Annotated in this window: 39 protein-coding genes, 7 tRNA genes and 4 rRNA genes (1 of these 50 running past the window's edge); 28 read left to right on the forward strand and 22 right to left on the reverse strand. The window is 44.8% G+C overall.

Features of this window, described 5'->3' with window-relative positions; genetic code table 11:
- From dnaA to SNR28_RS09515, 5 genes are all read left to right on the forward strand, one after another.
- Positions 1-1,410, forward strand: coding sequence for a chromosomal replication initiator protein DnaA (gene dnaA, locus SNR28_RS09495; protein ID WP_375752048.1), 1,410 nt, complete (start codon positions 1-3; stop codon positions 1,408-1,410).
- A gap of 33 nt (positions 1,411-1,443) precedes the next feature.
- Positions 1,444-2,544 carry a DNA polymerase III subunit beta gene (dnaN, locus tag SNR28_RS09500; protein ID WP_375752050.1) on the forward strand — a complete coding sequence of 367 codons (1,101 nt, stop codon included), beginning with the start codon at positions 1,444-1,446 and terminating at the stop codon, positions 2,542-2,544.
- Positions 2,545-2,561: 17 nt separating this feature from the next.
- Positions 2,562-3,644 carry a DNA replication/repair protein RecF gene (recF, locus tag SNR28_RS09505; RefSeq protein WP_375752052.1) on the forward strand — a complete coding sequence of 361 codons (1,083 nt, stop codon included), beginning with the start codon at positions 2,562-2,564 and terminating at the stop codon, positions 3,642-3,644.
- Between the two features lie 42 nt (positions 3,645-3,686).
- On the forward strand, positions 3,687-6,104 hold the full coding sequence (gene gyrB / locus SNR28_RS09510; protein ID WP_375752054.1) for a DNA topoisomerase (ATP-hydrolyzing) subunit B: 2,418 nt from the start codon (positions 3,687-3,689) through the stop codon (positions 6,102-6,104).
- A gap of 576 nt (positions 6,105-6,680) precedes the next feature.
- Positions 6,681-7,118: an Hsp20 family protein gene (locus SNR28_RS09515; RefSeq protein WP_375752055.1), complete on the forward strand. Its 438-nt coding sequence runs from the start codon at positions 6,681-6,683 to the stop codon at positions 7,116-7,118.
- 57 nt (positions 7,119-7,175) lie between these two features.
- Here SNR28_RS09515 and gntR read toward each other — a convergent pair whose 3' ends face one another.
- The 11 genes from gntR to tusA form a co-directional block, all read right to left on the reverse strand.
- Positions 7,176-8,183, reverse strand: a complete 1,008-nt coding sequence (gene gntR / locus SNR28_RS09520) for a gluconate operon transcriptional repressor GntR (protein ID WP_375752057.1) — start codon at positions 8,181-8,183, stop codon at positions 7,176-7,178.
- Positions 8,184-8,301: 118 nt separating this feature from the next.
- Complete coding sequence (locus SNR28_RS09525; protein WP_375752059.1) at positions 8,302-8,940, reverse strand: bifunctional 4-hydroxy-2-oxoglutarate aldolase/2-dehydro-3-deoxy-phosphogluconate aldolase; 639 nt, start codon at positions 8,938-8,940, stop codon at positions 8,302-8,304.
- 45 nt (positions 8,941-8,985) lie between these two features.
- Complete coding sequence (gene edd, locus SNR28_RS09530) at positions 8,986-10,785, reverse strand: phosphogluconate dehydratase (RefSeq protein ID WP_375752061.1); 1,800 nt, start codon at positions 10,783-10,785, stop codon at positions 8,986-8,988.
- 52 nt (positions 10,786-10,837) lie between these two features.
- Positions 10,838-11,320 carry a gluconokinase gene (locus SNR28_RS09535; RefSeq protein WP_375752062.1) on the reverse strand — a complete coding sequence of 161 codons (483 nt, stop codon included), beginning with the start codon at positions 11,318-11,320 and terminating at the stop codon, positions 10,838-10,840.
- Between the two features lie 26 nt (positions 11,321-11,346).
- The gene (locus SNR28_RS09540; protein ID WP_375752063.1) at positions 11,347-12,669 is read right to left on the reverse strand and encodes a TRAP transporter large permease subunit; all 1,323 of its coding nucleotides are present in this window, start codon (positions 12,667-12,669) and stop codon (positions 11,347-11,349) included.
- A complete protein-coding gene (locus SNR28_RS09545) occupies positions 12,662-13,207 on the reverse strand; it encodes a TRAP transporter small permease subunit (protein WP_375752065.1) in 546 nt (181 codons plus the stop codon). The genes SNR28_RS09540 and SNR28_RS09545 overlap by 8 nt, the downstream gene beginning before the upstream one ends.
- 54 nt (positions 13,208-13,261) lie before the next feature.
- Entirely contained in the window at positions 13,262-14,278 is a 1,017-nt protein-coding gene (locus tag SNR28_RS09550) for a TRAP transporter substrate-binding protein (protein ID WP_375752067.1), read from the reverse strand.
- Between the two features lie 201 nt (positions 14,279-14,479).
- A complete protein-coding gene (locus SNR28_RS09555; protein ID WP_375752068.1) occupies positions 14,480-15,730 on the reverse strand; it encodes a valine--pyruvate transaminase in 1,251 nt (416 codons plus the stop codon).
- Between the two features lie 202 nt (positions 15,731-15,932).
- Entirely contained in the window at positions 15,933-17,999 is a 2,067-nt protein-coding gene (glyS, locus tag SNR28_RS09560) for a glycine--tRNA ligase subunit beta (RefSeq protein WP_375752070.1), read from the reverse strand.
- A 1-nt stretch (position 18,000) separates the two neighbouring features.
- Positions 18,001-18,921 (reverse strand): glycine--tRNA ligase subunit alpha, encoded by a 921-nt coding sequence (gene glyQ / locus SNR28_RS09565; protein WP_277825034.1) that lies wholly within the window; start codon positions 18,919-18,921, stop codon positions 18,001-18,003.
- 273 nt (positions 18,922-19,194) lie between these two features.
- Positions 19,195-19,443, reverse strand: a complete 249-nt coding sequence (tusA, locus tag SNR28_RS09570) for a sulfurtransferase TusA (protein WP_375752071.1) — start codon at positions 19,441-19,443, stop codon at positions 19,195-19,197.
- Between the two features lie 279 nt (positions 19,444-19,722).
- Between tusA and SNR28_RS09575 the strand changes: the two genes are divergently transcribed.
- A complete protein-coding gene (locus SNR28_RS09575; protein ID WP_375752072.1) occupies positions 19,723-20,667 on the forward strand; it encodes a LysR family transcriptional regulator in 945 nt (314 codons plus the stop codon).
- 208 nt (positions 20,668-20,875) lie between these two features.
- Here SNR28_RS09575 and SNR28_RS09580 read toward each other — a convergent pair whose 3' ends face one another.
- The 3 genes from SNR28_RS09580 to fadB form a co-directional block, all read right to left on the reverse strand.
- Complete coding sequence (locus tag SNR28_RS09580) at positions 20,876-21,856, reverse strand: MDR family oxidoreductase (RefSeq protein WP_375752073.1); 981 nt, start codon at positions 21,854-21,856, stop codon at positions 20,876-20,878.
- Positions 21,857-22,025: 169 nt separating this feature from the next.
- Complete coding sequence (gene fadA, locus SNR28_RS09585) at positions 22,026-23,189, reverse strand: acetyl-CoA C-acyltransferase FadA (RefSeq protein ID WP_375752074.1); 1,164 nt, start codon at positions 23,187-23,189, stop codon at positions 22,026-22,028.
- A gap of 27 nt (positions 23,190-23,216) precedes the next feature.
- Complete coding sequence (fadB, locus tag SNR28_RS09590; protein WP_375752075.1) at positions 23,217-25,388, reverse strand: fatty acid oxidation complex subunit alpha FadB; 2,172 nt, start codon at positions 25,386-25,388, stop codon at positions 23,217-23,219.
- Between the two features lie 272 nt (positions 25,389-25,660).
- Between fadB and SNR28_RS09595 the strand changes: the two genes are divergently transcribed.
- The 9 genes from SNR28_RS09595 to rrf (SNR28_RS09635) all read left to right on the forward strand — a co-directional run bounded on the left by SNR28_RS09595 (position 25,661) and on the right by rrf (SNR28_RS09635) (position 34,201).
- The gene (locus SNR28_RS09595; RefSeq protein ID WP_375752077.1) at positions 25,661-26,281 is read left to right on the forward strand and encodes a YigZ family protein; all 621 of its coding nucleotides are present in this window, start codon (positions 25,661-25,663) and stop codon (positions 26,279-26,281) included.
- Between the two features lie 33 nt (positions 26,282-26,314).
- The gene (locus SNR28_RS09600) at positions 26,315-27,772 is read left to right on the forward strand and encodes a TrkH family potassium uptake protein (RefSeq protein WP_375752078.1); all 1,458 of its coding nucleotides are present in this window, start codon (positions 26,315-26,317) and stop codon (positions 27,770-27,772) included.
- A 12-nt stretch (positions 27,773-27,784) separates the two neighbouring features.
- Entirely contained in the window at positions 27,785-28,312 is a 528-nt protein-coding gene (hemG, locus tag SNR28_RS09605) for a menaquinone-dependent protoporphyrinogen IX dehydrogenase (protein WP_375752079.1), read from the forward strand.
- Between the two features lie 467 nt (positions 28,313-28,779).
- Positions 28,780-30,331: ribosomal RNA gene (locus SNR28_RS09610) — 16S ribosomal RNA — on the forward strand.
- Between the two features lie 93 nt (positions 30,332-30,424).
- Positions 30,425-30,500, forward strand: a tRNA-Glu gene (locus tag SNR28_RS09615).
- Between the two features lie 314 nt (positions 30,501-30,814).
- Positions 30,815-33,704: ribosomal RNA gene (locus tag SNR28_RS09620) — 23S ribosomal RNA — on the forward strand.
- Between the two features lie 92 nt (positions 33,705-33,796).
- A 5S ribosomal RNA gene (rrf, locus tag SNR28_RS09625) occupies positions 33,797-33,912 on the forward strand.
- Between the two features lie 61 nt (positions 33,913-33,973).
- A tRNA-Thr gene (locus SNR28_RS09630) sits at positions 33,974-34,049 on the forward strand.
- Positions 34,050-34,085: 36 nt separating this feature from the next.
- Positions 34,086-34,201, forward strand: a 5S ribosomal RNA gene (gene rrf / locus SNR28_RS09635).
- Together the 16S, 23S and 5S rRNA genes with 2 tRNA genes alongside form the textbook arrangement of a ribosomal RNA operon.
- Before the next feature lie 96 nt (positions 34,202-34,297).
- Here rrf (SNR28_RS09635) and ilvY read toward each other — a convergent pair.
- Positions 34,298-35,188, reverse strand: a complete 891-nt coding sequence (ilvY, locus tag SNR28_RS09640) for an HTH-type transcriptional activator IlvY (protein WP_375752081.1) — start codon at positions 35,186-35,188, stop codon at positions 34,298-34,300.
- A gap of 178 nt (positions 35,189-35,366) precedes the next feature.
- Between ilvY and ilvC the strand changes: the two genes are divergently transcribed.
- Positions 35,367-36,851: a ketol-acid reductoisomerase gene (gene ilvC / locus SNR28_RS09645; protein WP_375752082.1), complete on the forward strand. Its 1,485-nt coding sequence runs from the start codon at positions 35,367-35,369 to the stop codon at positions 36,849-36,851.
- 335 nt (positions 36,852-37,186) lie between these two features.
- Here ilvC and SNR28_RS09650 read toward each other — a convergent pair whose 3' ends face one another.
- From SNR28_RS09650 to SNR28_RS09665, 4 genes are all read right to left on the reverse strand, one after another.
- Positions 37,187-37,441 carry an accessory factor UbiK family protein gene (locus SNR28_RS09650; protein WP_375752083.1) on the reverse strand — a complete coding sequence of 85 codons (255 nt, stop codon included), beginning with the start codon at positions 37,439-37,441 and terminating at the stop codon, positions 37,187-37,189.
- Positions 37,442-37,544: 103 nt separating this feature from the next.
- Positions 37,545-40,661 (reverse strand): multidrug efflux RND transporter permease subunit, encoded by a 3,117-nt coding sequence (locus SNR28_RS09655; protein ID WP_375752084.1) that lies wholly within the window; start codon positions 40,659-40,661, stop codon positions 37,545-37,547.
- Positions 40,662-40,675: 14 nt separating this feature from the next.
- Positions 40,676-41,770, reverse strand: coding sequence for an efflux RND transporter periplasmic adaptor subunit (locus SNR28_RS09660; protein WP_375754063.1), 1,095 nt, complete (start codon positions 41,768-41,770; stop codon positions 40,676-40,678).
- 42 nt (positions 41,771-41,812) lie between these two features.
- A complete protein-coding gene (locus SNR28_RS09665; RefSeq protein ID WP_375754064.1) occupies positions 41,813-42,388 on the reverse strand; it encodes a TetR/AcrR family transcriptional regulator in 576 nt (191 codons plus the stop codon).
- Between the two features lie 193 nt (positions 42,389-42,581).
- Between SNR28_RS09665 and rep the strand changes: the two genes are divergently transcribed.
- Entirely contained in the window at positions 42,582-44,597 is a 2,016-nt protein-coding gene (gene rep / locus SNR28_RS09670; protein ID WP_375752085.1) for a DNA helicase Rep, read from the forward strand.
- A 77-nt stretch (positions 44,598-44,674) separates the two neighbouring features.
- Here the strand turns inward: rep and SNR28_RS09675 are convergent, their stop codons facing one another.
- Positions 44,675-45,091 carry a c-type cytochrome gene (locus tag SNR28_RS09675; RefSeq protein ID WP_375752087.1) on the reverse strand — a complete coding sequence of 139 codons (417 nt, stop codon included), beginning with the start codon at positions 45,089-45,091 and terminating at the stop codon, positions 44,675-44,677.
- 281 nt (positions 45,092-45,372) lie between these two features.
- Here SNR28_RS09675 and SNR28_RS09680 point away from each other — a divergent pair.
- From SNR28_RS09680 to SNR28_RS09725, 10 genes are all read left to right on the forward strand, one after another.
- A tRNA-Arg gene (locus SNR28_RS09680) sits at positions 45,373-45,449 on the forward strand.
- 37 nt (positions 45,450-45,486) lie between these two features.
- A tRNA-His gene (locus tag SNR28_RS09685) sits at positions 45,487-45,562 on the forward strand.
- Positions 45,563-45,616: 54 nt separating this feature from the next.
- Positions 45,617-45,693 (forward strand) — tRNA-Pro (locus SNR28_RS09690).
- A gap of 47 nt (positions 45,694-45,740) precedes the next feature.
- A tRNA-His gene (locus SNR28_RS09695) sits at positions 45,741-45,816 on the forward strand.
- A 50-nt stretch (positions 45,817-45,866) separates the two neighbouring features.
- A tRNA-Pro gene (locus SNR28_RS09700) sits at positions 45,867-45,943 on the forward strand.
- 647 nt (positions 45,944-46,590) lie between these two features.
- Positions 46,591-48,297, forward strand: coding sequence for a dipeptide ABC transporter ATP-binding protein (locus SNR28_RS09705; protein ID WP_375752089.1), 1,707 nt, complete (start codon positions 46,591-46,593; stop codon positions 48,295-48,297).
- 148 nt (positions 48,298-48,445) lie between these two features.
- Positions 48,446-49,999 (forward strand): ABC transporter substrate-binding protein, encoded by a 1,554-nt coding sequence (locus SNR28_RS09710; protein ID WP_375752091.1) that lies wholly within the window; start codon positions 48,446-48,448, stop codon positions 49,997-49,999.
- Between the two features lie 227 nt (positions 50,000-50,226).
- Positions 50,227-51,204 carry an ABC transporter permease gene (locus tag SNR28_RS09715; protein WP_375752092.1) on the forward strand — a complete coding sequence of 326 codons (978 nt, stop codon included), beginning with the start codon at positions 50,227-50,229 and terminating at the stop codon, positions 51,202-51,204.
- Positions 51,205-51,206: 2 nt separating this feature from the next.
- Complete coding sequence (locus SNR28_RS09720; protein WP_375752094.1) at positions 51,207-52,145, forward strand: ABC transporter permease; 939 nt, start codon at positions 51,207-51,209, stop codon at positions 52,143-52,145.
- Positions 52,146-52,284: 139 nt separating this feature from the next.
- Positions 52,285-53,202 (forward strand): SPOR domain-containing protein, encoded by a 918-nt coding sequence (locus tag SNR28_RS09725; protein WP_375752095.1) that lies wholly within the window; start codon positions 52,285-52,287, stop codon positions 53,200-53,202.
- Positions 53,203-53,286: 84 nt separating this feature from the next.
- On the opposite strand, the gene gorA is transcribed toward SNR28_RS09725, so the two are convergent.
- The gene (gene gorA, locus SNR28_RS09730; protein ID WP_375752097.1) at positions 53,287-54,642 is read right to left on the reverse strand and encodes a glutathione-disulfide reductase; all 1,356 of its coding nucleotides are present in this window, start codon (positions 54,640-54,642) and stop codon (positions 53,287-53,289) included.
- A gap of 72 nt (positions 54,643-54,714) precedes the next feature.
- Positions 54,715-55,554 (reverse strand): 23S rRNA (adenine(2030)-N(6))-methyltransferase RlmJ, encoded by an 840-nt coding sequence (locus SNR28_RS09735; protein ID WP_375752099.1) that lies wholly within the window; start codon positions 55,552-55,554, stop codon positions 54,715-54,717.
- Positions 55,555-55,765: 211 nt separating this feature from the next.
- Here SNR28_RS09735 and prlC point away from each other — a divergent pair, with 211 nt between their 5' ends.
- Positions 55,766-57,671 carry the 5' portion of an oligopeptidase A gene (gene prlC, locus SNR28_RS09740; protein WP_375752101.1) on the forward strand. It continues 137 nt past the right edge of the window, so the window shows 1,906 of its 2,043 coding nt (coding positions 1-1,906); its start codon is at positions 55,766-55,768; its stop codon lies off the right edge, out of view.

Consider the following 57,671-nt stretch of genomic DNA (forward strand, 5'->3'; position numbering starts at 1 on the left):
GTGTCATCTTCGCTTTGGTTGCAGTGTTTGCAACAGCTTCAAGAAGAGCTACCAGCTACAGAATTTAGTATGTGGTTAAGACCGTTACAAGCGGAGCTCAGTGACAATACTTTGACCTTATTTGCACCAAACCGTTTTGTTTTGGATTGGGTACGTGACAAATACTTGAACAGTATTAATCGTCTTTTGCAGGAGTTCTGTGGTAACGATATCCCTAGTCTGAGGTTTGAGATTGGCAGTAAGCCGATTTCAGCACCGCCACCAAAACCAGCACCACAAAAGACTAAAGCAGATGTTGCTGCAGAGTCATCTGCGCCTGCTCAGTTACAAGCAGCAAAACCAGTTCATAAAACCTGGGATGATGAGTCTGAACCAAGCAATATCACACACCGTTCAAATGTTAACTTTAAACACAAGTTTAATAACTTTGTTGAGGGTAAATCTAACCAGTTAGGTTTAGCAGCTGCGAGGCAGGTGTCTGATAATCCTGGTGTCTCTTATAACCCTCTGTTTTTATATGGCGGTACTGGCTTAGGTAAAACGCACTTACTCCATGCGGTGGGTAATGCGATTGTGGATAACAACCCGAATGCGAAGGTTGTATATATGCACTCCGAGCGCTTTGTTCAGGATATGGTTAAAGCCCTTCAGAACAACGCAATTGAAGAGTTCAAGCGTTATTACCGTAGTGTTGATGCACTGCTTATCGATGATATCCAATTTTTCGCAAATAAAGAGCGTTCACAGGAAGAGTTCTTCCATACCTTTAATGCGCTGCTAGAAGGCAACCAGCAAATTATTCTTACTTCTGACCGTTATCCAAAAGAGATTAATGGGGTAGAGGATCGCCTTAAATCACGTTTCGGTTGGGGTTTGACGGTTGCGATTGAGCCACCAGAACTGGAAACTCGCGTAGCGATTCTGATGAAAAAGGCAGAAGACCACCAGATTCATCTGGCGGATGAGGTTGCATTCTTTATCGCGAAGAGACTTCGTTCTAACGTTCGTGAACTTGAAGGTGCATTAAACCGCGTAATCGCGAATGCAAACTTCACTGGTCGTCCAATTACTATCGACTTTGTTCGTGAAGCTCTGCGTGATCTGCTGGCGCTTCAGGAGAAGTTGGTAACTATTGACAATATCCAGAAGACAGTTGCCGAATACTACAAAATTAAAGTCGCTGATCTGCTTTCTAAGCGACGTTCACGATCCGTTGCCCGTCCACGACAGTTGGCTATGGCACTTGCTAAAGAGCTTACGAACCACAGTCTCCCAGAGATTGGTGATGCATTTGGTGGCCGTGACCATACAACAGTTCTTCATGCTTGTCGTAAAATCGAACAGCTTCGTGAAGAGAGTCACGACATTAAAGAAGATTATTCAAACCTGATCCGCACACTTTCTTCTTAATCAGAAATACTTGTTGGAAACAAAGAGACCAGTATGAAATTTACCATTGAACGTAATCATCTTATTAAACCTCTGCAACAAGTGTCTGGTGCTTTAGGTGGGCGTCCAACGCTTCCTATTCTTGGTAACCTGTTACTTAAAGTAGAAGAAGGTACATTATCGCTAACGGCAACGGACTTAGAAGTTGAACTAGTTGCACGTATTGCACTGGAAGGTGATTTTGAAACGGGAAGTATTACCGTTCCATCCCGTAAGTTCTTAGATATTTGCCGTGGTCTGCCAGATGAGTCGGTGATTACTGTTGCGTTAGAAGGCGAGCGAGTGATCGTTCGTTCTGGCCGAAGCCGATTTACACTTGTGACTTTACCAGCAGCGGATTTTCCAAATATTGAAGACTGGCAGAGTGAAGTTGAAATCACGCTTTCTCAGGCAGAGCTTCGCTCTATTATTGAGAAAACTCAGTTTTCAATGGCGAACCAGGACGTTCGTTACTACCTGAATGGTATGCTGTTTGAAATTGAAGACTCAACTCTTCGAGCAGTTGCTACCGATGGTCACCGTATGGCTGTGGCGCAAACAGCACTAGAAGCTGCTTTTGAAAAACAGCAGGTGATTGTTCCGCGTAAAGGCATTCAGGAGTTGGTTAAGCTTCTTGATGCACCGGAAAATCCGGTCACACTGCAGATTGGTCAGTCAAATGTTCGTGCTGATGTGAATAACTTTACTTACACATCTAAGCTAGTTGATGGCCGTTTCCCAGATTATCGCCGCGTAATGCCACAAAGTAGTAATAAGACGCTAGAAGCGGGTTGTGACGAGCTGAAGCAGGCATTTTCTCGTGCTGCAATTCTGTCGAACGAAAAATTCCGTGGAGTTCGAGTTAATCTTGATGGCAGCGAAATGCGTATTACCGCTAATAACCCAGAGCAGGAAGAAGCGGAAGAGATTCTAGATGTTAGCTTCCAGGGGGAAGCGATTGAGATTGGTTTTAACGTAAGCTACGTACTTGATGTCCTGAATACTCTTAAGTGCGATCAGGTAAGACTTTCGATGTCAGATGCTAATGCCAGTGCTTTAGTTGAAAACGCTGAAGATGATAGCGCTCTGTACGTAGTGATGCCGATTCGTCTGTAACGACATTTTAAGTTCAGATGCCTTTAAAACGCCTCATTATCAAACAGTTTAGAAACATTGAAGCCTGCGATATAGAATTGTCGCCAGGCTTTAATTTTCTTATAGGTCCTAACGGAAGCGGTAAAACCAGTGTCCTGGAAGCGATTTATATGCTCGGTCATGGTCGCTCGTTTAAGAGCTCTCTTACCAGTAGAGTGATACAAAATGAGTGCAGTGAGCTGTTTGTTCATGGTCGTTTTTTGAATCCGGATCAATTTGAGCTGCCAATTGGAATAAATAAGCAGCGCGATGGCTCAACAGAGGTTAAAATAGGCGGTCAGTCTGGACAAAAGCTGGCACAATTAGCTCAGGTTTTACCACTTCAGCTAATTCATCCGGAAGGTTTCGATTTACTAACCGATGGGCCGAAGTTTCGCAGAGCATTTATTGACTGGGGGGTGTTTCATACCGAACCCGGTTTTTATGATTCCTGGGGAAGGCTTAAACGGTTAACCAAGCAAAGAAACGCGCTACTAAAAACCGCAACCAGTTACAGAGAGCTGAGCTACTGGGATCAGGAGCTGGCACAGTTAGCTGAGACGATTAGTGAGTGGCGTTCTGTTTATGTGAATCAGCTTAAGGAAGTGGCAGAAGAAATCTGCAAAGCGTTTCTTCCGGAGTTTGATATCCAGCTTAAGTATTACCGTGGCTGGGAAAAGGATACAGATTACAAAACTATCCTTGAAAAGCATTTTGAGCGAGATCAGCAGCTCGGGTACACCTTTAGTGGACCAAATAAGGCTGATTTAAAAATTAAAGTGAATGGAACTCCGGTAGAGGATGTTTTATCACGAGGCCAACTGAAGTTGATGGTGTGTGCACTGCGATTAGCTCAGGGGCAACATCTGACTCAGATGACCGGCAAGCAGAGTATCTATTTAATTGATGACTTTGCTTCCGAACTAGACAGCTTGCGTCGAGAACGCTTAGCCGATTGCTTAAAGCAAACGGGCGCTCAGGTTTTTGTAAGCTCTATCACCGCTAGTCAGGTTAGTGACATGCAGGATGACAACTGCAGGATGTTCCATGTGGAACATGGCAAAATAGGGCAACTAAATTAACGGCCTGTTAATGTTTTACAGGTTCCAAGAAGAGAGTAACTCATGGCAGAAAATTACGATTCATCGAGTATTAAAGTACTAAAAGGATTGGATGCAGTAAGAAAACGTCCGGGAATGTACATTGGTGATACCGACGATGGTACTGGTCTTCACCATATGGTATTCGAGGTAGTGGATAACTCTATCGATGAAGCGTTGGCTGGTCACTGTAACGATATCATTGTGACGATACATGACGACAACTCTGTATCTGTTAGCGATGATGGTCGTGGTATTCCGACAGAAATGCACCCTGAGGAAGGCGTGTCTGCAGCGGAAGTTATCATGACAGTACTTCACGCTGGTGGTAAGTTTGATGATAACTCTTACAAGGTATCTGGTGGTCTTCACGGTGTTGGTGTTTCAGTTGTAAACGCGCTTTCAAAGCAGGTCGATTTGACCATTCATCGTGCTGGTGAAATTTTTGAGCAATCTTATGCTCATGGTGAACCAAAAGCGCCACTTACGGTTGTAGGTAACACTGAAGCATCTGGTACAACTATCCGCTTCTGGCCAAGTGAAGAGACTTTTAGCAACATTGAGTTCCACTACGATATTCTTGCTAAGCGTCTGCGTGAGCTTTCTTTCCTTAACTCAGGTGTATCAATCAAACTGATCGATGAGCGCGAAGAAGACAAAATGGACCACTTTATGTATGAAGGTGGTACTCAGGCGTTTGTTGATTACCTGAACAAAAACAAAACACCAATCATTCAGAAAGTATTCCACTTCGAGTTCGAGCGTGAAGATGGTATTGCTGTAGAAGTTGCGATGCAATGGAATGACGGCTACCAGGAGAATATTTACTGCTTTACCAATAATATTCCACAGAAAGATGGTGGTACTCACCTTGCTGGTTTCCGTGCTGCGCTAACTCGTACGTTGAACAGCTTTATGGATAAGGAAGGCTTCTCTAAGAAAGCGAAAACAGCAACATCGGGTGATGATGCTCGTGAAGGCCTGACTGCTATCGTTTCAGTGAAAGTGCCAGATCCTAAGTTCTCAAGCCAGACAAAAGATAAGCTAGTTTCTTCTGAAGTAAAATCAGCAGTTGAATCTGCGATGGGTGAAAAGCTGTCTGAGTTCCTGATTGAAAACCCAGGCGAAGCTAAGATTGTATGTACGAAGATTATTGATGCAGCACGAGCTCGTGATGCAGCACGTAAAGCTCGTGAAATGACTCGTCGTAAAGGTGCTCTGGATCTTGCTGGCCTACCAGGCAAACTAGCGGACTGTCAGGAAAAAGATCCTGCACTGTCTGAACTATACATTGTGGAGGGTGACTCTGCGGGCGGTAGTGCTAAGCAGGGTCGTAACCGTAAGAATCAGGCAATCCTTCCTCTGAAAGGTAAAATTCTTAACGTAGAAAAAGCTCGTTTCGACAAGATGCTTTCTTCTCAGGAAGTAGCAACACTAATCACTGCACTTGGCTGTGGTATCGGTCGTGACGAATACAACCCGGATAAACTGCGTTACCACAACATCATCATCATGACCGATGCCGATGTCGATGGTTCTCACATCCGTACTCTGCTTCTGACATTCTTCTACCGTCAAATGCCTGAGCTGATTGAGCGCGGCTATGTGTACATTGCTCAGCCACCACTTTACAAAGTGAAGAAAGGTAAGCAAGAGCAGTACATCAAAGATGAAGATGCAATGGACCAGTATCAGGTTTCACTAGCTCTTGATAACGCTGGACTGCATGTGAACGAAAATGTACCAGCGATTGCCGGTGAAGCGCTTGAGCAACTTGTACAGCAGTACAACAGCGGTATGAAGCTGGTGGATCGTATGTCTCGTCGTTTCCCACGCGCTCTTGTTCATGAGTTGGTTTATGTTCCACGTCTGACAGCAGAAATGTGTCAGGATGCTGATCAGGTTGAAGCCTGGGGCAAACAGCTTGTGGAACAGCTAAATGCCAAAGAAGTTGGTGCAAGCCAGTACAGCCTTGAAGTTGAGAAGCACGAAGAGCTAAACGTGAACCTAGCTAAGATTGTTGTGCGTACTCACGGTGTGACTCATGAGCATGTTATCGGTCTGGATCTTCTTGCAACGAAAGAATACGGCAAACTAGCCGCGCTTTCTGAAGCTCTGGATGGCCTGATTGAAGAGGGCGCTTACGTGAAACGTGGTGAGCGCACTCATGCAGTATCTAACTTCGCTGATGCACTTAACTGGTTGGTTAAAGAGTCTCGTCGTGGTCTAAGCCTACAGCGATACAAAGGTCTGGGTGAGATGAACCCTGATCAGCTTTGGGAAACCACTATGGACCCAGAAACTCGTCGTATGATGCAGGTAACGATTGAAGATGCAGTAGGTGCGGATCAGTTGTTTACTACGCTGATGGGTGATCAGGTAGAACCGCGTCGTAACTTCATCGAAGAGAATGCATTGAAAGTTGCTAACCTGGACGTTTAGCCGCTCTATTTTACGCTGTATGAACTGATTTCTGCGTCAAAGGTGCTCATTTACACTTGTAAACTCCGCGCCTTTTCCTTGAACTCAGCCCATACAGCTTCAACTAGAGCAACTAACTATATAGATAGTAGTTTTAGAACACCGCCTTTGGGCGGTGTTTTTTATGGAAGTAATCTCTTGTAATTGGCTGTGTTTATTAAAAAGTTGTTTGCAGCATGGATGCTGCGATTCAAGCGTACAAGGATGTATTTACAGCGTACTTTATAATAAATTCAGCCAGTTGCAGAGTCTCAATTAAATAGCAAAAAAATTAAACTATTTTCATTGCTACCCCTTGAATCCCAATTTTTCGGACCTATATTTAAAGTACAGGGGATGCCAAATGGACCTCTGAAACGCTTGTCCAGTCATGTCGCAGCTAATAGAGCAGAAAGCGAATGGCAAAAAAGGAAAGCACACAATTTAATACCGCAATTAGACAGCCACGTCCTATGGAGTGAGCTGGGCTAACTACCTTAGACACCACAAAAGAGTTTGGTGATTTTAAGGCTATTGCTTATTTATGAGGATAGAATCATGAGAACTGTAGATTTCACACCACTATACCGCAATGCTATTGGCTTCGATCGTCTGTTTGATCTGATGGAAGCGAGTGCAGCTAAAAATACCTCTAACGGTTACCCTCCATATAACATCGAACAGCAAGATGAAAACAAATATCGCATTACTATGGCGGTAGCAGGTTTTGCTGAAGATCAGTTAGATATTACTCAGAAAGAGAATGTTCTGATTGTTCGCGGAGAGCGTAAGTCCGAAGAAGAGAAAAAGTACGTTTATCAGGGAATTGCAGAGCGCGATTTTGAGCGCAAATTCCAGCTAGCTGATTATGTAAAAGTCGTTGGCGCAACAATGGAAAATGGTCTGCTACACGTCGATCTCGAAAGAGAAATCCCTGAAGCGATGAAACCACGTAAGATCGCTATTAACGGAAGTAACTTAATTGAGGGAAAGTAGTTAACTAAACCCCAATTAATATAGTAAGAGCGTCCAGTTGGGCGCTCTTTTTTGATCTTATAAGCTTTCACCAATAGATATGGTTGTGTCGAGCTCGATAATTTTCTCGGAAATGGGTTCGTTCGGCAGCATGATTCTTTTCAACAGTTGCTCTGCTGCGATTTTTCCCATCTCTTCACGGGGCGTAATAACAGTAGCAAGAGTCGGGCTAACAACCGAAGTAATATTGTGCCCGTGGAATCCAACGATAGATATATCCTCTGGTATCTTAAGCCCCTGCCTAAGACATTCAAACATGGCACCGATAGCAAGGTCGTCATTAGTACAGTAGATAGCATCTATTTGCGAATACTTTTCTCTGGCAATCTGAGTGAGTTCTGCACCAATAGTATAACTAGACGCTTTTTTTGTGCTGACAACTTTAGGTTCTAATCCAGCCTCTTTGACTGCTTGTTCAAACCCTTTGATTTTCTGCTTGGTTCGTTCATCCATTCGGGCGGCCAGATAAACGATGTTTTTTCTACCTTTAGAAATAAGCAGATTAGTAATTTCTGAACTGGCTTTAGTGTTATCAAATCCAACCGCCTGCTGTAGCGGCTCTGAAGCCGAATCCATAATCTCTACAACCGGGATGCCTGTTGCATTAAGCATCCTTTTTGCGCGCTCAGTATGGTAGCTTTCAGATAGAATCATGCCATCAACATTGTAGGAGAGTAGCGTTTCTATCCGCTTTTCTTCTGCACGTTTGCTGTAACCATAGTGCGCCAGCATGGCCTGATAGCCATGGGGCTCTATAACGCTCTCTATTCCGCGCAGTACTTCATCGAACACCTGGTTGGTCAGAGAGGGAACCAGAACACCAATAGAATAACTTTTGGCCTTGGATAAAATGTCCGGAGCCCGGTTTGGTACGTAACCGAGCTCTTCAACAGCTTGAGCAATCTTAGCTCCCACAGCTTCCGACACTTTTTCCGGATCGCGAAGATAACGGCTGACGGTCATTTTCGTTACACCAACCTGATCAGCAATATTCTGTAAAGTGGGGCGCTGCTTTTTCGCTGTCATAGATATTGAAACGTCTCTTTAGTTATTATCGGTGTTTACCAACATAATATTGTATAAGTAAGAATGAGTTAAATGTTTACTACAAACCTATACAATATTTGTTGCTGCGCTAAAGCTTTTACTGAGTAGCGGCCTCAATAGCCTCTCTTGTTAATTTAGTGATACGTGCCCAATCTTTTGATTCTATTGCGTCTGTCGGAATCATCCAGGTACCACCAACGGTCTTAACGCAGGAAAGAGCCTGATACTCTTTCAGGTTCGTAACGCTTATTCCACCGGTAGGGCAAAAGCTTACCTGAGGTAGAGGTGCCGAAATTGCTTTCAGTGCCTTCGCTCCACCATTAGCTTCTGCCGGGAAGAATTTCATATGGTCATATCCCAAATCCATCGCGGTCATAATTTCGGTTGCTGTAGCGACTCCCGGAATAAGTGGAGCTGTACCAGTCACGGCATGGGCTAACAATCTTACAGGTGCTCCCGGAGAGATAATAAACTTTGAACCCGCAAGAACGGCAGCATCATATTGTTGAGGAGTAAGTACAGTACCAGCACCAACCAGCGCTTCTGGCATTGCCTCAGAGATAAGCTTTATCGCATTTAATGCTGCTTCTGTTCTAAGAGTTATCTCGAATACATTAATACCACCTTCAGCAAGTGCCTTCGCAAGTGGCACTGCGTCATTTTCATCTTTGATGACCATTACTGGCACGATAGGTGATGCTGAAAAAACTTTATCCGGAGATAGTGACCAGTTCATATTCTTTCCTGATTAGTAAATTGATTTTGTATGGTTTAATACGTTTTAGAGTATAGTCGCACCAGTGTCTGCACTGGAAACTGCCTGTCTAAAAACGTTAAATAGTTCTCTTCCACTGCCATAATAAGAGTCTTTCAGAGCAGGGATAGACTCACTTCTCTGCGAGATATCTTGTAGGACATCTATTGTGCCGGATATGCCATCCACCTGTATCAAATCGCCATCTGCTATTTTTGCCAACAAACCACCTCGTTTAGCTTCAGGCGTTATATGGATAACAGCAGGTACCTTACCAGATGCACCTGATAGCCTGCCATCGGTGACCAGAGCGACATTCAGCCCTTGTTTCATAAGATTCCCCATAATGGGCATCAGCTTATGAAGCTCGGGCATACCATTTGCGGCAGGGCCATTATATCTAACAACAATGACTGCATCTTCGGTAAACTTTCCCATCTTGTATGCCGTTTCTACATCATGCTGAGAGTCAAAGACTCTGGCTGGAGCACTCACTCTCTGATGCTCCTTTGCGACTGCACTAACCTTCATTATCCCTTTGCCAAGGTTACCTTTAAGGAGCTTTAGACCACCAGTAGCCCTAAAGCTGTTTTTGCTGTCTGAGATTACATTGAGATCGAGAGAACATTCTGTTTCTTGGAACGTTAAACTCTGATTTTCACCGATAACCGGAGTTGTCAGATAATTCTCCATAGAACCATATACCGGATTTGCATCCATAAAGATTAGTCTTCTCTGGTGCAGGTTATTCATTAATGCAGGAACGCCACCAGCACGCTGGAAGTCATTAATATCTGCACTGCCATTGGGGTACATTTTCACAAGAAGTGGAACGACTTCTGAAAGAGCGTCCAGATCATCCCAGTTAATAATCCATCCTGCTGCTTTCGCGACAGCGATAAGGTGAATAGTGTGGTTGGTGCTGCCTCCAGCTGCCATCAAAGCAACTAAGCCATTCACTACAGACTTTTCATCAACAACTTTCGCCAGTGATTTACTGCTGTTGTTGGTGTTACTTACAGCGGCAATATGTTGTGTGACTTTCTCGGTGAGCTTTTCTCTTAATAAACTATCTGGTGGAACAAATGCCGAACCTGGAAGCATTAACCCCATAGCTTCAAGTACCAGTTGATTAGTATTAGCGGTGCCGAAGAAGGTACAGGTACCTGATGAATGATAAGCCTGACATTCCATTGCCTGTAGCTCTGTTCGGTCAGCTTCACCAGCAACGAACTTTTGCCTTACGGAAGTCTTCTGATCATTGCTGATTCCAGTTGCCATTGGGCCTGATGGCACAAATGCTGTAGGCAAGTGGCCGAAAGAAAGAGCACCTATAAGCTGGCCGGGTGCAATTTTATCGCAGACACCCAACAATAAAGTTCCATCGTAAGTATTGTGACTGAGAGACAGGGCGGTAGCCTGAGCAATAAGGTCTCTGGAGAACAGAGAAAGCTCCATACCATCATTGCCTTGCGTAATGCCATCGCACATTGCAGGAATACCTCCTGCAACCTGAGCACTATTACCTAGTTCAGATAATGTTTTTTTTATCATCTCTGGATAGAAAAAGTAAGGCTGGTGGGCACTGACCATATCATTGTAGGCGGTCACGATTGCAAGATTTACTTTAGTGAAATCCAGAATAGATGTTTTCTCATGATCTTCTGAAGCAGCAATAGTGTGAGCTAGGTTTCCGCAAGCTAATGAAGCTCTCGCTTTCCCCTTTACCTGCTGTTGTTCGACTGTTTTCAGGTATCTATTACGACTTTCTTTGCTTCTGGAAACAATGTTTCTGGCAACCTGCGCTACCGTAGGATGAATGTCCATTGTACTTACCCAATGTTATTGACCGGAGCCCAAAACGGGCTCCAAAATTGATTCAGATTCTGTTCAGGATATTCTGAACAATCTCTTCTGGTGATTGTCTGATATCGATATGAATTGCTTCATCTTCAGATGGCTCTACTAATGTTGAGAATTGGCTTTCCAGCATCGCAGAGCCCTGAAAGTAGTGGCCTTCTCTTGCTTTGTGTCTTGACCAGATAGTATCGAAATCTCCTTTAAGAAAGACAAATTTCAGCTCGTTACAGTCTCTCTTCAATATATTCCTGTACTCGGGCTTCAACGCAGAGCACGCCACCACAAGACTTTCTTTATCAAGAATCAGCTCATTGAGTGTTTCTAACCAGGATTGGCGGTCATTGTCTGTCAGTGGAATGCCACTCTGCATTTTGCTGATGTTCTCTTCTGAGTGGTAATCATCACCATCAAAGAACGGAATCTGTAAAGCTTCAGAAAGACCTATACCAATTGACGTTTTTCCGCATCCTGAAACCCCCATCACTACATATTTATTTTTCATAGTTTTACCTCTTTATTATGTAGGGGTTATTTCCACCACATTGCCAGTTCAGGGAATGCGATAACCAATGCCAGTACAGAGATCTGCAGGGCAATAAATGGAAGTAGGGAAGTGAATATCTCACCTAAACTAATATCTTTTGGTGCGACAGATTTTAAGTAGAACGCAGCCGGGCCAAATGGTGGTGACAGGAAGGCGACCTGCATATTCAGGCAGAACACGACGCCAAACCAGACAGGATCCATACCAAGACCAGTGATGATTGGTACGAAGATAGGCATAGTAAGCAGCGCTACGCCAACCCAGTCCAGGAACATGCCCAGAACAAAAAGGATTGCCATCATAATCAATAGGGTCGTCATGGCGTTGCCACCACTCAGAGTAAGAATTGTCTGCTCTACAAAGTCGATGCCACCCATCAGGTTATAGACACCAACAAGCGCAGAAGCACCAATACCTATCCACATGATCATACCGCAGGTACGCATGGTCGCGACGGCAGATTCTTTGACCATCTTCCAGTTCAACTCTTTACGAATTGCAGCACTGATAGCTATACCAACAACACCGAGTGCGGATGCTTCGGTAACTGATGCAACCCCGGTATAAATACTGCCGAGAACAGTTGCAACAGAAAGAAGTGGGAAGAATAGAGCTTTAAAATAACTTGGGTGCTCTTGTGCATCCTTAGCCAACTCCTCTTCAGAGGGGAGTGGAGCAAGTGCAGGGTTCAGCTTACAACGGACAAGTACATAGGTGACGTAAAACATGGCCAGAATAAATGCAGGCAGGAATGCGGCTTTAAACAAATCACCGATAGATACTGAAGCAGAAAGACCATAAATAATCAGTACGATACTTGGTGGTAACATGGTGCCTAACGCACCACCAGCACACGTTGTCCCGATAGCCAGTTTGCGATCATAACCAAGACGAAGCATCTGAGGCAGAGCGAGGATACCGAGAAGAACGGTTTCCCCCCCGATAACACCAGACATAGAAGCCAGAATAACCGCAACAATAAGAGTTTGAACCGCTACGCCACCACGTACTCGTCTGCCGACACTCTTCATTGCATCAAAGAGATCTCTGGCAATCCCTGAACGGTCGAGTAGGGCTGCCATTAGTACAAACATAGGTACAGCGAGGAATACGTAACCGTTAACAAAGCTGAATATTCGGCTGGTTACCAAAGGAAGTGCATCCACACCGAACCAACCAAGGGTAAAAATAAGTGCGACCAGACCAGTTACGAATGCTAGTTGCATGCCAGTCAGAAGTAACCCGATCATTAGCACCAGCATCAAAAGGCTGCCGTAGGCTATTCCAATAGAAGATAAATCAAACATCTTTTTCTTCCCTTAGCTGCTTAATTTCATTTATCAGGTGCAGCACAAACTGGATAAACATCAGGCTTACAATAAGCAGAATGAGTCCTTTCAGAAGCGCTGGAAATGGAGGGTTCCAGGCAGTACCGGAGGTTTCGAGTCTTAGTTCCCCCCATGGTGCAAACCATGAGCTTTCTACCATCTGGTAAGCGGCATATGACAGCAGTCCGCTAAATAACATTCCCGCAAGATGATGGAAGATATTCAGATAGTGCTTGGTGCGTTGTGATACCGCGTCATATATCAGTACAACCCGAACATGTTTGTCTGTTGCCAGAGCGTATGCGCCACCAACAACAAAGAGAGAACCACCAATAAATGATGCAGTTTCGTGAACCCAAATTGTGGGTGCGTTAAAGAGATAACGACTGACGACCTCATAAAAGGAGATGATGACGGTAAAGACAAAGAGCAGGCTTAATAGCTCACTTATCTTTGCTATCACTTTATCTAAAATGTTATGAGGCATTTCAGCCACTGGCGTGTCTGAGTCTTTCATAAAAATATATCCGGGAAGTTAGGGAGGCGTTGTCGCCTCCCGAGGCAGAACGAATTACAGAAGACCTGCGTCTTTCAGGTAAGACGTAATTGAGTCATACACTTTCTGCGCATTTGGCGAGCGAGTTGCGAACTTCTTCCATTCACCCATTGCAATGTTACGGAACTTCTTACGTTCTTCTGCAGGCCAGTCATGAATTGTGATATTTGGATTTGCCTGCGCTTCTTTCACGGCATTTTCATCTGCAATACGAAGCTGAGTCGTGATGTCCTGAGCAAAGTCGCGTACAGAAACTGTCATAATTTCCTGAAGCTCTACAGGAAGCTTATCCCACTTCTTCTGGCTCATGGAAATATCGATAGTTGGTAGTGAGTGGAAGCCAGGTTGTACCGGGTGAGTCGCGATATCGTTCATACCTGCTTTCTGGTTGGTTGAGAATACGGTGTAGTCAGCCGCATCAATAACGCCCTTGCTCAAACCCGTAAATACTTCAGAGCCAGGTAGGTTAACCGGAGCCGCGCCTGCTGCAGCAAACACCTGCTGAACCAAGCCTTCAGGCGCACGTAGTTTCAGGCCTTTCAGGTCATCCACACCATTTAGTGGCACTTTAGAAACAAATGATTCTACGCCCGTAGTTGAACCACCAATGTACTTAACACCATATGGTGCATAAAGCTCTGTCATCAGTTCATAACCACCACCATAGTTGATGTATTGCAGTAGCTGACGTGTGTCAGACCATGCACCAACCATGTTACCAATCAGACCAAATGCTGGATCTTTACCAGAGAAGTAACCTGTAGCCGTAATATGACCATCCAGAACGCCCATTTTAATTGCGTCTAATGTTTCCGTATGTTTAACCACAGCACCTACTGGCAACAGGTCGATTTCGATTCGGCCACCTGACATTTTTTCTACGGTTTCAGTCCATTCTTTTTGAACCTGAAAGTTTTTATCGCCAGAAGGGTCACTGGATTGAAACTTGAAGTTAAACTCAGCAGCAAGTGCAGAGGTAGATAATAGAGCAGCAGCAACAGCGGTAGTAAGAGTTTTCATTGTGTGCTTCATGGGGTAGTCCTTTCGTTTTTGGATTAATTCCGGTTAAATGTTCCCGGTAACATAGTTAATGTTACCGGTAACGTGATTAATAAATCTACGAAGGAGATCACAATTGAGTGGTTTTTGTACGTTTTGTGATTGAGTTAAAGAAAAGAGTGAAATGTATGAAAAGGAAAAATGCCGGACATGATATCCGGCATTTAAGAGTGATTAGTTTTCTTGATAGGCTTTCAATACTTCTTCAGCAATGACCTTAATGCCATCGCGCATAGCTTTTTCATCCTGAACATAGTTCATACGCAGACACTGCTTAGTGTGCTGCCAGCTAGTATCTTGACCAAAGAAGAAATACTCACCAGGTACAATCAATACACCGCGAGCTTTAAGTCGCTTGTAGAGTTCCATTGTCGCTATTGGCAACTCATCAAACCAAAGCCATAGGAAGATCGCCCCCTCTGGTTTATGGATTCTAAAGCGTGGATCGTCAATATGCTCTTTTAGCAGTTCTACTGCGTGTTGTGCTTTCTGCTGATAGAAAGGTTTCACAATCATTTGGCTAAGTTGTAGCAGGTCGCCAGACTCAATCATATGAGTACCGATTGCAGGACCAATACCACCAGGAGCAAGGCTTACAATACCATTCATATTGGAAATTGCTGTGGTGACTTCTTCATTCGCAATAACAATACCGCATCGAACACCTGGTAAACCAAGCTTAGATAAGCTCATGCATAGAATCGTGTTGTCATTCCAGAACGGTTTAACTTCCTCAAAGATGATGTTCGGGAAAGGTGTACCGTAAGCATTATCGATAATTAGTGGAACATTGTTTTCTCTTGCAAGCTTATCCAGTTTCTCTATCTCTTCATCGGTAAGTACGTTGCCGGTAGGGTTTGTTGGTCGTGAAGCACAAATTGCAGCAACGGTTTCGTCCACTTTGATGTTTTCAAAGTCTACGTGGTACTTAAACATGCCATTATCTAAAAGAGAGATTTCTGGTCGATAGGAAACAAAGATATCTTCATCAACACCAGAATCGCTATATCCAATGTACTCAGGTGCTAACGGAAGTAGGATTTTCTTATGTGAACCGTTTGGTTGTTCACCGGCAAAGAGGTTAAACAGATAAAAGAATGCGCTCTGGCTACCATTAGTCAGGCTGATATTTTTCTCTGAGATGTCCCAACCGTAAGTTTCTCTCAGTAATCTAGCAAGTGCTTTTACAAATGCATCTTTACCTTGTGGCCCATCATAGTTAGCCATGGCTTCAACCAACTTTCCATTGTTCAGCATATCGCTGCTGGCCTGATGAAAGTAATCGAGCATGGCTGGAATAGCTGCCGGGTTGCCTCCACCGAGCATAATGGCTCCCGGTGTGCGCAGACCATCATTCAGATCATCCATTAACTGAGTTATTCCAGAGTGCTGATTAAATTTTTCACCAAATTTAGAAAATTGCATGTTTGCTTTCCTGACTACATATGTTGCAAGGACCGCTGGATTCAATTCCACAAACCACTCAAGCCTTCCATGGTCGTTTAAACAAGGGCATCCATGCCCTTGTATGTTTGTTCCATTGAAACCAGCAGCCCTTAAAGTTTTGTTATAAGTATAAAAAAGCCCCGTTATTTTGAACGGGGCTTAGCTCAAAGGGTTTACCCCATTACTTTTGCAGGAGCGAGATATCCGCGATCTGCAGGAAGAGGTTACGCAGGTTGTTGAGAAGCGTCAGACGGTTCTTCTTCAGCGCTTCATCATCAGCCATAACCATTACTGAGTCGAAGAAAGTATCAACAGGCTCACGCAGATCAGCCAGCTTGCTTAGTGCTTCCTGGTAGTTACCAGTAGCGAATGCTGGCTCAAGTGCTTCTGTCATTACTTCTACGTTTTCAGCCAGTGCTTTTTCAGCATCTTCCTGAAGTAGAGATAGGTCGATCTCTTCAGCTAGCTCACCGTCGAACTTAGCAAGGATGTTACCTACACGCTTGTTCGCAGCAGCAAGTGATTCTGCAGCATCAAGGCCGCGGAAGTGAGATACCGCTTTAACGCGCTGATCGAAGTCAGCAGGCTTAGTTGGACGACGAGCAAGAACAGCCTGAATGATATCAACTGAGAAACCTTCGTCCTGATACCATGCACGGAAACGGCCAAGCATAAACTCAAGTACGTCTGTTTCAACGTTTTCGTTAGTTAGTCTATCACCGAACAGAACCTTAGCTTCAGCAATTAGTTCAACAAGGTCTAACTTGTAGCCGTTCTCAACGATAATACGCAGAACACCCAGAGATGCACGACGAAGTGCAAATGGATCAGAACCTTTTGGAGCCTGTCCGATACCGAAGATACCTACTATAGTATCCAGCTTGTCTGCCATTGCTACAGCAGATGAAACACCAGAGCTTGGAAGGTCATCACCAGCGAAACGAGGCATGTACTGCTCGTTTAGTGCTACTGCTACTTCTTCATCTTCACCATCGTGACGAGCGTAGTGCATACCCATAACACCCTGAGTATCGGTAAATTCGAATACCATTGAGGTCATTAGGTCACATTTAGCAAGAAGTCCTGCGCGAGTTGATTTTTCAACGTCTGCATCGATTTTCTTAGCGATAAAGCCAGCAAGAACCGCGATACGGTCAGTCTTATCTTTGATAGTACCAAGTTGCTTCTGGAAGATTGCGTTTTCCAGCTCAGGAAGACGGTCTATCAGAGGACGCTTACGGTCTGTGTTAAAGAAGAACTCTGCGTCAGCAAGACGTGGACGAACTACTTTCTCGTTACCTTCGATTACATGGCGAGGCTCTTTAGACTCGATGTTAGATACGAATATAAAGTTAGGAAGCAGTTTCTTGTTGTCATCGTAAACTGGGAAGTACTTCTGGTCACCCTTCATGGTGTAAACCAGCGCTTCAGAAGGAACCTTCAGGAATTCTTCTTCAAACTTAGCGGTTAGCACAACTGGCCACTCAACCAGAGAAGTTACTTCTTCAACCAGGTCATCTTCAAGGTCAGCAACACCACCTACAGCGGCTGCAGCTTTCTGAGAATCCGCAACGATAATCGCTTTACGTTCTTCGTAATCCGCCATTACCTTACCGCGTTCAGCAAGGATTGCAGGGTACTGGTCAGCACTGTCGATTGTGAATTCTTGCTCACCCATAAAGCGGTGACCACGGATAGTACGATCTGAAGCAACACCAAGGATTTCGCCTTCGATTAGCTCTTCACCCAGAAGGATAGTCAGAGTCTTAACCGGGCGGATAAACTGAGTCTCTTTGTCACCCCAGCGCATTGGTTTTGCGATAGGCAGGTTACCCAGGGCTTTAGCTGCAAGGTCCACAACAAGCTCGTTTACTGGCTTACCTTTCACTTCCTGTTTAAACAGAAGCCATTCGCCTTTATCTGTTTTCAGACGCTCTGCCTGATCAACGGTAATACCGTTACCGCGAGCCCAGCCTTGAGCTGCTTTAGTTGGGTTGCCGTCAGCATCAAAAGCAACAGAAACCGCAGGACCACGCTTTTCTACTACTTTGTCTGGCTGGCCTTCAGCTAGCTCAGCAACTTTAAGCGCAAGGCGACGAGGAGCTGCATACCACTTAACACCTTCGTGTGCTAAGTCAGCATCTTTAAGTGCTGCTTCGAAGTTAGTAGCAAATGCTTCAGCAAGAGTACGAAGTTGTGTTGGTGGCAGCTCTTCCGTACCCAGTTCAATTAGAAAATTCTTAGCCATCTTACTTCTCCTCGCCTTCTTTTTTACACATTGGGAAGCCAAGAGCTTCACGTGATGCGTAGTATGCTTCTGCAACTGCTTTAGTCAGGTTGCGAATACGAAGGATGTAACGCTGGCGTTCTGTTACAGAGATAGCTTTGCGTGCATCAAGCAGGTTAAATGCGTGCCCTGCTTTAAGAATGCGTTCATATGCAGGCAGTGAAAGCGGTGTTTCAAGCTCTAGTAGCTCTTTACACTCTTTCTCGCACTGGTCGAAGAAAGTAAACAGGAAGTCTACATCTGCGTGCTCGAAGTTGTACGTTGATTGCTCAACTTCGTTCTGGTGGAAGATATCACCGTAAGTCGTTTTACCCAGAGGGCCATCGGCCCAAACAAGGTCATAAACAGAGTCAACACCCTGGATATACATAGCAAGACGCTCGATACCGTAAGTGATTTCGCCGGTAACAGGCTTACACTCAAGGCCGCCAACCTGCTGGAAGTAAGTAAACTGAGTTACTTCCATGCCGTTTAGCCAAACTTCCCAGCCTAGACCCCATGCACCAAGAGTCGGGTTTTCCCAGTTATCTTCCACGAAACGGATGTCGTGTACTTGTGGGTCAATACCCAGAGCTTCAAGAGAGCCAAGGTAAAGCTCCTGAATGTTGTCTGGAGAAGGTTTAATAATTACCTGGAACTGGTAGTAGTGTTGCAGGCGGTTCGGGTTCTCACCGTAGCGTCCGTCAGTAGGACGACGTGATGGCTGTACGTAAGCAGTAGCGATTGGCTCCGGGCCAAGTGCTCTTAAGCACGTCATAGGGTGAGAAGTACCTGCACCCACTTCCATATCTAGTGGCTGAACAATAGTACAGCCCTGTTGTGCCCAATAATCCTGCAGCGCGAGGATCATACCTTGAAAGGTTTTGATATCGTATTTTTGCATAGTCAGGTTCGCGCGATTCTTCTGTCTGAATGATTAAAAAATAACGATAAAGTATAACGGGATATTGCACGAGGGAGTAGGGCTAATAGTGCTTATTTACTAGTTTAAGGGTGAGATATTTGGTTTTTTTAATAATTATTGATGCTGATGAGGGTGAAATGGTGGCTGTGTGCAATTTCAGAACTTACTTGCCAGGGATGGCAAGTTAGAGCCCCATGGAGGGGTTTATGCGTTTTTGAAATTGTATACAGTCACCATTCTGGTTACTTAGAATTAACTCAGCCCTTTCTTTATGAGGTACTGATAAGGAAGGTCTTCAGTCTGCGAACCTATTAGTTCGTGATCCATAAAACGACAGAAACTTGGAATATCTCGTGTTGTAGATGGGTCATCCGCTTTTATAAGCAAAATTTCACCGTCCTGCATGTTACGAATTGTCTTCCTGACCATCATTACTGGCTCCGGGCAGCGCAATCCTTCTGCCTCTAAGATTTTGTTTGCCAATTCAGGATTAAAGGTCATGGGTGTGGCTCTCAATTATTTACTCAGTTTAACTCTATGAAAAACATTGCCTTATAGCGATTTTTCCAAGTAGCACGAAAAAAAGTGCAATTAATACTTGGCAAATGTAAATTTTATGTATACATTTAATTAACAAATGCGCAACATTATCGAATGTGTTCCAGCACTATCCCCAGTTTTCTTGGGCTTCCCCGTCGAAAGGCGGGATTTTTTTTGCCCAAAATCCAGAGATATCGCTTAGTATATGTCCATCTTTAAGAATTAAAAGAGCTTGCTGTTGTGGAACTGGAAGATATTTACCGACGTGATCTGAATTTGCTGGTGGCTTTAAGGGTTATGATTGAGGAACAGAGTGTGAGTAAGGCTGCTCTGCGTCTTAATCTGAGTCAATCGGCGATGAGTCGGGTTTTGGGGCGTTTACGAGAATTACTTGATGATCCTCTATTTACCCGTCAGGGCCAAAAACTACTTCCTACTGAAAAAGCACTAGAGTTCGACAGTTCTCTTGGAGAGCCTCTGGAAGCAATACGATCACTATTGTCAGATAAAGAGTTTGATGCCTACTCTTGTGAACAAACATTTACTATTGCGACTACCGATTATGCGATGCAGACGATTCTTCCTTTTGCATTACCTAGACTGTATAAAGAAGCTCCCAATGTTTCTTTGAACTTCTTGCCGCTTCAGCATGATCAATTGGCCGACCAGTTAACGACTCAGGGAGCTGACTTGGCTATCTGTCGCCCGACAACATCGGTTGAGCCTTTACACAGGGATATTCTTGGTAAAGTTGGCGTGTTTTGTATGGTTTCCAAAAAACACCCGTTAGCTGATAAAGAGATGAAGCTCGATGACTTTTTGAGCTTTCCTCATGCGACTATCGCTATCAGTGATGGCGTAAAGGCTTTGCTTGATGAGGCGCTCGCTGATAAACCGCCAAGAAAAGTATTAATTCGAGGGTATCATTTAGAATCAGCTTTGGCGGTAATTGACACTATACCTCTGATTATTACCGTACCTGCGGATCTGGCCTACTTGGTGGCAGACAGATATAACCTGGTAATAAAACCATTACCATTTCAGTTCACACCATTTGACTACTCAATGATTTGGCACTCGCGCTGTGATCGCTCACCATCTCAAGAATGGTTGAGAAACCTGCTTAAAGAAGAGTGTGGGAAGTTGATTGCTAAGCGAGTTGAGGATTTGGGGCTTGAGGGGTGAAGGCTAAAAGTAATATGAACTCGATTCCACAAACCGCTCAAGGCATCCTGCGCGCTTAAACTTGGGCATCCATGCCCAAGTATGTTTGTTCCATCGAGTACATAATACTTCTGCACGTATGGCGTGAATTCTGGGTGGTAGCATCCATGCTGCGAATACCTGCCGTACAAACACCACCAACCCACTTTTAAATCGATACGTTCGACGATTAAAGCTTAATAACCACTCGACCAGTTACCTGACCATTCGTGATGTCTTCTGCGTACTGTGGTGCTTCTTCCAGTGTAATTTCAGTACATGCCTGCTCATAGTAGCTTTCAGGTAGTAACTCAGAAAGTTTCTCCCATGCTGCGATACGCTTCTCAGCAGGACAAGATACAGAATCAACACCCTGAAGGCGTACATTGCGCAGAATAAAAGGCATTACCGTTGTTGGCAGGTCAAAGCCGCCAGCGAGGCCACAAGCGGCAACAGTGCGGTTGTAATCCATTTGTGTAAGAACCTTAGCCAGAACCTTGCTACCTACAGTATCGATAGCGCCAGCCCAGATTTGTTTTTCAAGTGGACGAGCAGGCTCTTCAAATACAGTTCGGTCGATAATACGGCTTGCACCAAGCTTTTCTAGTAGTGGACCATTGGTTTCTACTCGGCCAGTTACAGCTGCAACTTTATAGCCAAGCTGAGCAAGAAGAGTAACAGAAACAGAACCTACACCACCACTTGCGCCAGTTACAAGAATTTCACCATCTTCTGGTTTAGCGCCACTGTCCAAAATAGCCTGAACACATAGCATTGCAGTGAAACCAGCAGTACCAATCATCATCGCTTTCTTGCTTGTTAGTCCTTTTGGTAAAGGAACCAGCCAGTCTGCTTTTAGTTTTGCTTTTTCAGCCATACCACCCCAGTGGTTTTCACCAACACCCCAGCCGGTAAGAACAACTTCAGCACCTTCTTTGTAACGGCCATCTTCTGAACTGATAACTTTACCAGCCATATCAATACCAGGAACCATGGGGAAGTTGCGGATAATTTTACCTTTACCTGTGATAGCAAGGCCGTCTTTGTAGTTAAGGGATGAGTAATCAACAGCAACTAACACTTCACCTTCTGGAAGTTGTGATTCGTCAATTTGCTCAATTGCAGAAAGAGTACGTTTTTCTTCTTGGTTTAGAACTAAAGCCTTAAACATGGTGATCTCCACAAAGTTATACGGGGGCACTTAAATTTGGTGTGGTTAAGTGTAGACCTTCATACCTCATGTACAAAATGAATCTTAGTCATTTTATCTATGTAGGTTGTGCATATATTCCTGAGCGCAATAAAAAAGCGGCCGAAGCCGCTTTAAAATTTAACTAGGTTTAGTCTCGCTCGAAGATGGTTGCGATACCTTGCCCAAGTCCGATGCACATGGTCGCGAGACCATATTTGGCGTCCTTCGCTTCCATTAGATTGATAAGCGTTGTAGAGATTCTAGAGCCTGAGCAACCAAGAGGGTGACCAAGAGCGATAGCGCCACCATTAAGGTTCACTTTCTCGTCCATTACATCCAGAAGACCAAGGTCTTTAGCACATGGAAGTGACTGAGCAGCAAATGCTTCATTAAGCTCTATAACGCCCATATCTTCGATAGATAGTCCAGCGCGCTTCAGTGCCTTTTGGGTAGCAGGTACCGGCCCGTAGCCCATGATAGAAGGATCACAACCAGAAATAGCCATCGACTTAACTCGGGCGCGAATCTTAACACCTAGCTCTTTTGCTTTTTCTTCGCTCATTAATAGCATTGCTGAAGCGCCATCAGACAGAGCAGAAGAAGAGCCTGCGGTAACTGTTCCGTTCGCAGGGTCAAATACCGGACGGAGCTGAGACAGACCTTCTACAGTTGTCTCCGGGCGGATAACTTCATCATAATCCAGTTGGATTAGTGAACCGTCAGCAGCATGTCCCTCGGTTGGTAGAATTTCATTCTTAAATCTACCCTCAACCGTTGCTGCCTGGGCTCTTGCGTGGGACCTTGCTGCAAACTCGTCTTGTTGAGAACGGCTGATGCCATGGAGTTTACCTAGCATTTCAGCCGTGAGCCCCATCATGCCAGCGGCTTTAGCTACGTTCTTTGAGAGTCCAGGGTGGAAGTCGACACCATGGTTCATCGGTACATGGCCCATATGCTCAACACCGCCAATCAGGCAGATCTCTGCGTCACCAACCATAATAGCGCGGGATGCGTCATGCAGAGCTTGCATTGAGGAACCACAAAGGCGGTTTACTGTTACCGCACCAATTTGTTTAGGCAGGTCAGCAAGAAGCGCAGCGTTACGTGCAACGTTAAAACCTTGCTCAAGCGTTTGCTGAACACAACCCCAGTAGATATCTTCTATCTGATTCGGGTCAACCTCAGGGTTGCGTGCTAGGATACCTTTCATAAGATGAGCTGATAGATCTTCAGCTCGTACATTTCTAAATGCCCCACCTTTGGAACGACCCATTGGTGTACGAAGGCAATCAACAATAACAACGTTATTCATTTTGATACTCCTTATCCAAAAGTGAAGTTAAAGCGAACTGGCTTGTTGAGACTGATAGAAAGTCTCGCCAGATTCAGCCATATCCAGAAGCATCTGTGGAACCTGATACAGCGGACCAAGATCCTTAAATTGTGCTGCAGACTCGACATACTGCTTAACACCAATACTATCCAGATAACGGAATACACCACCTCTGAATGGAGGGAAGCCTAGGCCATAAACCAGTGCCATATCGGCTTCCTGTGGCGAAGCGATGATGCCTTCTTCAAGACAAAGAACCACTTCGTTGATCATAGGAATCATCATTCGGTTGATAATGGTTTCATCATCAAACTCTTTTTGCTCTGGGCAGACACTCTGAAGAACAGGGATAACTTCTTCGCTAAAGGATTTCTTCGGACGTCCTTTCTTGTCAACTGTGTAAGCGTAGAAGCCACTACCGTTCTTCTGACCATATTTGCTGGCTTCAAACAGAGCATCGATAACATCTTTGCCCTCTTTCGCCATACGCTGTGGGAAGCCTTGAGACATCACTTCTTGTGCATGGTGGGCAGTGTCAATACCAACCACATCCAACAGATATGCTGGACCCATTGGCCAGCCAAAGCGTTTTTCCATCACCTTATCGACTTTCGTAAAATCAGCACCATCATTCATTAGCGCACTGAAGCCACCGAAGTAAGGGAATAGAACACGGTTTACAAAGAACCCTGGGCAGTCATTAACGACTATTGGTGATTTACCCATCTTGGCAGCGTAGGCCACAACGCGATTGATAGTATCCTCTGAGGTGTGTTCACCACGGATAATTTCTACCAACGGCATTCTGTGTACCGGGTTGAAGAAGTGCATACCACAGAAGTTTTCTGGGCGTTTAAGTGATTTTGCCAGCAGGTTAATAGGTATGGTTGAAGTATTGGACGTAATGACAGTCTCTTCATTTACATTTTCTTCAACTTCAGCCAGCACAGCTGCTTTGATTTTCGGGTTTTCTACAACGGCTTCAACAATCACATCTGATTGTTCAACGCCTGCATAGTGAAGGCTTGGAGTGATGGAAGAGAGGATTCCCGCCATTTTGAATCCATCTAACCTTCCACGCTCCAGCCTTTTATTCAGTAATTTGGATGCTTCTGTCATACCAAGATCAAGAGAAGCTTGTGCGATATCCTTCATCATGACAGGAACGCCTTTTAGCGCTGACTGGTAGGCGATACCACCACCCATAATGCCTGCACCAAGAACAGCAGCTCTTTCGGTATCTTTGCTTGCTGATTTAGCCGATTTCTTCGCCAGTCCTTTGATGTACTGGTCATTCAAGAAAATGCCCACAAGAGATTTAGCTTCTTCAGATTTAGCTAACTTAACAAAGTGCTTACGCTCGACATCTAATGCAGCATTGCGAGATAGAGTTGCTGCTTCTTCAATAGTCTTAACTGAAGTGATTGGGGCAGGGTAGTGAGGACCTGCTTTCTGAGCGACCAGACCTTTAGCCATAGTGAAGCTCATCATTGCTTCTATCTTGCTAAGGTTGAGTGCTGATGTCTTTTGCTTACGTCTGCCTTGCCAGTCGATTTTTTCATTAATCGCCTGAGAGATTGTTTCAATCGCTGACTCAGTTAATGCTTCAGAGTCTACTACTGCATCTAGCAGGCCAATCTTCAATGCATCGTTAGCGCGCTGTGGTCTACCTGTAGTAATAAGCTCCATAGCCGTATCTGCACCAACCAGTCTTGGCATACGAACGGTGCCACCAAAGCCCGGCATGATGCCTAGTTGAGTTTCCGGCAGACCGATGCTGGTGGTTTTGTCTCCGATACGGAAATCGGTAGCAAGTACACACTCACAACCACCGCCAAGTGTATGGCCCTTTAAAGCGGATAGAGTAGGGAAAGGTAGGTCTTCGAGCTTGTTAAAGATGGCGTTAGCAAATTGCAGCCATTTATCTAGCTCATCTTCGGGCTTGGCAAACAGGCCTAAAAACTCGGTAATATCAGCACCAACGATAAAAGCATCTTTATCTGATGTCAGGATAAGGCCTTTAATGCTGCCATTCTCTTTGATCGCATCGAGGGCCTGATCTAAAGATTCTAAAGTGGCTAAATCGAGTTTATTTACGGAAGCGGGGGCGCAAAAGCAGAGCTCTGCAATACCGTCTCGTAATTCCTTTACTTGTAGGGTAGTGGCTTGATAAATCATTATCTTTCTCCGTGATGAACAATCAAAGATTGCTATCGAGCGCTTATCAGCTCTGTTTGTTCTTTTTGTGCAGAACTGACTCCATCTATTAATTATTGTCTGGAATACCGATTAGTTTAGATGGTATGACCAGTGGCTAGATTTTGTACCAGAGAAGATTTAATTGCAACAAAATTCAAACAAGTGTTTAACATTTGTGAGATTGATGCGGCTATCTATTTAATTTTATAGCGTGATACACTGTAATTAGATTTGAAGTAACTAGTACTAGAATGAACGATCAACCCTATTTAATACCATCTGAACCTGCTGTCTTTGAAGAAGAAATAAAGAAGAGCGTGTTTATCACATATCTTGCTCATACCCCTTCAGTCGATGAGGCTAAAGCCTTTGTTGAGCAGATTAAGCAGAAACATTCGGATGCTCGCCATAATTGCTGGGGATTTGTAGCAGGAAGACCTGAAGACTCTATGAAGTGGGGATTCAGCGATGACGGTGAACCTTCTGGCACCGCGGGTAAACCTATCCTTGCACAGCTAAGTGGTTCTGGTGTCGGTGAGATTACAGCGGTTGTTACCCGATACTCGGGTGGTATTAAGCTGGGTACAGGTGGTCTGGTAAAAGCATATGGCGGTGGCGTTCAACAGGCACTTAAGCTGCTTCAAACTATTGAGAAAAAAATAACCACTAAATTGACTCTGACGTTAGACTACGGTTTTATGCCGATACTTCAGTCTCTCATGGGACAGTATGGTGCGACACAAATCAGCTCCGATTATAGCGAAAAAGTTATTTTGGTGATTGAGCTTGAGAAGTTAGTTGCCGAAGAATTTACGCTGGCAGTTGTGAATAAAAGCGGTGCGAAGGTTATTGTCACCGAAGAAAAGAACTAGGAAGTCGGAAGCTAACGCTTCAATTTATAAATCATGCAATTTCGTTCAATAATCCGCATCGTTGGGTTGCTTCTTGCGTTGTTTAGCGTATCTATGCTAGCTCCTGCTTTTGTCGCACTTGTATATAGAGATGGTGCGGGTGTTCCTTTTGTTACCACCTTCTTTGTCCTTCTTCTTTGTGGAGGGATTTGCTGGTTTCCCAATCGCTATCACAAAAGGGATCTCAAAGCCCGTGATGGCTTTCTTATCGTTGTTCTTTTTTGGACGGTAATTGGCAGCGCGGGTGCAATACCATTTCTAATATCTGAAGACCCCAACATATCCGTTACTGATGCTTTCTTTGAGTCATTCTCGGCACTAACAACAACTGGTGCGACAGTAATTGTTGGGCTGGATGAGCTTCCAAAAGCGATACTCTTCTATCGTCAGTTTCTACAATGGTTCGGTGGTATGGGTATCATCGTATTAGCTGTGGCGATTTTACCTGTGCTTGGTATCGGTGGTATGCAGCTTTATAGGGCAGAAATACCAGGTCCTGTTAAAGACAGTAAGATGACACCGCGAATAGCTGAGACAGCGAAGGTGCTTTGGTACATCTATCTGAGTCTTACCTTAGCTTGTGCAGCAGCGTTCTGGCTGGCAGGGATGACACCGTTTGATGCGATATGCCATAGCTTTTCTACAATTGCTATTGGAGGGTTCTCTACCCATGACGCAAGCATGGGATATTTTGATAGCCATGCGATCAACATGATAACCGTCGTATTCCTTCTGATTTCTGGCTGTAACTTCTCTCTGCACTTCGCCGCTTTTGCATCTGGTGGTGTCCATCCTCAATACTATTTTAAAGATCCAGAATTCAGAGCCTTCTTCTTTATACAGTTTATTCTGTTTGTGGTTTGCTTTTTGTTGCTTTTAAACCACCACTCTTACGATTCTATATATAATGCTTTTGATCAGGCACTGTTTCAGACCGTATCTATTTCTACAACAGCGGGCTTTACTACTACCGGATTTGCAGAGTGGCCACTGTTCTTGCCTGTACTGCTTCTGTTCTCTTCTTTTATTGGAGGGTGTGCCGGTTCTACTGGTGGCGGAATGAAGGTCATTCGAATATTGCTACTTTCTCTTCAGGGGGCACGTGAAATAAAACGCCTTATTCATCCAAGGGCGGTTTTTACCATTAAACTTGGCGATAAAGCACTTCCACAGAGAGTTGTTGATGCTGTTTGGGGATTTTTCTCCGCTTATGCATTGGTATTTGTTGTCTGCATGCTAGCTCTTATTGCTACAGGTATAGATGAACTAAGCGCATTCTCAGCCGTAGCGTCTACTTTGAACAACCTGGGTCCTGGTCTAGGGGATGTTGCTCTTCACTACGGTGATATAAATGATAAGGCTAAGTGGGTGTTGGTTGTCTCCATGCTATTTGGTCGCCTTGAGATATTTACTTTACTAATTTTGCTTACGCCTACGTTCTGGCGAAGCTAAAAAGGATATAACGTGAAAAAAGCACTTTTGCTCTACTCGAGCACAGATGGTCAAACAATAAAGATTTGTAACTTTATAGCAGAGCAGATGGAAGGCTTTGAATGCGAGATTAGTGATTTGCACACTATAGAGGAAGCTGACTTTGGGGGATTTGATAAAGTGCTTATCGGAGCATCTATCAGATATGGCCACCTAAGTAAGTATTTCTATCGCTTTGTGGCCAAGAATAAGGCAAAGCTTGAAGAGATTAACGCTGCTTTCTTTTTAGTTAACCTGACGGCAAGAAAAGAAGATCAAGGTAAAGACACTCCGGAAGGAAGTGCTTATGTGAAAACCTTCCAGAAGAAATCCCCTTGGGTACCATCTAAGATTGGTGTTTTCGCTGGTGCGCTTAGATATCCTCAATATAAGTTGTTTGATCGTCTCTGCATCCAGTTAATTATGAAAATTACCGGTGGCGAGACAGACCCAACCAAAGAAATTGAGTATACCAACTGGGAAAAGGTTACTAAATTTGCCCATTCCTTTAAGGAAATGTAAACAAAACCTGTCTTTTTAGCCCTTTTTGAGCAATTTTTCTGCGAAAGGAAAATAAATTCAAAAAAAGTTAAAAAAGGGCTTGCCAATGTGACGAAGGTCTCTATAATGCGCCCTCACTGACACGGCGGACACCAAACGGAAACGCTGATATCAGTTGGACGAACCACTCGAAAGAGGGGCTGGCAAAAAAGATTTTAAAAAGTGTTTGACACTGACGATTATCTCGCTAGAATGCACGTCCGCTTTGAGAGAAAGCCTCTTAAAGCCTTACTTTTCGAAGTGAGAAAGCTCTTTAACAATTTAAACCTATCAATCTGTGTGGGCACTCGTTGATGATAATCTAAAAAGATTTATCAATGAACTGAGTGACCAAACGAAATAACTTATGTTATTCGGCACAGTCAATTCAACATTACATGTAATGTTATCAGTATTCATTGAGCCGCATCTTAGATGCAAAAAAACTTTAATTGAAGAGTTTGATCATGGCTCAGATTGAACGCTGGCGGCAGGCCTAACACATGCAAGTCGAGCGGAAACGACTTAACTGAACCTTCGGGGAACGTTAAGGGCGTCGAGCGGCGGACGGGTGAGTAATGCTTAGGAAGTTGCCCGGTAGAGGGGGATAACCATTGGAAACGATGGCTAATACCGCATACTCTCTTCGGAGCAAAGTGGGGGACCTTCGGGCCTCACGCTATCGGATACGCCTAAGTGAGATTAGCTAGTTGGTGAGGTAAGAGCTCACCAAGGCGACGATCTCTAGCTGGTCTGAGAGGATGATCAGCCACACTGGAACTGAGACACGGTCCAGACTCCTACGGGAGGCAGCAGTGGGGAATATTGCACAATGGGCGCAAGCCTGATGCAGCCATGCCGCGTGTGTGAAGAAGGCCTTCGGGTTGTAAAGCACTTTCAGCAGTGAGGAAGGTGGTGAGTTTAATACGCTCATCATTTGACGTTAGCTGCAGAAGAAGCACCGGCTAACTCCGTGCCAGCAGCCGCGGTAATACGGAGGGTGCGAGCGTTAATCGGAATTACTGGGCGTAAAGCGCATGCAGGTGGTTAATTAAGTCAGATGTGAAAGCCCGGGGCTCAACCTCGGAAGGCCATTTGAAACTGGTTAACTAGAGTACTGTAGAGGGGGGTAGAATTTCAGGTGTAGCGGTGAAATGCGTAGAGATCTGAAGGAATACCGGTGGCGAAGGCGGCCCCCTGGACAGATACTGACACTCAGATGCGAAAGCGTGGGGAGCAAACAGGATTAGATACCCTGGTAGTCCACGCCGTAAACGATGTCTACTTGGAGGTTGTTCCCTTGAGGAGTGGCTTTCGGAGCTAACGCGTTAAGTAGACCGCCTGGGGAGTACGGTCGCAAGATTAAAACTCAAATGAATTGACGGGGGCCCGCACAAGCGGTGGAGCATGTGGTTTAATTCGATGCAACGCGAAGAACCTTACCTACTCTTGACATCTACAGAAGCCAGCGGAGACGCAGGTGTGCCTTCGGGAACTGTAAGACAGGTGCTGCATGGCTGTCGTCAGCTCGTGTTGTGAAATGTTGGGTTAAGTCCCGCAACGAGCGCAACCCTTATCCTTAATTGCCAGCACTTCGGGTGGGAACTTTGGGGAGACTGCCGGTGATAAACCGGAGGAAGGTGGGGACGACGTCAAGTCATCATGGCCCTTACGAGTAGGGCTACACACGTGCTACAATGGCGCATACAGAGGGCTGCTAGCTTGCGAGAGTCAGCGAATCCCAAAAAGTGCGTCGTAGTCCGGATTGGAGTCTGCAACTCGACTCCATGAAGTCGGAATCGCTAGTAATCGTAGATCAGAATGCTACGGTGAATACGTTCCCGGGCCTTGTACACACCGCCCGTCACACCATGGGAGTGGGCTGCAAAAGAAGTAGGTAGTTTAACCTTCGGGGGGACGCTTACCACTTTGTGGTTCATGACTGGGGTGAAGTCGTAACAAGGTAGCCCTAGGGGAACCTGGGGCTGGATCACCTCCTTAACGATATAGATTGTGCATTGATGAGTGTTCACACAGATTGATTAGGTTTAGAAAGTTTAGAGTAGAAGGTGCCCAACACCTTCAAGTTTTAGTGTCCCGTTCGTCTAGAGGCCTAGGACACCGCCCTTTCACGGCGGTAACAGGGGTTCGACTCCCCTACGGGATACCATCTTTAAGGGTTTTTCCTTAAGAATCTTTAAAAATGGTTTCTTTCTTTAAATAGAAAGTGAATCTTTGCTCTTTAACAATTTGGAAAGCTGACGAATAACAACAATCCCCATATCTTTTAGATATGCGTTGTTATTCAATTAAAAGTTCTCAAATCCTATGTCTTTTAAAGATATAGGTACCAACACACATTCAAGTGTTCTTGGAATTTGAGTCCGGCAAAATCGTGTCTGCACATGTATAAAAATTGCAGACAACTTTGGTTGTTTGATTAAACAATCTTAAAGGTTTCTTGGAAACTCTTTGGGGTTGTATGGTTAAGTGACTAAGCGTACACGGTGGATGCCTTGGCAGTCAGAGGCGATGAAGGACGTATTAACTTGCGATAAGCGTAGATAAGGCAGTAAAAGCCACTTGAGTCTACGATTTCCGAATGGGGAAACCCAATTGCATAAGCAATTATCATTAACTGAATACATAGGTTAATGAGGCGAACCGGGGGAACTGAAACATCTAAGTACCCCGAGGAAAAGAAATCAACCGAGATTCCGAAAGTAGCGGCGAGCGAAATTGGATTAGCCCTTAAGCTTTTAATGGTTCAGGTGAACATGCTGGAAAGCATGGCAATAAAGGGTGATAGCCCCGTAACCGACAAACCATTTTCAGTGAAATCGAGTAAGGCGGGACACGTGATATCCTGTCTGAATATGGGGGGACCATCCTCCAAGGCTAAATACTCCTGACTGACCGATAGTGAACCAGTACCGTGAGGGAAAGGCGAAAAGAACCCCTGTGAGGGGAGTGAAATAGAACCTGAAACCGTGTACGTACAAGCAGTAGGAGCCTCCTTTGTGGGGTGACTGCGTACCTTTTGTATAATGGGTCAGCGACTTATATTCAGTGGCAAGGTTAACCGTTTAGGGGAGCCGTAGGGAAACCGAGTCTTAACTGGGCGTTCAGTCTCTGGATATAGACCCGAAACCAGGTGATCTAGCCATGGGCAGGTTGAAGGTTGAGTAACATCAACTGGAGGACCGAACCGACTAATGTTGAAAAATTAGCGGATGACTTGTGGCTAGGGGTGAAAGGCCAATCAAACCTGGAGATAGCTGGTTCTCCCCGAAAGCTATTTAGGTAGCGCCTCGGACGAATACTACTGGGGGTAGAGCACTGTTAAGGCTAGGGGGTCATCCCGACTTACCAACCCTTTGCAAACTCCGAATACCAGTAAGTACTATCCGGGAGACACACGGCGGGTGCTAACGTCCGTCGTGGAGAGGGAAACAACCCAGACCGCCAGCTAAGGTCCCAAATTATTACTAAGTGGGAAACGATGTGGGAAGGCTAAAACAGCTAGGATGTTGGCTTAGAAGCAGCCATCATTTAAAGAAAGCGTAATAGCTCACTAGTCGAGTCGGCCTGCGCGGAAGATGTAACGGGGCTAAGTAATAAACCGAAGCTGCGGCTGCAATCTTTGATTGCGGGGTAGGGGAGCGTTCTGTAAGCCGTTGAAGGTGAATCGTAAGGTTTGCTGGAGGTATCAGAAGTGCGAATGCTGACATGAGTAACGATAATGGGGGTGAAAAACCTCCACGCCGGAAGACCAAGGGTTCCTGTCCAACGTTAATCGGGGCAGGGTAAGTCGACCCCTAAGGCGAGGCCGAAAGGCGTAGTCGATGGGAAACGGGTTAATATTCCCGTACTTCTTACAATTGCGATGGGGGGACGGAGAAGGCTAGGTGGGCCTGGCGACGGTTGTCCAGGTTCAAGTGCGTAGGCTTAAGAGTTAGGTAAATCCGGCTCTTTTTAAGGCTGAGACACGATGTCGAGCTACTACGGTAGTGAAGTCATTGATGCCATGCTTCCAGGAAAAGCCTCTAAGCTTCAGATTGTAAGGAATCGTACCCCAAACCGACACAGGTGGTCGGGTAGAGAATACCAAGGCGCTTGAGAGAACTCGGGTGAAGGAACTAGGCAAAATGGTACCGTAACTTCGGGAGAAGGTACGCTCTTATTGGTGAAGTCCCTTGCGGATGGAGCTGACGAGAGTCGCAGATACCAGGTGGCTGCAACTGTTTATTAAAAACACAGCACTGTGCAAAATCGTAAGATGACGTATACGGTGTGACGCCTGCCCGGTGCCGGAAGGTTAATTGATGGGGTTAGACTTAGGTCGAAGCTCTTGATCGAAGCCCCGGTAAACGGCGGCCGTAACTATAACGGTCCTAAGGTAGCGAAATTCCTTGTCGGGTAAGTTCCGACCTGCACGAATGGCGTAATGATGGCCACGCTGTCTCCACCCGAGACTCAGTGAAATTGAAATCGCTGTGAAGATGCAGTGTACCCGCGGCTAGACGGAAAGACCCCGTGAACCTTTACTACAGCTTGGCACTGAACATTGAGCCTACATGTGTAGGATAGGTGGGAGGCTTTGAAGTGTGTACGCCAGTATGCATGGAGCCATCCTTGAAATACCACCCTTGTATGTTTGATGTTCTAACTTAGCCCCATTATCTGGGGTGAGGACAGTGCCTGGTGGGTAGTTTGACTGGGGCGGTCTCCTCCCAAAGAGTAACGGAGGAGCACGAAGGTGGGCTAAACACGGTTGGACATCGTGTGGTTAGTGCAATGGCATAAGCCCGCTTGACTGCGAGAATGACAATTCGAGCAGGTGCGAAAGCAGGTCATAGTGATCCGGTGGTTCTGAATGGAAGGGCCATCGCTCAACGGATAAAAGGTACTCCGGGGATAACAGGCTGATACCGCCCAAGAGTTCATATCGACGGCGGTGTTTGGCACCTCGATGTCGGCTCATCACATCCTGGGGCTGAAGTCGGTCCCAAGGGTATGGCTGTTCGCCATTTAAAGTGGTACGCGAGCTGGGTTTAGAACGTCGTGAGACAGTTCGGTCCCTATCTGCCGTGGGCGTTGGAGAATTGAAAGGGGCTGCTCCTAGTACGAGAGGACCGGAGTGGACGAACCTCTGGTGTTCGGGTTGTCATGCCAATGGCATTGCCCGGTAGCTAAGTTCGGAATCGATAACCGCTGAAAGCATCTAAGCGGGAAGCGAGCCTTGAGATGAGTTCTCCCTGGCACTTTAAGTGTCCTAAAGGGTTGTCGTAGACTACGACGTTGATAGGCAGGGTGTGTAAGCGTTGTGAGGCGTTGAGCTAACCTGTACTAATTGCCCGTGAGGCTTAACCATACAACACCCAAAGGGTTTTGTGGACTCGAATAAGAACGTTGAATGTGTATAGAACAGTTAATTAACATCAGTTTTCCGAATTAAAGAATTTGCTTGGCGACCATAGCGTTGTGGACCCACCTGATTCCATGCCGAACTCAGAAGTGAAACGCAATAGCGCCGATGGTAGTGTGGGGCTTCCCCATGTGAGAGTAGGACATCGCCAGGCTTTGATTTAAAAGAACCCGTTCGATGAACGGGTTTTTTGCTCTTGAAGCAACTGCAAATTTGCTGATATAGCTCAGGTGGTAGAGCGCATCCTTGGTAAGGATGAGGTCCCCAGTTCGAGTCTGGGTATCAGCACCAGTTTCTTATAGCGATAGAGCAAATAACAGAATTTTACTTGGCAACCATAGCATTGTGGACCCACCTGATTCCATGCCGAACTCAGAAGTGAAACGCAATAGCGCCGATGGTAGTGTGGGGCTTCCCCATGTGAGAGTAGGACATTGCCAGGTTTTAATTTCAAATAACAAAGCTAAGAGACGTAAGACTTTGTTTATATAGAAGGCCTTCCATTCGGAAGGCTTTTTTCGTATCAGGACGAGTAAAAACTAAGGGGCAATAAATTTGCCTTCAGCTAGTTCCCACAGAGCCTTAACAAGCGGATCATTAAGCCTAGAGCGATTACAGCAGATACCAAGGTCAAACGGTTTAATTGAATCTACTTTGAGCCGCTGTATCTTGTCCTTTACCGGGCTGTTATTAATTACTACATCTGGCGCTATTCCTATTCCACACCCCAAGGCAACCATGCTTGCTATCGCTTCATGACCGGAAACCTGAGCGTAGATATTTGGTTTAATTTTCATCTTTTTAAACCAGCTGTTTGCTCTATCTCTGGCAGTACCAGCTTCAGGAAGTATAAATGGTATCTGGTTCCAGTCTGGCTCCTCTTTCTGTAATTCAGATGAAAAGCTACTTACGCCGCTGGGAGCTATCACTGATAAAGGAATGGTACTGATAGTTTCAAACGCAAGTCTTGCTGGTAGCTGCTCTGGCTTTGCTGAAATAGCAATATCTGCTTCATCTTCCAGTATCTTATCGATCGCTTGTGCCGGATCACCTGTTGAAAGCTTGAGTTCGATTTGAGGGTAATTTAAGCGGAAGTCATTAAGAAGATCGGGTAAATGACTGTAACTAGCAGTCACAGAGCAGAATAGTCGAATCTCTCCCTCCAGTTCTTTAGATTGTTCTGAAAGATCGGTGCAGTATGAGTGCCAATCTCCAGTAATTGATAAAGCGACAGGTAAAAGTTTTCTACCTGCGTTAGTTAGGTCTACACTTCTGTTGTCGCGGATAAAGAGGCTTTGTCCAATCTCTTCTTCAAGCTTTTGAATCTGACGACTTAGTGCTGAAGGACTTATATGCATTGCAGCAGAAGTTTTACTAAAACTTTTGCTGTCACAAAGGTGAATAAAGAGCTGAAGGCTTTTGATATTCATAATAATTACTTCCAATAAGCAGTCATTTATCTATTTAGATAGATTTACTGGTGATTGCAACAATTGCAATAACAACTTGTGAATATATCACTTTAAGCAATTTAAATCCTGCATTAGTATGTGGACATTCGACAAAGAAAGTCGACCAACGGAAAGTTTCTCAAAGGAGTCTTTAAAGATGGCTAACTATTTCAATACACTAAACCTACGTCAGCAATTAGACCAGCTAGGTCGTTGTCGTTTCATGGATCGCGAAGAGTTCGCAGATGAAGCGGATTACCTGAAAGGTAAAAAAGTAGTAATCGTAGGTTGTGGTGCTCAGGGCCTTAACCAGGGTCTAAACATGCGTGATTCTGGTCTTGATGTTTCTTATGCGCTTCGCCAGGCTGCAATCGATGAGAAGCGTCAGTCGTTCAAAAATGCGAGCGAAAATGGCTTTGTGGTAGATAGCTACGAAAACCTTATCCCTCAGGCTGACCTAGTAGTTAACCTGACTCCGGACAAGCAACACACAAACGTTGTTGAAACTGTAATGCCTCTAATGAAAGAAGGTGCAGCGCTAGGTTACTCTCACGGTTTCAACGTTGTTGAAGAAGGTATGCAGATTCGTGAAGACCTTACTGTAGTGATGGTTGCACCTAAGTGTCCTGGTACTGAAGTACGTGAAGAGTACAAGCGTGGCTTCGGTGTTCCAACATTAATCGCTGTTCACCCAGAAAACGACCCTAAAGGCGAAGGCTGGGATATCGCTAAAGCTTGGGCAGCAGCTACAGGTGGTCACCGCGCTGGTTGTCTTGAGTCTTCATTCGTTGCAGAAGTTAAATCTGACCTTATGGGTGAGCAGACTATCCTTTGTGGCATGCTACAGGCTGGTTCTATCGTATGTTACGAGAAGATGATCGCTGACGGTATTGACGCTGGTTACGCTGGTAAACTTCTACAGTACGGTTGGGAAACTATCACTGAAGCACTGAAGTTTGGTGGTATCACACACATGATGGATCGCCTGTCTAACCCAGCTAAAATCAAAGCATTTGAGCTTTCTGAAGAGCTGAAAGATCTAATGCGCCCGCTTTACAACAAGCACATGGATGACATCATCCAGGGAGAGTTCTCAAGCACTATGATGGCTGACTGGGCTAACGATGATGTTAACCTTCTTGGCTGGCGTGCAGAGACTGGCGAAACAGCATTCGAAAACTACCCAGAAACTGATGTAGAAATCTCTGAGCAAGAGTACTTCGACAACGGCATCCTGATGATCGCTATGGTTCGCGCGGGTGTTGAGCTAGCGTTCGAAGCAATGACGGCTTCTGGCATCATTGATGAGTCTGCTTACTACGAATCTCTACACGAGCTTCCGCTAATTGCTAACACAGTTGCACGTAAGCGCCTGTACGAAATGAACGTAGTAATCTCTGATACTGCTGAATACGGTAACTACCTGTTCGCTAACGTTGCTACTCCACTTCTACGTGAGAAGTTTATGCCGAAAGTTGGTACTGATGTAATCGGTAAAGGCCTTGGTGAGACATCAAATCAGGTTGATAACGCAACTCTGATTGAAGTTAACGAAGCTATCCGTAACCACCCTGTAGAGTACATTGGTGAAGAGCTACGTGGTTACATGACTGATATGAAGCGTATCGCTGTTGGTGGTTAACTTACTGGTTCTATAGGCTGATTTCTGCGTCAAAGGTGCTCATTTACTATCGTAAACTCCGCGCTTCTTCCTTGAACTTGAACTGACCAGCTTAGCCTCAACACCTTAATACATTTATATAGAAAGGGCCTGATTGAAAAATCAGGCCCTTTACTCATTTTGGTGATGCTGCGAGGTGGTTGGTTTGATATTTATCAGGTGTTCACAGCATGGATGCTGTGTTCAAGCCTACAAGGATGTATTTACAGCGTCCTGAGAAACATAAACTCAATGCTCCTACTCTTTAAAACTAAAGATGAACTTCCGCTGCTCCCACTCGTGTTTGGTTCAACCAACTACTCTTTGTCAGTTAACTTAGTTTCAAGATCAGCTAGTTTTTGTTCCATTTCAGTTAACTTTTGGCGAGTGCGAAGCAGAACCTGAGTTTGTACATCAAACTCTTCTCGGCTTACCACATCCAACTTGTTTAGTTGGCCCTGAATTACCTGACGGACTTTTGCATCTACATCCGCACCCAACTCTTTTACTGGTGCCGGCATAGACTCATGAATTTGCTTAGCAACTTGCTCTAATTTCTTTGGGTCAAACATAACTTATAAAACTCCTTTTGGTATGCGTTCATTTTATTAAATTTGCGAACCAATGCCCAATAAAAAAGGCCACCGAAGTGACCTTTTACGTAAATAGATGCGATTAGCTATGAGTAGAAACTTCTCTCTGAGCGGCTTTTGCCTCATCGATTCTTGCTAGTTTTTCCAAATCTTTGTCTTCAACAAAAACAGGAAGAGGCTTATGTTTCTCTGCCAGGAAAGTGTAGATTACCGGCAGAACAAACAGAGTAAACAGCGTACCAATAGCCAGACCCGCTACGATTACGATACCGATACTAAAGCGCTGTGCAGCACCCGCACCCGTTGCGTACATTAGTGGGATAAGACCCGCAATCATCGCAGCCGTTGTCATCAGGATTGGACGAAGACGAACTTTCGCAGCCTCCATAACCGCTTCCATACGATTCTTCTTATGGTTAAGCTGCTCTTCTTTGGCTACCTCACAGATAAGAATACCGTGCTTAGTAATCAGACCAACCAGCGTGATAAGCCCAACCTGTGAGTAGATATTCATGGTTGAGAAACCCCATGCCAGAGCAACAAGTGCACCAGATATTGCTAGCGGAACCGAAACCATGATTACAATCGGATCTTTAATCGACTCAAACTGAATCGCCAGAACCAGGAAGATAATCGCCAGTGCTAATCCAAACGTGGTTACCAGAGAGCTACCTTCGGTAACAAACTGTCTTGCTTCACCCATATAGTCATGTGTGTAACCAGCAGGCAGTTTGGTTTCAGCAATGTTTTCAAACCATGCAATCGCATCACCCATAGGTACCATAGGTACAGCACCAATGGTAGCCGAGTTTAGCTGGTTGAAGTGAGGTAGCGCTCGTGGCTCTGCGACAACTTCAATGCTGATAAGGCTGCTTAGTGGGATAGCCGAACCACTTGAAGACTTAACATAGTAATTCTTCATCGTTTCAGGGTTCAGGCGATACTTACGTTCTACCTGAGGTATCACTTCATAAGAGCGACCATCCAGATCGATACGGTTTACGTAACCATCTGCCATCATGGTACTTAGCGTCATACCAATGTCCTGCATGGTTACGCCATACGCACCCGCTTTATCTTTGTCGATGTTGATTTTCATCGTCGCAGAGTCGTAGTTAAGGTCGATATTGGCAAACACAAAGCTAGGGCTACTCATGGTCTCAACCAGTATATCGGTTGCAATTTGGAATAAGCTTTCGAAGTTGTTTGGTGTAGTGATAACAAACTGAACTGGCAAGCCTGAACCTGCACCTGGAAGTTCTGGCATCTGGAATGCAGTCACTGCCATTCCAGGTACTTCCTTGATTAGCTGACCCACACGACCAGTTACCTCAGCCTGACTTGCTTCACGTTGACTCCACGGAACCATAGAAGCGATACCAAATGCCTGGTTAGATTGAGGAACACCCACAAATACCTGTGAGTAAGCAACTTCTGGCTGGTCTGCTAGCATCTGGTTTACACCTGCCATGGTGTTTTGCAGATAATCCAGGTTTGCGTTTGATGGCCCTGTACCCATTAGTACAACCAAACCTTTATCTTCAGCTGGTGCTAGTTCACTTGGAATAAGTTTGAACAGAACAGGTAGAACACCCATCACGATAACAGCGAAAAGAATAATCGCCGCACGGTTCTGCATTACCTTACCAAGAACTTTTGAATAACCTTCAGTCATACTGTCAAGGAAGCTGTGCACGCGGCTTTCAAACCAACTTGGTTTTTCATTCGCTTTCAGCATCTTAGAACACATCATCGGAGACAGCGTCAGAGCGATGATTCCTGATACGAATACGGCACCAGCTAGAGTTAAAGCAAACTCTTTAAATAGGGAACCAGTAATACCACCCATCATTGCGATTGGAGCATATACAGCACCAAGTGTCAGGGTCATTGCGATAACAGGAACGGCTATTTCGCGGGTACCAATAATGGCAGCGCGGAAAGGTGATTCGCCAAGCTTAAGGTGACGGTCAACGTTCTCAAGTACAACAATCGCATCATCAACTACCAGACCGATAGCCAATACCATTGCCAGCAGCGTCATCAGGTTCCATGAGAAACCAATAGCTTGCATTACCATTGCCACACCAATGAGTGAAAGCGGGATGGTAACGATTGGAATGATTACAGCACGGAATGAACCAAGGAATAGCGTAATTACCACCAGTACGATCAGCGCTGCTTCCGCAATGGTTTTAATAACTTCGTTAATCGATTCGTTGATGGCCACAGTCGAGTCGTACAGAACGTTCATCTCGATATTGCTAGGCATGTTCTTCTCCAGAGTTGGAAGAATTTCAAGAACATCTTTCGCAATGTTAATCGGGTTAGCACTTGGTGCTGCGTTGATTGCAACAACAACCGCTTCGCGACCATTGGCGTTTGCCCTAACAACGTCGTGGCTTTTCTCACGAGTCACCTTAGCAATGTCACTCAGGCGAATAAGTTCACCGTTGTCCTGTTTGATAACCAAACGCTCTAGCTCAGCAACACTAGAGATCTGAGTGTCTGCACTACCATTATAAAGAACAAACTCACCAATAGACTGACCTGTTGCAGACTGATAGTTGTTTGCACTCAGGATGCTCATAACTTCAGTCGCGGTCAGATCAAATGCACCCATCTTCGCCGGATCCAGCCAGATACGCATTGCGTATTTAGAACCACCGTAGTGATCCACACTAGAAACACCATTTACAGAAAACAGTTGAGGGTCAATAACACGTTCCAGATAGTCAGTTACCTGACTAGATGCCAGCTCGTCACTGGTGAAACCGATGTATAGAACCGCGGTTGTTGAACCGGTAGACATGGTTACCGTCGGATCTTCAGCTTCACTAGGAAGTTGAGAACGAACCGAGTTTGTTTTTGCAAGAATGTCCGATAGTGCAGCGTTTGGATCCGTGTTTAACTTCATCGTTACCGTGATAGTGGAACTACCCAGAACAGATTGTGAAGTCATGTAATCAATGTTGTCTGCCTGTGCAATCGCCTGTTCCAGGGGCTGAGTAATAAAGCCCTGAATCAAATCGGCACTAGCACCGTAGTAACTTGTTGTAACGGTTACTACGGTATTTGTCATTTCCGGGTATTCCCGAACCTGCATTTTGAATATCGCCTGCAAGCCAAGCAGTGCTATCAGAAAACTGATAGATATTGCGAGAACCGGGCGTTTTATAAATATGTCTGTAAAGCGCATAGTGGATTCCCTGATTAAAGCATTGGTGTTTCAGCAGGAGTATTTAGTGCATCGCTCTCAACCACTTTTACTTTTGCACCGTTTCTTAGACGAATTTGTCCGGAAGTCACTACCTTGTCGCCAGCTTTTACGCCGTCCAGAATATGAGCAATATCTTCTTTTCGCTCACCGATCTTAACGACGTGTTGCTGTACACGCAGTACGCCTTCTACTTCAGATGCTACGTATACATTGTCGCCGTACAGCGTATAAGTAATCGCAGTCTGAGGAAGAACGATCTGGTCTTTAATAGTCGGCAGAATTACTTCGGCACGGGCGAACATACCGCTACGCAGTTTTCCACCATTGTTAGGAATGTCAGCTTGAACCTGAACCAGACCTGTCTGGTTGTCTACTGCTGGTTCAATTGCAGAGATTGAGCCTTTAAATGTATCTTCAGGGTAAGACTCAACACTAATATCCACTTCCTGACCAATGTAGATGCGAGAGATATCTGTTTGTGGAACAGTAAAACGAAGGCGCATAACGCTAGTGTCTTCAAGGCGAACGATGTCCGTACCCGGCTGAAGGTACTGACCCAGGAATACATTTCTGATACCAACAACACCGTCAAAAGGAGCGGAAATTTCGCGACGATCGATGGCAGCTTCAAGCGCTTTGATATCAGCTCTCAGAGAGAAGTAATCAGCTTCAGCGCTATCATATGATTCTTTAGATACAGAGCCCTTCTTATATAGACCTTTATATCGTTTGTATTTAGCTTCGGCTGCTGGAAAACGAGCTTTTGCACTTTCTAGGTTGGCTCTTTCTACTTCTGTATCAAGGATAACCAGTTTTTTACCTTTGCTAACTGTTTCGCCAGACTCAAACTGTATTTTCTTAATAACACCGTTTGATTCTGTTGTAAGAGTGACACCCTGGTTTGGCTCAATAAAACCGATAGCCTGAATAGTTGGTATCCAGTCGACAGTTTTAACGTCTACAGTAGTAATTGGAAACTCTGGTTCAGGCTGATTTGCCATTGCTTCCTGCATTTGTTGAAAGCCAGTGATTTTTTTGTAAATCACCGTACCGAACAAAGCACCGGCGATGGCGATTGCACCTAGCATCCACCCAACAGTTCTCATTTTCATTGTTTTCTGATCCCCAAATCAGTGTTTTATTAAGGCATCCCAGCTAGCTTCGATCGCTTGTTCTATTTGATCGTCAGTTAGCTGTGAGCAGCTTTTTCTTTGCTTTCTTGCCATTGTTGTACTTGTTTCCAGGCTGACTCCAGAAAGCACGTTGTTATCCAATTCTTTAAATAAACCTGTTGTTTTACCCTCATCGAACATGCGGTCAACTTTACGAAACATCTCTTTTTCGAGTTGATGAACCTGTTCAATATCATCAGGCACGAATTGCTCGTAAAGCAGATGAGTTTGAACTGCACTTCTTGTTTGTGCGTAGTTCCATATGTTGAGCCAAAAAAGTCGATATCTTTCTTTTAGCGGTAAATCATCGGAGACACCGGCTTGAATGATATCCGCAGCTTTTGCTGTGGCATGCAGGCGAGCTTCTCGTAACAGGTGTGTTTTATCATCAAAGTAGCGATAGATAGTCCCCGCAGCAACACCAGCTCTTTTGGCTAGTTTTTGCATCGACAAGCCTTCAAATCCTTCTTCCGCAACAAGTTTTTCAACAGCGTTGAGAATTAGAATTCTTTTGTCTGTTATCTCTGAGGTCATATATCCACCAAAAATGAATGAACGTTCATTCATTTAATCACATTACGGTATGTTATTTCAATTGTGAATTGATAAGGAGTGACTGTTTTTCAGGTCAATATAAAGAGTAGTTCGATTTTGATATCTTCGTAGTAAAAAAGATGATTGAGGATTATTATAGGCACCCATTTCCCCACATGGTTCAGGTATCACGATGAAGTTAAACCCCAGACAGGATGAAGCGGTTAAATATGTCTCAGGACCTTGTCTGGTTCTGGCTGGTGCTGGTTCAGGTAAAACTCGTGTTATTACCAACAAGATTGCGTATCTGGTTCAGCAATGCGATTACAACGCCAGAAATATTGCTGCGGTAACATTTACCAATAAAGCCGCGAGGGAGATGACTGAGCGAGTCGCACAGACGCTCGGTAAGAAAGAGTCTCGCGGATTGATGGTTTCTACATTCCATACCCTTGGATTGAATATTATTCGTCGTGAATACAAAGCTCTGGGCTTGAAAGCAGGATTCTCTCTGTTTGATGATCAGGATCAGTTAGCGCTTCTAAAAGAGCTGACTGAAAAGCAGTTGGATGGTGATAAAGATTTGCTTCGTATGCTTCTGAGTACCATTTCTAACTGGAAGAATGACATGCTTTCACCACAGCAGGCGAAAGCACAGGCGCGTTCAGAGCAGGAGCAGTTATTTGCGTTCTGTTTTGAAATGTATCAGAAACAGATGAAAGCTTATAATGCACTGGACTTCGATGACCTGATATTAATGCCAGTACTGCTTTTGAAATCTAATGAAGAAGTACGTCAGCGTTGGCAGTCCAGAATTCGCTATCTTCTGGTTGATGAGTATCAGGATACCAATACCAGTCAGTACGAGATGGTGAAACTGATAGTTGGTGAACGAGGAAGACTCACCGTTGTAGGTGATGATGATCAGTCTATCTACTCTTGGCGCGGAGCTAAGCCTCAGAACCTTGTATTACTAAGCCAGGACTACCCGAATCTACGTGTAATTAAGCTTGAGCAAAACTATCGTTCTACCAGCCGTATTCTGCGGGCTGCAAACATACTTATCGCCAACAACCCTCATGTGTTCGAAAAGACTCTATTCTCGGAGATCCCTGAAGGTGAAAAGATAAAAGTACTTACAGCTAAAAATGAAGACCATGAAGCTGAAAGAGTCACTGGTGAACTAATTGCACACAGGTTTTTAAACCGCACCAATTACAAAGATTATGCTGTTCTTTATCGTGGTAACCATCAATCCCGCCTGATTGAAAAAGCACTGATGCAGAACCGTATTCCTTACAAAATCTCCGGAGGAACATCATTTTTCGCCAGAGCTGAGATTAAAGATATCATGGCCTATCTGAAGGTTTTGGTGAACCCAGATGATGACAATGCGTTCTTGAGAATCGTGAATACACCTCGCAGGGAAATAGGTCCGGTTACATTAGAAAAGCTTGGAAGCTACGCCAACATGCGAGGTAAGAGCTTGTTTGAATCAAGCTTTGAACTAGGGTTAGAACAGCACCTTTCTGGTCGGGGGCTAGAAAACCTACGTAAGTTTACTCAGTGGGTAGTCGCAATATCAGATAATGCGGAAAGAGGAAATACGGTTGAAGCGGTACGCTCCCTAGTTCGTGATATCAACTACGAAGACTGGCTTTATGAAACATCTTCTAGTGCCAAGGCAGCAGAGATGAGAATGAAGAACGTGTCAGATCTCTATAGCTGGATTGTCGCTGACCTTGAAGGCGATAACTATGATAAAGAAGAGAAAACACTGAAAGAAGTCGTTCAGCGTTTGACCCTTAGAGATATGATGGAACGTGGTGAAGATGATGAAGATGCTGATCAGGTGCAACTGATGACACTTCATGCCTCAAAAGGTCTGGAGTTCCCTTATGTTTATCTCATGGGTTCTGAAGAGGGAATACTGCCGCACCAAACCAGTATCGATGAAGAAAATGTAGAGGAAGAACGCCGCCTGGCTTATGTGGGAATTACCCGAGCCCAGAAAGAGCTAACATTTACGCTATGTAAAGAACGTCGCCAGTTTGGTGAGTTGATCAAACCTCAACACAGTCGTTTTCTTGATGAATTGCCATTTGATGATGTGGAATGGGAAACCGTGAAAAAGCCAGTTTCTCAAGAAGAGAGAATGGCAAAGGGGCAAGCGCATATAGCTAATCTTAAATCGATGTTTAAGAAATAACTTTTTAGCCACAAATAAAAAAGGATTGAGCAAAAAGCTCAATCCTTTTTTCGTACCTGTCTGTTTTGATGTGTTATTTATAGGCCTTCAATCATGTACTCGATTGTTGCAATGATTTCATCATCCGAACAATCCATACATGAGCCTTTTGCTGGCATAGCGTTGAAGCCATTAATAGCATGGTCATTCATGATATCTTTGCCTTGTGCTATACGAGGTGCCCATTGTCCAGCGTCCCCTTTAATTGGAGCGCCTGAAACACCTGTAGAATGGCATGCAGTACAGAAGGTGTTATAAACGGTGGCTGCATCACGAGGGCCAGTAGGTTCTTCAACAACAGGCTCTGCACCAGCAAGGTAAACATCGCCAACGGGCTTAATACGATCTGCAATTGCCTGATACTCTTCATCGCTCACTTTAGAGGCTAAAGTTGCGGTAGAAAAGGTCGTAATTGCAGCAAATAATACGCAAATTAGTTTTCGAGACATATCCATTTAGCTCACTTTACTGTTTTCGTTTTTATAAGATCGACGCATTTACTAATATTGTTAGAGTGTTTGTATTAGATAAATCCGTTGATAATTCTTTGTTAAATCATTGTAAATGTCGCGTGATTATATCCTGTAAATATGTTGCGATAAACAGCAAGTTCCTAATGATTAGCGGTTTATCACATCCTAACTGTCGAAAAAGACAACAAATAATAAAAAAACTTCAAAAAAAGCTAGACGAGGCATGGTGATATACGTATTATTCCACTCCGCCGATAGGGCATGCGCCCGTAGCTCAGCTGGATAGAGCGTTGGCCTCCGGAGCCAAAGGTCGAAGGTTCGAATCCTTTCGGGCGCGCCATTTATCCCGGAAGGTGTTTATATCGGTAAAATTAGTGGTGGCTATAGCTCAGTTGGTAGAGCCCCGGATTGTGATTCCGGTTGTCGCGAGTTCAAGTCTCGTTAGCCACCCCATTATTTAGGTAGCTTTGCTTCCTGCTTTGAATTGATTCGAAGCGAAATCTTAGTCGGTGAATAGCGCAGTTTGGTAGCGCATCTGGTTTGGGACCAGAGGGTCGGGGGTTCGAATCCCTCTTCACCGACCACTACAAGGAAGCCTCAGCAGATGCTGGGGCTTTTACTTCTTTCAGTGGTGGCTATAGCTCAGTTGGTAGAGCCCCGGATTGTGATTCCGGTTGTCGCGAGTTCAAGTCTCGTTAGCCACCCCATTATCTAGGTAGCTTAGCTTCCTGTTTAGAGTCTCTAAACGAAAACAAGTCGGTGAATAGCGCAGTTTGGTAGCGCATCTGGTTTGGGACCAGAGGGTCGGGGGTTCGAATCCCTCTTCACCGACCACCATCAGAAGCCTCGCTAGGAATAGCGGGGCTTTTTTGATCTTCATCTCTCAAACACTTTTACCTCTCATTTTCCTCATAATTGTGCAATTACTCACTCAAAGTGGTGCAACTTCGTCTATTCTTTAAACTTTTCTAGGCACTATTGGGTGTGCCACCCATTCAGATAGTGTAATTAGCCTAATTTAACAATAGATATAGATTATGTGATCTGTGTTGGTTTTTAGTGTTATGTGCTATCTATTCTTTATAGTGTAGATTTATTTGTTGCCTATTGTTCTAATATTAGAGTTTGTTTTGGTTTTGTTAAAAAGTAACTGGAATAATAATTCACTTGCCAATGATGGTTTTATTGGCTCTTGGTAGTGATGAAAGTGTCAAAAATAGTGAAAAATGCTGATATGTTAACGGAATATGGATTTATTTGTTCTAGTGGGTTTGTGCATAAAAACCGTCATTCGTGCATAAATATTGATCTACCATGCTTTAAATTCACTTTTTTGCCGTCTTTTATCCTATTATTGTTGCTTTTCTGTGAATTTTTTGCCAAATTTATCAGCTAGTGTTTTGCCAGTACTTTATTCTGGTAATGAATGGAATCAATTTTGCAGACTGGGCTAGATGCCCAAGCAGTTTAGAGGTCTGGTAATGTCCCTTTTAGAAGTTAAGAACCTGCGTATCGAGTATCCGTCACGTCATGGTGTTCATGCGGCGGTAAAAGAGTTGTCCTTCTCGATCGAACGAGGAGAAATAGTAGGTGTTGTAGGTGAATCCGGAGCAGGTAAGTCAACCGTTGGTAATGCGGTTATTGATCTATTAAGCCCTCCAGGACTTATCGCAAGTGGTGATGTTTATCTGGATGGCGAAATAATCTCAGGCCTCAAGCCTGAAGAGATGCGTAAAGTGCGCGGCTCTAAAATTGGTTTTATCTTTCAGGATCCAATGACCTCTCTTAACCCGCTATTTACGGTAGAGCATCAGTTAAAAGAGACCATTCATACAAATATGAATGTTTCTGATGAAGAAGCTTATGAAAGAGCACTAAACCTGATGAAGCAGGTTGGTATTCCTCAGCCAGAAAACCGTTTAAAACAATTTCCCCATCAGTTCTCTGGTGGTATGCGTCAGCGTGTAGTTATCGCGATTGCTTTGGCTGGTGAGCCAGATCTTATTATTGCGGATGAACCGACTACTGCTCTGGACGTTTCTATTCAGGACCAGATTCTAAACCTAATCCGCGAGCTATGTGTAAAGAACAACGTAGGCTGTATGCTGGTTACCCACGATATGGGTGTGGTATCCAACGTTACTGATAAAGTCGCAGTAATGTACCGTGGTGATCTGGTTGAGTTTGGTAAAACAGACAAAGTACTAGGCGATCCGGACCATTCATACACACGTAGCCTTATTTCAGCAGTACCTCGCTCAGACAGAAAGCTGGATCGTTTCCCTCTGGTTAGCTATATCGAAGAAGCTCATGAAATGGAGCCTCTTGATGTTAAGAACCACTGGCTTGGTCAGAGTCAGGATCACCGTACTTATACTGGGCCTCTTCTAAACGTAGAGAACGTAAGCCTGCGCTTTGTGACGAAAGACTCGCTATTTGAAAGCCGCCGTGAGTATGTGCAGGCATCTAACGACGTAAGCTTTGAAGTATTTGAAGGTGAGACATTTGGCCTAGTAGGTGAGTCTGGATCAGGCAAATCGACGATTGCCCGAGTGATTGCAGGTTTGTATGAGCCAAATGCAGGTAAGGTAACTTTTGAAGGTGTTGACCTAACTTCTCTTAAATCAGAGAAAGAGCGTCGCCCTATGCGTCGTCAGATGCAGATGGTTTTCCAGAACCCATATACTTCAATGAACCCGCGAATGAAGATTTTTGACATCATTGCGGAGCCAATTCGCTTCCATAAGCTAACCCGCAATGAAGCAGAGACTCGTCAAATTGTAAACGATCTGCTAGAGCACGTTGGTCTGGGAACAATGGCAGGTGTGAAGTACCCACACGAATTTTCTGGTGGTCAGCGTCAGCGTATCTCTATCGCTCGTGCACTGGCAACTCGTCCTCGCCTTCTTATCTGTGACGAGCCAACTTCAGCTCTCGATGTATCTGTGCAGGCACAGATTCTTAACCTGTTGAAAGACCTACAGGATGAGCTGAATCTAACAATGCTGTTTATCAGCCACGACTTACCAGTTATCCGCCAGATGTGTGACCGCATTGGTGTGATGAAGATGGGTACGCTGCTGGAAGTGGCACCAACAGAACAACTATTTAAAGAACCACAACACGAATACAGCAAACAACTTATCTCACTGATGCCGGAATTTACCGGACTTCGTGAGGAACTATAAGCTGTCAGATTTTTTTGCTTGCCGGGGTGCCGTTTTACTCAGCAAGCAGAAAGACTTCTTGAGCCAATAAGCTCTGGAACCACAAAGTAACAGAAGCAAATACAACAAAACAAACAGGGATTCGGATTCCCGCATAAGGAGTTATGCAATGAAAACCATTAAGACCAAACTAGCAGTGGCTCTAATGGCTGCTGGCCTATCTTTTAGCGCTGCTGCTGCAGATATCACCGTTGCTTACGATGCTGACCCAGTATCACTGGACCCGCATGAGCAGCTTTCTGGTGGTACGCTGCAAATGTCTCACATGGTATTTGACCCTCTTGTTCGTTACACACAAAAACTGGATTTTGAACCTCGCTTGGCATCAAGCTGGGAACGTGTTGACGACAAAACATTCCGTTTCAAACTACGTGAAGGCGTAAAATTCCACTCTGGTAACATGATGACTGCTGACGATGTTGTTTGGACATTCGATCGTCTGAAAGCATCCCCAGACTTCAAAGCTATCTTCGCACCTTATGAGAAGATGGTTAAAGTGGACGATTACACTGTAGATATCGTTTCTACAGGTGCTTACCCGCTAGTTCTTCAGACTGCAACATACATCTTCCCAATGGACAGCAAGTTCTACACTGGTTCAACTGCTGAGGGTAAAGATAAAGCTGAAGTTGTTAAGCACGGTAACTCTTTCGCATCTACAAACGTTTCAGGCACTGGTCCTTTCACCGTTACTTCTCGTGAGCAAGGTGTAAAAGTTGAGTTCGCTCGTTTTGACGGCTACTGGGATACTGCATCTAAAGGTAACGTAGACAAGTTAACTCTTGTGCCAATCAAAGAAGATGCAACTCGTGTTGCTGCACTTCTTTCTGGTGACGTAGATATGATTGCACCAGTAGCTCCAAACGATCACAAGCGTGTTAAGAGCGCTGATGGTGTTGATCTGGTAACGCTACCTGGTACTCGTATCATCACTTTCCAAATGAACCAGAACAGCAATGAAGCACTTAAAGACGTTCGTGTTCGTCAGGCGATTGTTCACGCGATAAACAACGAAGGTATCGTTAAGAAGATCATGAAAGGCTTCGCAACTGTTGCTGGTCAGCAGGGCCCTGAAGGCTACGCTGGTTACGATGCGAACCTAGTTCCTCGTTACGACCTTAAGAAAGCTAAAGAGCTAATGAAAGAAGCTGGCTACGCTGATGGCTTCTCTCTAACTATGATGGCTCCTAACAACCGTTACGTGAACGATGCGAAAATCGCTCAGGCAGCGGCAGCAATGCTTTCTAAGATCGGTATTAAGGTTGATCTGAAGACGCTTCCAAAAGCACAGTACTGGCCTGAGTTCGATGTTTGTGCTGCAGACATGATGATGATCGGTTGGCACTCAGATACAGAAGATTCTGCGAACTTCTCTGAGTTCCTGACAATGACTCGTAACGAAGATACAGGTCGTGGTCAGTACAACTGTGGTCACTACTCAAATGCTGATGTTGACCGTCTGGTTGAAGAATCTAACGTAGAAACTGATCCAGCTAAGCGTGCGAAGATGCTACAGCAGGTTGAAGCAACGCTTTATAACGAAGCTGCGTTTGTACCTCTACATTGGCAGAACCTTGCGTGGGGCGCAAAATCTAACGTTGATATCGCACCTATCGTGAACGCAATGAACTTCCCGTACTTTGGTGACCTGGAAGTTAAGTAATAACAACGAATAAATCGTTGATCACCTGAGTGGGTGCGGTGGAGCAAACATACTAGGGCATGGATGCCCTAGTTTAAGCGCACAGGATGTCTCGAGCGGTTTGCGGAACCGTACCCATTCAGGTTGTTACTACAAAATTTTTGGTGCCTTACCTTATTTCAGTCGGGTTGGGTGCCATTTTTAGACTGAAAGTTAAGACTGAATATTGATTTACAGAGGGACAAGGAATGTTTTCGTTTCTGGTCAAACGCCTGTATCAGGCAGTGATAGTGATGTTTGTAATCAGCCTGGTGGCGTTTGCGATTCAAGATAACCTGGGTGACCCATTGCGAGAGCTGGTTGGTCAGTCGGTTTCGGAAGCTGAGCGTCAGGCTCTTCGTGATGAGTTGGGGCTGAATGACCCGTTTGTCACCAAGTACACGCGATTTGTCTCCAATGCGCTTCAGGGCGATCTTGGTACATCTTATTTCTTTAAAAAACCAGCGACAGAGGTGATTCTGGATAAGCTGGTGGCGACACTCGAACTGGTATTCGGGGCGTCTTTAATCATTGTTTGCTTATCGATACCACTTGGGGTTTATTCCGCAATACACCCGAAAAGCTTCTTTACCAAGGTGGTAATGGCCTTTAGTAGTATTGGTATTTCTATCCCGGTATTCCTTACCGCGATCATGTTGATGTATGTCTTCTCAATAGAACTACAGTGGTTACCATCCTATGGTCGAGGTGAAACCTCAAATGTTTTGGGCTGGGAATCTGGCTTCTTTACGCTGGATGGCCTTGCGCACCTTATTCTTCCAAGTATTGCGCTGGCTTCAATTATGCTACCGCTATTTATTCGTCTTGTACGTTCAGAAATGCTGGAAGTTCTAAGCTCGGAATACATTAAGTTTGCTAAGGCAAAAGGCCTGGCAATGAACAAAATTTACTATCAGCACGCTTTGAAAAACACCATGCTGCCAGTGCTAACCGTAGGTGGTGTTCAGATTGGTACTATGGTTGCTTATACCATTCTTACGGAAACAGTATTCCAGTGGCCGGGTACAGGCTTCCTGTTCCTGGAAGCGATTAACCGTGTTGATACTCCGCTAATCACGGCATATGTCATCTTTGTTGGTCTTGTATTTGTGGTAACTAATACCATTGTTGACCTGATGTATGGCCTGATTAACCCAACTGTTAACCTAACTGGTAAAGGAGCGTAAAAATGAGTCAAGCAAATGCAGCTCCTGGTCGTTGGGAGCGTTTCAAAGAGTCTGATTTTCTGTACTACTTCCTTCGCGACAAAGTGGCGATGGCTAGTTTTACCGTATTTATGTTATTCCTGGTTATGTCGATTGCGGCACCGCTGATCGCTCCGTCAGACCCATATGACTTGTCCTCTATCGATATTATGGACTCAGAGCTACCTCCATCATGGATGGAAGATGGTGATGAGCGATTCGTTCTGGGAACTGATGAGCAGGGAAGGGATATCCTTTCGACTATTCTGTATGGTTCTCGTCTGTCTCTGACTATCGGTTTCCTGGCTGTTGGCCTTCAGCTATTCCTTGGTATCGTAATTGGTCTGTCTGCGGGTTACTTTGGTGGCCGTATTGATAGCTTCCTGATGCGTTTTGCAGACGTGCAGCTATCGTTCTCAACCATGATGGTTGCGATTATTGTATCGGCAATCTTTAAAGCAAGTTTCGGTAGTGAGTTCTACAGTCAGTATGCGGTTGTTATGCTGGTGGTGATTATCGGTGTGGCTGAGTGGCCACAGTATGCGCGTACTATTCGAGCTTCTGTTCTTGCAGAGAAGAAGAAAGAGTACGTCGAAGCGGCTCGCGTGATGGGCTTTAAATCTCCGCGTATCATGTTCCGTCATATTTTGCCGAACTGTCTGTCACCGATTCTGGTTATTTCGACCGTACAGGTGGCGAACGCTATCATGTCTGAAGCGGCACTTTCTTTCCTTGGCCTTGGTCTTCCGGTTGACCAGCCATCGCTTGGTGCTCTGATTAGTATCGGATTTAACTATATTTTCTCTGGTGCGTGGTGGATCACAGCCTTCCCAGGAATTGTTCTGGTAACGCTGGTATTGGTGATTAACCTTCTAGGTGACTGGTTAAGGGATGTATTTAACCCGAAAATCTACAAAGGGTGACCGAACCGATTGATCTTTAACCTTAAAGCTACCTAAACTAGAAGAGTCGTATTCATTACGGCTCTTTTTTTGCATTGAACATTCTAGATGTTTCTGGTGTCAAAAATTAGACGAAAAAGTAAGGTTTAAAGAAGGACGTATGAAAAACTTTCTGACAAGTAAGTCTTTAGCTGCAGTAGCTCTGTTTTTAACCAGCCAATTGTTTATGTCTGGTACAGCTTTAGCAGAAGACGAATATGTTTGTGAGGCAAAGCAAAACTCTACTGATGAGCTACCTACACTTTCGAAGGCGTGCCCGGTAGGTAAAGGACTGTGGGGCAGAAAGCCTTCTCCAAACGACGATCTATTTTGGATCCAGTGTGGTATTTTTCCAGAAGCATTGACACTGGATGATGCCAAGCCAATTTATCAACGTATCAGCACAGATGTATGGCTGAAGCCTGAAGGAAATGGTTTCCGCTGTTTGATAGGGCCTTATGACAACTTTAATCAGGCGAGCACAGAAGCCGCGTCGGTCAGAAAACTACCTGCTTACAAAGAAGCCTTTATCCGTACAGTAAACACAAAGGCAAAACCTGAACCCAAGAAAGCACCTAAGCCTGCTCCAAAAGCGAAGCCAAAACCTGTACCAGTAAAAGTGACCTCAAAGCCAGAGCCTAAAAAAGCAGATGTCATTACTCAGACAAAGCAACCTGCCAAAAAAACGTCAGCAGCAGTTGGAAATGAGTCAATCGTTGTTCGCAGAGAAGGTAAGGTCGGTTCTAAGAAATTTGTGATCCCATTCCTTATGGAAGGCAACGAACAGTTCTATATGGAACATGGTATCGCCTGGAACCGTTTGAGCTATACAAGAGCAAGTCAGGTTTGCAGTAAGATAGGGATGAATCTGGTCGACGAAGTAAGCTGGCAACAGCTGATTGATTCGAAAGTGATGAGGAAAAAAGGCTGGCCGATTCATTTACCATACTGGGGTGAAGGAAAAAGAGGCCTGTTCACCAGCGGGAAGGTGACACAACTGACAGGCACTTCATTATTGAACGTAGTTTGTGTGAATTAGTGAACTTATTTCGATGAGAATAAAAGAAGCCCGGTGTTTTATCACCGGGCTTTGTGTTCTATAGAGATATTATTTGTTAGATGCTCAGCGCATCGTCACGAATTCCTCGGAACCAGTTGGGTGTATCGCAACCACACTGTCGAAATCAGCTTTAGTTGCACCCATCTTCATTGCCACACCAAAGCCCTGAATCATTTCATCGACAGTAAACCCGATACCGTGCAGGCCAACAACTTTCTCATCGTCACCAGCACATACCAACTTCATCTTACAAGGCTGACGATGCTTGGTAACTGCGGTGTACATAGCGGTGAAGCTTGAAGAATAGACTTTTACGTTCTCTTCACCATATTGCTCAATTGCTTCAGGCTCAGTCAGACCGATAGTACCGATTGGTGGGTGGCTGAATACTACAGTCGGAACCAGATCGTAATCCATTTTTGCTTCAGGTTTGTTGTTAAACAGACGCTCTGATAGTTGGCGTCCTGCTTTAACTGCAACAGGTGTTAACTCAATACCGCCTTCCATGATGTCACCTACACAGTAGATGCCTTTTACGTTGGTTTCCTGATACTCATCTACTTTGATGTAGCCGCGATTATTTAATTCCACACCAGTAACACCCAGATTAATAGCATCTGTCGCAGGATGACGACCAATAGCCCAAATCAGAGTGTCCACGTTTTGAGTTTTGCCGTTTTCAAGATGCAGAGTCAGGCTGCCATCTTCTTCTTTCACAATCTCTTTCGGGATTGAGTGAGTATGAAGAGTCGGGCCTTCTGCTTCCATTACCTCAACCAGCGTGTCAATAACCATAGGATCGAAGCTGCGAATCGGAGATTGTTTACGCACAAATAGGTGAGTTTCACTTCCAAGTGCGTTTAGTACACCTGCTATTTCAACCGCAATGTAGCCAGCACCGATTACAGCAGTACGTTTTGGTAGGGCGTCAAGCTCGAAGAAACCATTAGAATCAATACCGTACTCAGCACCCGGTACATTAGGAATGCTTGGGCGACCACCTACAGCAATAAGGATATGATCGGCTGTGTAGTGTTCACCGTTAACTTCAACGGTTTTTTCATCAACAAACTTAGCAAAGCCTTTGATGACTTCTACTTTGTTGTTTCCAAGTACACGGTCATAAGATTGGTGAATGCGGCCAATGTACGCCTGACGATTTTCAACCAGTTTCTCCCAGTTGAAGCTTTTTACATCTACATCAAAGCCATAATCTTCAGAGTATAGGTTGATCGCTTCTGCAACCTGGGCACCGTGCCACATGACTTTCTTGGGAACACAACCAACGTTTACACAAGTACCACCCAGATCTTTCGCTTCAATCAGAGCGACTTTAGCGCCATACATCGCAGCTCGGTTTGCCGATGCGATACCGCCACTACCGCCACCAATACAGATATAATCAAAATGCGTTGCCATTACTTTCTCCAATTTATTATTTTTACTTGGGTATAATTTTCATATTGGGTTGAACTGATTAAAGTTCAATTCTTACTCAGGAACAATCCAATCTAACTTATAGCTGCCAGTTACTGGAGCTATCGCATCTTTTAGAAATGGCAGAACCTGTTTCATCTGCTCTTCTAGTTTCCATGGAGGGTTGATAACTATCATGCCCGACGCAGTCATGCCTCGTTCATTGGTATCGGGTGAAACCCCCAATTCAATTTGTAGAATCTTCCGAATACCCAGACCTTCCAGCCCTTCTATCATGCCGTCAATATCTGCACGGTTTACGACCGGATACCAGATAGCGTAGATACCAGTTGCCCAGCGTTTATGGCTTTGTGCTATTGCTCTCACCACATCACGGTACTCTTTCGCCAGTTCGTATGGAGGATCGATCAATACCAGCCCACGGCGTTCTGCTGGAGGAAGGCTTGCTTTAAGGCGTTGAAAGCCATCTTCTTTGAAAATTTTTACTTGTCTGTCGCGATGAAACTCCTGCTGGAGCAAAGGGTAATCGCTAGGATGCAGTTCAGTTAATATCATGCGATCTTGTTGACGAATCTGAGCTCTGGCAACTCTAGGCGATCCTGGGTAATAGCGTAGCTCCGAATCCTCATTTAAGCTTTTAACCGCTGATAGGTAACTCTGAACCTCTTCAGGAATCGAAGCACTTTGCCAGACTCTTTCGATACCTTGTTTGTATTCACCCGTTTTCTCAGACCACTCATGGGTTAGATCATACCTTCCCACACCAGAGTGAGTGTCATGGTAAACAAAAGGTTTATCTTTTTGCTTCAGCGCGTCCAGTATCAGGCTCTGTACGATATGTTTTATTACGTCAGCGTGGTTGCCGGCGTGAAAGCTGTGTCGGTAACTTAACAATTTTTACTCGCGAAACACTTCTATGCAATGGCTCACTTTCAGATTTATACTGAACTAAGTCAGTTGAAAGGTTTTTACCTGCTGAGTGTGATTAATAATGAATTTTGAATTCATAGAATTATACGCCACTATTGAAAATACTATAAGCGGCCTACACTTATACCCTAGGTCAATTGAGCATAAATAAGAACAATTAAACAAGGAATTTTCTATGTCCAACCCACTTCTTACTTTTACGGATCTTCCTCCGTTTTCTCAAATCAAGCCTGAACATGTAAAGCCAGCAGTAGAAAAAGCGATTGCTGACTGTCGATTAAAAGTTGAAGAGGTATTGCAAGGTAACAGTGACCCAAGCTGGGAGAGTATCTGCACACCTTTAGCAGAAGTGGATGATCGCCTGAGTCGTATTTGGTCTCCAGTGAGTCATATGAACTCTGTGGTAAACAGCCAAGAGTTGCGTGATGCATACGAGAGCTGCCTTCCTCTTCTATCTGAGTATGGAACCTGGGTCGGGCAGCATAAAGGCCTTTATGAGGCTTATAAGGCTATTAAAGCGAGTGATGAATTTGATAGCCTGAGTCAGCCTCAGAAGAAAACTATTACAGATGCACTTCGTGATTTTGAACTATCTGGTATCGGTCTTCCTGCTGACGAGCAGCACCGATATGGTGAGATCAGCAAGCGTATGTCTGAGCTGGGCTCTCAGTTCTCTAATAACGTGCTTGATGCAACCATGGGTTGGACGAAGCATGTTACTGATGAAGCTCAACTTGCAGGCATGCCAGAATCAGCGTTAGATGCAGCAAAAGCAGCAGCCCAGTCAAAAGAGCTTGAAGGTTGGTTGCTGACTCTTGATATTCCTTCATACCTTCCGGTCCTAACTTACTGTGACAATCAGGAACTGCGCAAAGAGATGTACGAAGCGTATGTCACCCGTGCGTCTGATCGTGGTCCAAATGCCGGAGAGTGGGACAATAGCGAGATCATGGTTGAACAGCTAAAACTAAGGAACGAGATCGCTCGTATGCTTGGTTTTGGTACTTACAGCGAAAAATCATTAGCAACGAAGATGGCGGAAACTCCAGAACAAGTTCTTGGCTTCCTGAATGATCTGGCTGCAAAAGCTAAGCCTCAGGGTGAAAGAGAAGTTCAAGAATTAAAAGCCTTCGCTGAGAAAGAGTTTGGTGTTACAGACTTAAATCTTTGGGATATTGCTTATTACAGTGAAAAACAAAAGCAGCACCTTTTCCAGATTTCTGATGAAGAACTTCGTCCATACTTCCCAGAGTCAAAAGCGGTCAATGGTTTGTTTGAGGTACTGAGCAGAGTATTTGGAATGAAGGTTGTGGAAAAAGAAGGAGTTGATACCTGGCATGAGTCAGTACGCTTCTTCGATATCTTTGATTCTGAGAACACACTTCGTGGTAGCTTCTATCTGGACTTGTATGCACGTGAACACAAACGCGGTGGAGCATGGATGGACGAATGTCGTGTCCGTCGTACTACAGACAGTGGTGAATTGAATACACCGGTTGCTTACCTGACCTGTAACTTCAACAAACCAGTAGGTGATAAGCCTGCGCTGTTTACTCATGATGAAGTGGTAACGTTATTCCACGAGTTTGGCCACGGTATTCACCATATGCTAACCAAAGTTGATGTTTCTTCCGTTTCTGGTATCAACGGTGTTCCTTGGGATGCGGTTGAGTTACCAAGTCAGTTCCTGGAGAACTGGTGTTGGGAAGAAGAAGCGCTGAACTTCATCTCTGGTCACTACGAAACGGGTGAAGCGCTTCCTAAAGAGATGCTGGAAAAAATGCTGGCAGCGAAGAACTTTCAGTCTGCGATGTTTATCCTTCGTCAGCTAGAGTTTGGATTGTTCGACTTTACTCTTCACACTGAATACGACCCAGAAGTTGGTGCACGTGTTCTGGAAACTCTAGAAGAGGTTAAGAAGAAAGTTGCGGTTCTGCCAAGCCTTGAGTGGAACCGTTTCTCCCATGCATTCAGTCATATTTTTGCTGGTGGCTACAGTGCGGGTTACTACAGCTACTTATGGGCAGAAGTGCTTTCCGCTGATGCGTTCTCTCGCTTTGAAGAGGAAGGTATCTTTAACA

It is taken from the genome of Vibrio iocasae, assembly GCF_042245395.1.
GTDB classification, from domain to species: Bacteria; Pseudomonadota; Gammaproteobacteria; order Enterobacterales; family Vibrionaceae; genus Vibrio; species Vibrio iocasae.

Excerpts from the sequence above, each read along its gene's own strand:
- rep (WP_375752085.1), top strand. The coding sequence starts at position 42,582 with ATGAAGTTAAACCCCAGACAGGATGAAGCGGTTAAATATGTCTCAGGA.
- SNR28_RS09715 (WP_375752092.1), top strand. The coding sequence starts at position 50,227 with ATGTTTTCGTTTCTGGTCAAACGCCTGTATCAGGCAGTGATAGTGATG.
- glyS (WP_375752070.1), bottom strand. The coding sequence starts at position 17,999 with ATGGCTAAGAATTTTCTAATTGAACTGGGTACGGAAGAGCTGCCACCA.
- SNR28_RS09600 (WP_375752078.1), top strand. The coding sequence starts at position 26,315 with ATGCAATTTCGTTCAATAATCCGCATCGTTGGGTTGCTTCTTGCGTTG.
- SNR28_RS09545 (WP_375752065.1), bottom strand. The coding sequence starts at position 13,207 with ATGAAAGACTCAGACACGCCAGTGGCTGAAATGCCTCATAACATTTTA.
- SNR28_RS09725 (WP_375752095.1), top strand. The coding sequence starts at position 52,285 with ATGAAAAACTTTCTGACAAGTAAGTCTTTAGCTGCAGTAGCTCTGTTT.
- ilvC (WP_375752082.1), top strand. The coding sequence starts at position 35,367 with ATGGCTAACTATTTCAATACACTAAACCTACGTCAGCAATTAGACCAG.
- dnaN (WP_375752050.1), top strand. The coding sequence starts at position 1,444 with ATGAAATTTACCATTGAACGTAATCATCTTATTAAACCTCTGCAACAA.
- SNR28_RS09555 (WP_375752068.1), bottom strand. The coding sequence starts at position 15,730 with ATGCAATTTTCTAAATTTGGTGAAAAATTTAATCAGCACTCTGGAATA.
- SNR28_RS09515 (WP_375752055.1), top strand. The coding sequence starts at position 6,681 with ATGAGAACTGTAGATTTCACACCACTATACCGCAATGCTATTGGCTTC.
- SNR28_RS09710 (WP_375752091.1), top strand. The coding sequence starts at position 48,446 with ATGAAAACCATTAAGACCAAACTAGCAGTGGCTCTAATGGCTGCTGGC.
- gorA (WP_375752097.1), bottom strand. The coding sequence starts at position 54,642 with ATGGCAACGCATTTTGATTATATCTGTATTGGTGGCGGTAGTGGCGGT.
- fadA (WP_375752074.1), bottom strand. The coding sequence starts at position 23,189 with ATGAATAACGTTGTTATTGTTGATTGCCTTCGTACACCAATGGGTCGT.
- edd (WP_375752061.1), bottom strand. The coding sequence starts at position 10,785 with ATGGACATTCATCCTACGGTAGCGCAGGTTGCCAGAAACATTGTTTCC.
- SNR28_RS09540 (WP_375752063.1), bottom strand. The coding sequence starts at position 12,669 with ATGTTTGATTTATCTTCTATTGGAATAGCCTACGGCAGCCTTTTGATG.
- SNR28_RS09655 (WP_375752084.1), bottom strand. The coding sequence starts at position 40,661 with ATGCGCTTTACAGACATATTTATAAAACGCCCGGTTCTCGCAATATCT.
- gyrB (WP_375752054.1), top strand. The coding sequence starts at position 3,687 with ATGGCAGAAAATTACGATTCATCGAGTATTAAAGTACTAAAAGGATTG.
- SNR28_RS09580 (WP_375752073.1), bottom strand. The coding sequence starts at position 21,856 with ATGTTTAAGGCTTTAGTTCTAAACCAAGAAGAAAAACGTACTCTTTCT.
- SNR28_RS09705 (WP_375752089.1), top strand. The coding sequence starts at position 46,591 with ATGTCCCTTTTAGAAGTTAAGAACCTGCGTATCGAGTATCCGTCACGT.
- SNR28_RS09550 (WP_375752067.1), bottom strand. The coding sequence starts at position 14,278 with ATGAAGCACACAATGAAAACTCTTACTACCGCTGTTGCTGCTGCTCTA.
- SNR28_RS09525 (WP_375752059.1), bottom strand. The coding sequence starts at position 8,940 with ATGAACTGGTCACTATCTCCGGATAAAGTTTTTTCAGCATCACCTATC.
- SNR28_RS09535 (WP_375752062.1), bottom strand. The coding sequence starts at position 11,320 with ATGAAAAATAAATATGTAGTGATGGGGGTTTCAGGATGCGGAAAAACG.
- SNR28_RS09675 (WP_375752087.1), bottom strand. The coding sequence starts at position 45,091 with ATGGATATGTCTCGAAAACTAATTTGCGTATTATTTGCTGCAATTACG.
- SNR28_RS09720 (WP_375752094.1), top strand. The coding sequence starts at position 51,207 with ATGAGTCAAGCAAATGCAGCTCCTGGTCGTTGGGAGCGTTTCAAAGAG.
- fadB (WP_375752075.1), bottom strand. The coding sequence starts at position 25,388 with ATGATTTATCAAGCCACTACCCTACAAGTAAAGGAATTACGAGACGGT.
- tusA (WP_375752071.1), bottom strand. The coding sequence starts at position 19,443 with ATGACCTTTAATCCTGAATTGGCAAACAAAATCTTAGAGGCAGAAGGA.
- ilvY (WP_375752081.1), bottom strand. The coding sequence starts at position 35,188 with ATGAATATCAAAAGCCTTCAGCTCTTTATTCACCTTTGTGACAGCAAA.
- SNR28_RS09665 (WP_375754064.1), bottom strand. The coding sequence starts at position 42,388 with ATGACCTCAGAGATAACAGACAAAAGAATTCTAATTCTCAACGCTGTT.
- recF (WP_375752052.1), top strand. The coding sequence starts at position 2,562 with ATGCCTTTAAAACGCCTCATTATCAAACAGTTTAGAAACATTGAAGCC.
- SNR28_RS09660 (WP_375754063.1), bottom strand. The coding sequence starts at position 41,770 with ATGCTAGGTGCAATCGCCATCGCCGGTGCTTTGTTCGGTACGGTGATT.
- SNR28_RS09650 (WP_375752083.1), bottom strand. The coding sequence starts at position 37,441 with ATGTTTGACCCAAAGAAATTAGAGCAAGTTGCTAAGCAAATTCATGAG.
- glyQ (WP_277825034.1), bottom strand. The coding sequence starts at position 18,921 with ATGCAAAAATACGATATCAAAACCTTTCAAGGTATGATCCTCGCGCTG.
- SNR28_RS09595 (WP_375752077.1), top strand. The coding sequence starts at position 25,661 with ATGAACGATCAACCCTATTTAATACCATCTGAACCTGCTGTCTTTGAA.
- gntR (WP_375752057.1), bottom strand. The coding sequence starts at position 8,183 with ATGACAGCGAAAAAGCAGCGCCCCACTTTACAGAATATTGCTGATCAG.